Source organism: Bacteroides sp. AM54-2NS (assembly GCF_003602935.1).
Classification (GTDB): domain Bacteria; phylum Bacteroidota; class Bacteroidia; order Bacteroidales; family Bacteroidaceae; genus Bacteroides; species Bacteroides xylanisolvens.
In genome coordinates this window covers 57,672-112,523 of sequence record NZ_QTMZ01000003.1, presented here as the reverse complement: position 1 = coordinate 112,523, position 54,852 = coordinate 57,672, and the positions used below count along the sequence as shown (strand labels likewise).

Sequence of the window (54,852 nt, the reverse complement as noted above, 5' to 3'; positions counted from 1 at the left end):
TTTTTCCTTTCTTGAAGCATGTCTATTAGTTCTCCATTTTGTCTGATGAGTTCTGCGTTCATCTCGTCGTGTCGCTTTCGCTCGTCAATCATAGCCTGAACGAATTCATAAGGTACAGGATGTTTGTAGATGTTTATATCTACATTTTCTTTTTTGCCTGTTATTATGTAATCTATATCAAAGTCCGGATAAGCACATGCTATTTTATTCAATGTGTCTCTGCTTGTGTTGTCTGTGTATTGCGCAATACTACCATTGGGAAAGCCTATTGCCTTTTCAAAGGCTCTAACAGACATTCCTTTATTTTTAATATACTCTATAACTCTGTCGCGCAATGCGCTATCACTCTTTTTAGGCATAAAAAAATAAATTGTAGATAAAAATATCTAAGTTTTCTTTGATATATAGATAAATGTATCTATATTTGTCCCGTTGTAAGTTTTATAACGAGACAAAAATAGTTCAAAATTGAGTGATTGACAAATAAATAGGAGGTAAAATGGAAAATATGACATTGCCAGATTTGAAGGGTGCTGATATTTCAGTGATTGTTGCTGAAACCATAGCATCCGGATGCCAAAGGGATTTCCGAGGCATTTATGATTCTCTTCCGGAACGAAGAGTTGTAAAGGCTCCAAAGAGTGCCTTTGTGGACCGTATTGCTGCAATAACTATGAAGCATCCGAATACAGTCCGGTGTTGGTTGTCCGGTACACAAAAACCGGATGCGCTTTCTCGCGCTATGATTGAGAAAGAATTAGGTATACCTGCATCAGAATTGTTTCCGGAGGACTAAAAATGCGACCGATTGAATTCTATACGACACCAGGGGGAGAGGTTACCATCAAAGAGATAGGAATGCCTGAACGCCAGTTGAAAGAATCCGATATTGAGTTTATTCAACGATTCTTGGAGGTTTTAGAGGAATTCTATCCAGAAGCATACGAAGCGTTACGGAAAATCTATGCCAGATATGAAGGGAACAGATACTACCGTGATTTCTTGGCTGTACGGAGATTTATCAAATGTAACTTTGGTCTGTACGATAACGAAGTTGATATAGATGAAAATTGGAATTTCCATTTTGAATTTGTCGGCTGTCCTTTACGGGGAGAATGTGACGGATTTAAGAAGATTTGCCAACCAAAGTTCAATAGCAAGCTATCTGACCGGCAGACTGAAATAATGCGCTTGTGTTATGAAGGACTTTCTGATGATGATATTGCTTCCAGAATGTTTCTCTCTTCCCATACTATCAACAATCATCGTCGTAACAGCTTCCGCAAACTTGGAGTTCATTCGATGGCAGAGTTCAACAGATACGCAGCCGAAAAAGGACTATTTAAACAGACGGCTCTTTAACGCAACATTGATTCATTTAACGCAACACTGATTATGGCTAAAAAAGAAGTAGAAGAAAGAGAACTTACCGGAGGTGAAACTGCCACAGCGATAATAATTATGCTATTGGCTCTCTGGGTGCTTGGGAATGCCACCGAAGTGTGCAGGATAGTAATTGCATTTGTGATGATGATAGGGGATTTGGTTTTGATATATCAGGCGAAATACTCTGTAAAGAAAGGAGGATAATATGGTAGACCAACAGTATTTAATAAAAAATCTTTTGGCGGGGGTGGCCGAACTTGGTGCTGCTAATATGCTAGAGTTATTGCATCCTAAAATGGATTTGATAACTCAACGTGAAGCCTATAAGTTCTTCGAAGAACGAGATACCAGGTATGGAGAGAGCTTTACCCACGGTGAAGCATGGGTTAAAAAGATGGTGAAAGAAAAAAGACTTCATCCCCAACGCAAGGGGAAATCGGATAATTCACCGCTCATGTATTCCAAGAAGGAGATGATCGCAGTTTACAATGCTGAATATGCAGCTATACATGGAATATTTGATGGTACACAATTATAGTTGAACGATAAGTAAATAATTCGAATAAATACAGGTATGAGTAAAACTAATTTAAACATTCTTAGAGATAAGGCGTATAAAACAGCTTGTGAACATCGTGTTCACGAATTGGAGCTAAGTAACAAGCATTTTCTTTGCCTTGTGATTTCTAAACTGATGGAAACTGTGGAAGCTGATAGGGGTAGTTTTCTGAATAAACGTGCTAATGTTGATTGGTTCAAAAAGAGGATTGAAACTAGCCGCATTTGTCAAGGGTTAGACCCTTATATTTCAAAAGAACGTGGGTTCGAAGTCGCATATAATGAAACGATTAAAGGCTCTATAGAGGAAAAGCTAACTGATGCTGTTATTCGTTTGCTTGACTTGGCTGGACTTCGGAATATAAACCTTGAATCTGCAATGCAGGACATTAATTCTGAATCTATAGATGATTCTGTTGACTCTTGTGCTAGTGAAACATTCACGGAAACCATATATGCAATATCTACACTTCCCGAAAGATATGAGGATTTATTTGATTTTCCTACTACTATTAATGATATGATATTTTCACTCTTTGGTTTTGCCAAACACCTTAATTTCGATCTGTTTTGGCACATTGAACAGAAGATGCAATATAACGATTATCGTGAAAAGATGCACGGAAAGAAATACTAATTGAATGTGCATGAGGAATGTGGGGGTGCCTGCCCTGCCTTAATAGATCGGCTTCAACCGGCGTCATGCACATTTTTAATAAATAAATACTATGATAAGGACAAAAGTAAAACTTCATTTAAAAGACGAAGGTGGAGACGTAGACACCATTACAACGTGGATTAATCTCCCGGAGCAACAGGCCCACGATCATTATATCGGTAAACGGCTTAATTTGGGGACGGTTGCAGATCGTATGATGAAATGTTTCAAGGTTGAAACCTTGAACATACAGGATGTGAATACAAAAGGAACAATGAATGCTGTTCCGATTATTAAATAACTCTTTAAATGTAACATTATGAGTACAGAAGAAACTAAGAAAAAGGCTCCCTATAATTTGAGGGAAAAGAGAGTGAAAAATGCAGCCTATCGTACATTGATACGTCCGGCATTGGCAGATGAGTTGTACAACAAGATTTTGAATATCATCGTTGTACAGAAGAAGTACAAGGATGCTGACTATTCGGCGAAAGATTTGGCGAAAGAGCTTAAAACGAATACTCGTTACCTTTCCGCAGTAGTGAACTCACGTTTCGGAATGAATTACTGTTCCCTGGTTAATGAATACAGGATTAAAGATGCTTTGCATTTATTGACGGATAAGCGTTATGCCGACAAAAACGTGGAAGAGATTAGCGACATGGTCGGTTTTGCAAATCGCCAATCTTTTTATGCGGCTTTTTTCAAGAACGTAGGCATCACGCCCAGGAAGTATCGTATGACACATCAATAATGTATTAACGCAACAAGATTATGGCAGACATTAGAATAGTGAGAATGATACTCACAAATTTTAAGGGCATACGCTCTATAGAAGTGAATTTCGACCCGGAAGTTACTAATATTTTTGGTGACAACGCTACTGGTAAAAGTACGATGATGGACGCTTTTTTATGGACTTTGTTCGGAAAAGACAGCCAGAACAGAGCGGACTTCAACATTAAGACGCTTGATGCTAATGGTAAGGCTCTTCCTAAATTGGAACATGAAGTTGTCGTAGTCCTTTCTGTTGATGGCGTAGAAACCGTTTTCCGCCGCTGTTACAAAGAGAACTGGGTGAAGAAGCGCGGAACTGCAAAGGAAGTAATGGACGGACATAGTGTTGATTACTTCGTAGATGATGTTCCATACGGAAAACGTGAATATGATGCAAAGGTTTCTGCAATTTGTCCGGAACAACTTTTCCGGCAGATCACCAATCCGGCCTATTTTCCTTCTTTGAGAATGCAGGAACAGAGAAAAATGTTATTTGAAATTGTCGGTGGTGACATTACTAACACAGATGTATTTGATGAGTTAATAACAATAGGAAACAAGGATTTATATACTCCACTTATCAATGCTTTGAATTCAGGCAAAACGCTAGATGAGTATAAAAAACAGGTTGTTTCCCAGAAAAACAGAATTAAGGGAGAGGTAGCAGACATCCCCGGTCGCATTGAGGAAAACAATCGGAATATGCCAGAGGAAGAAGATTGGGTAGCTTTGTCTTCCGATATAGAAACCAAGGAAAATCAAATAAAAGAATATGATTCTTTGATTGCTGACAAGTCAAAAGCTGACGAAGAAGAAGCAGCCCGCAGGCGTGTTGTTCGCAGACAGATTGATGATAGGTATGAATGTATAGAAGGGCTCAAACGGAAGGTCAAAAAGGACTCCAATGTCGAACATGATAAGTGGTATTCTGACTTGTCGGCAAAAGAAAGCTCTATTTCTAATATGAATACGGATATTCGCTATTTGGAAAACAAGCTATTAACGCTAAATAACTCTTTGACGGAATACCAATCGCAAAGAAACAAATTACTCGAAGAATATAGTACTATCTGTTCTAAACAGTTTGTTGCTGATAATTCCCATCTTGTTTGCCCGACTTGTAATAGAGCATTTGAGGGAGAGGATTATAATAACAAATTACAGGAAATGCAAGATGCTTTTCAAACCAATAAATCTAATCGTTTGAATGACAATATCAAGAAAGGGACTGCACTCAAAACTAAGATTGAGGATTTACAAAAACAGGTTCACGACATTGAACTGGCTATCAAAGAAAAAAAGAATCTGTTATCTACTTTGGAGGGAGAGAAACAGCAGTTGCAGAATTCAGAGCCGAAAGCAGTAGATGTAATTGTGCTCATAGAGAAAAATGCAGAATATATCTCTTTGAAAAAAGAAATAGAAGCATTAGAATCCTCTCTAAAGACCGAATATACTCCTGCCGATGTATCAGAATACACCGATGCTAAAAAGTCTCTTCAATCGGATATATATGCCCTCAAAGAAAGATTATCCAAAAAGGAACAGATTGAACGTACGCAACAGCGTATTAATGAGCTGCAGTCACAACTAAGTACCATGCAGCAGCAGGTTGCAGATTTCGAGCAGATCGAAGCCACAATACTTGACTTTATGAAGTCAAAAGTAGCTTTGGTTGATAAACGAATCAATTCTGCTTTTTCCTATGTTCAATTTCGGATGTTCGATACGCAGGTAGATGGCACAGAATTCGATACCTGTGAATGCATGGTGGACGGTACGCCCTATTCTGATCTGAATACGGCCGCAAAGATGAACGCCGGTATTGACATCATCAATGCTATCTGCCGGGCAAAAGGTGTGACAGCTCCTATTTGGTTAGATAATCGGGAGAGCGTTTGTAACCTTATCTCTTGTAAGTCACAAATTATAAACCTCTTTGTAGAGAGAGGTGCTAAATTAACTATTCAATAATCATTTAACGTAACAGATTATGGCAGAAACAACTCAAGGTCAGACAGGAAATGTGTTTGACAACAAAAACGGAGCCCAACCGGCTCCTGCACAACAACCGCAACAAAACCTTTCGATTGTTCAGAAAGATGTGGTTGATACTGTATTGTCTAAAATTAAAGACTTTGAAGAAGCAGGAGAGCTCAAACTTCCGGCTAACTATTCAGCGGCAAATGCGTTGAAATCGGCATGGCTTATTCTTCAAGAAACGAAGGACCGGAATGATAAACCTGCATTAGTGGTATGTACGAAAGAAAGTGTTGCAAATGCTTTGCTTGACATGGTCGTTCAAGGGCTTTCTCCGATGAAAAAGCAGTGCTACTTTATTGTATATGGTAGCAAACTTACTTTGCAACGTAGCTACCTTGGAACGCTTGCCATCGCCAAACGTGTGGGCGGTGTTAAAACTGCCATTGCCAATTGCGTATATGAAGGGGATGAATTTATATTCTCTGTTGATACGCAAACCGGGCTTAAAAAGATTATCAAACATGAGCAGACTTTGGAAGGTTTGGATGCAAACAAGGTTAAAGGGGCTTATGCTATTCTCACGACCGAGGACGGACGGAGTATTGTTGAGATTATGAATTTCACCCAGATAAAACAGGCGTGGATGCAGGGAGCTACGAAAGGCGGTTCTCCGGCACATAAAAATTTCGGTGACGAAATGGCAAAGAAAACCGTGATCGGGCGTGCTTGCAAAATTCTTATTGGTATGTCTGATGATTCAGCTCTATTTGATGAACCGGATGAAACAGAAACTGATATTGCTGCCGGACAGCGTGCGGTCCAAATAGAAGGGGCTGCTAATAAAAAGCGTTTAGGTGATATTGAGGACGCCAAATTTGAGGAAGTGAAGCCTACTGCTCCTACACCTGCCACTACCCAGCAACCGAAAGTAACAAACGATGCCCCTCTTCCATATTAATTCAATTATGGCGAAGAAAGTAGATAACGAAAAAGGATTTCTGGTAATAGAGGTCTTGGGAGCGGAACTGTCTGCTAAAGCCGGAGGATATGGTATCTGTGACTATTGTAATACCCCTGCAGAAAAGGGGTATTATATAGCCGTTCTAAACCAATGGTATTGTCCTAAGTGCTATGATGAATTCTGTAAACGCGCAAAGTATTACCAGGAAGATACCGGAACGGAGAAGAGGAACTATGAGTTCTATTCTAAACTACTTGGAGTATGAAATACAGATATGTAAGGTGCGGTAAAATTACCGATTTCAATGAGCTGTTTGATTTGTCTGCAAGAAAGCAACCGGTAATTTGGGTTACTGGTTTAGTGCCTAACGAAGTTGTGAGGCCTGCTGCTTTCTTCTTACAATGGCCCCTTGCGAAACTGAAATGTACCCAACTCTATAAAGTTAAGAAGGTCGAAAATGAAACTAAAAGTATTAGGAAGCAATAGTCTCGGTAATTGCTACATCCTTGAAAATAAGGATGAAGCTCTGATAATAGAAGCAGGAATAAAGCTGTCGAAGGTAAAAGCTGCGATGAACTACAACATCAAGAAAATAGTCGGTTGTCTGGTAAGTCATGAGCACGGGGACCATGCAGGATTTTACACAGAGTATCTAAAGATAGGATTTCCGATAATTTCACCGGAAGCTGTCTATAAAAGCAAGGGATTCTCCGTTATGCCTCCGTTCGCGAAGATCGCAGAGCCTGACCGTGGTTATAGAGTAGGGAATTTCAAAGTGATTCCTTTTGAAGTACAACATGACGTTCCAGCCTTTGGTTATCAGGTAGATCATCCGGATATGGGAAGGCTTGTTTTTCTTACTGATACTTTCTATTGTGATTATACTTTTGATAATGTGAATCATTGGCTTGTAGAAGCGAATTATGCGGATGATATTCTTGATCGTAATATATCAGATGGACGTATACCGATATCCATGCGTCCCCGATTGCTTAAATCGCACATGGAGATTGAGACTACTAAAGGGCTGCTATCAGAAAATGATTTATCACAGACACAGAACATTGTACTCATTCATTTGAGTGACGGCAATTCGAATGAGAAGAGCTTCGTGGATGAGGTTATCTGTTTGACGGGTAAGCCGGTGTTTGCAGCTAACAAAGGATTGGTTATAAATGTCAGTCGAGTACCTTACTAATTGTCTGCAAAGATTATGAAAAGCGTACCTGATTACATAGTAAAAGACCTGCTCCGGCTACTTCCTGTCCTTATTGAGAATGTTAATTTGGAAAGTAAAAGTACCCGGGTACAAAATGCAGTGAGATTAGTGAAAAATATAATAAAGAAACTATCTAAAATTGAATGATTATGGCAAAAGAAACAATTCGCCGATATACTTTACATACAGAAAAAGGTGGTTGGCTGGGTGAAGTTATTCTTACTGATAAGAAAGAGTTTTATTCTCTTACTGATTGGGGAAACTTTAATTTCTCTTGGTCCACACCTATTGAAATTAGAGTATTCATATTGAGTATTGATGTCGATTACTTTGGAAGAAAAATGTATCAAGGTGTCGCTTATCAGTGCAGTAATAAGGATATGAGAGGATATTGCGAGAGATTTGCAGCTAAGATATTACCTGCTCTTAAAGAAGCTATTAAACAAGAATTAAAGGAGGAAAAGTATGATGCATACCTGGTTTGAGTGTAAAATCCGTTACGAGAAAGTAATGGAGAATGGAATGCAGAAAAAGGTTACAGAACCTTATCTGGTCGATGCGCTTAGCTTTACAGAAGCTGAAGCACGAATTATCGAAGAAATGACGCCCTTCATCTCCGGTGAATTTACCGTTTCTGATATAAAGCGTGCTAATTACAGCGAGATATTTACAAGTGAAGAAGAAGCTGCAGACCGCTGGTTCAAGTGTAAACTCATCTTTGTTACTTTGGACGACAAAAGTGGCGCTGAAAAAAAGACTTCCACTCAAGTATTGGTACAAGCTGCAGACTTGCGCGATGCCGTGAAGAAGTTGGACGAAGGTATGAAGGGAACAATGGCAGATTATCAGATCGGAATGGTATCCGAAACACCTATCATGGACGTTTACCCTTATACAGAAACTAATATAGAGGAGCAGATTGGTACAAATGCCAATTCTCCGGTAGTAAGCACCTTCTTAAAATCATTGCCCGAAGGTTGTCGTACTTCCATCACGGTTGCCGGGAAGCCTGTTATAATAGATAAGACTGGGGCTGAAACGAGGGTTATACCGGACGAAGAACAGCGAGAGTAGTAACTACAAATCTATTGATAAATGGGGAGAAAGAATAAAATCGGACTTGAATATTTCCCTTTTGACATTGATTTTTTTTCGGATTTAAAGATTAGGAAATTAATCAAATACCAAGGTGGCAAAGCTGTTACTGTATATGCTCTCCTGCTATGTATTATCTATAAACAAGGGTACTACATGAGGTGGGATAAAGAGTTGCCCTTCATCATTTCGGAACAAACGGGGTATGAAGAGGTGTATATTCAGGAGGTGATTAAAAGCTGCTTAGTAATCGGGTTATTTTCTAATGAACTTTTTGAAAAAGAGAAGATCATAACTTCAAAAGGAATACAGGAACGGTATCAGTATATCTGCAATTTATCAAAGCGGAAATGTGTAATATCAGAGTTTATCCTTATTTCTTCCGAAGAAAAGCCTATTTCTTCCGAGGAAATACCCGTTTCTTCCGAGGAAATGCCTAAAAACTCCGAAAGAAGTGCACAAAGTAAAGGAAAGGAAAGTAAAGGAAATAATAATACTCCCCCTATAATCCCCAAAAGGGGAGAAGCGAGGGAGCCGATTATAAATATTAGTGATATTAAAGATTTGCTTTTGAAAGATGAATTATGGAAAGAAAATGCTTGCCGACAATCTGGATTGAGTACGGAGTTCTTTTTAATGATTCCCCGACAAATTGATAATTTCCTTTCATGGATACGATCTACGGGTGCAGAAAGCACAGTTCTTACACTTCCTGACGCTAAACGTCGCTTTATTTATTGGTGGAAATATACAGGTCTAAAAGAGTGGAAAGATGAAAAAGAACGAATATCCGGAAAAACGAATCGGACAGGTGATAGTAGAAGCGCAAGCGATGGGGCAAAGCCTGACTACAACGAAGTTTTTTGATTTTATGTCTGATTTCTCGTATGCGCGGCATCTTGCATGTTTATGTGAAGCCGGTACGCAGATATTGGCTCGTGAGAATAAAACGTTTGTTGTAGATGAAAGTAACGAGCAGGTTATCCGTTTTCTGATTCACTACTTTAATCGATGTCGTTCTGCAGAGACTATCTATCCGGCAGATAAAGGCTATAAACTACATAAAAATATTGCTCTATGTGGTGATGTCGGTGCAGGAAAAACAGTTTTGATGCAGGCTTTTTCGGTGTATTTGCGGAGGATTAATAGCCCAATGCAGTTTCTGAATTTATCTGTCGGACAAATGGTGAACTATTACACGTTGCATAACAACTTGGATAAGTATACCTACAATGAGGATGATTCAAAGGCTTTTCAATATTCACCGATAAACATTTGCTTGAATGATATAGGTTTGGATTTGACAAACTTTTATGGCACAGGTACGAAGGATTTATGCAGTGAGTTTCTTTTCGCCCGGGCCGAGATATGGCAGTTTTATGATAAGTATTGCCACATGACGACAAACTTATCAGCTACACAGTTGAAAGAGTATTTTAAAGACGATTACAGTCGGATAAATGACAGGTTCAAATATTACAATTTGATTCATTTGTCCGGAGAATCAAGAAGATAACAATTAACGCAACTGATTATGACAAAGAATGATTTACCTAAAAGCTCACAAGAGCTTATTACCCGCTTTTTGCCCGATAGCGAGCAAGGGGGAGACGTCACACAAGTGGACGAGAAGCAATTTCAAGAGGCTTTAATGAATCTCCATCTTGCAATGATGGGGAAAACGGAAAAACAAGTTTATACTCCCGTTTTTTCTTTTTGCTCTGGCACTTTGAACTCGGAGCTTCCGATGATCTGTATTCCTTCTAACAAATACAAGGAGGTTCAAATCTGTTTGAAAGATGGCTGGAGTTATCCAATTGCTACAATCAAACTATCCAATACAAATCGTTTGATTGATGCTGAAAAAACGTATGAAGACACAGCGAAATTAGGCTACGAGATAACCAGACGCTGGAATGCTTTTATCCCGAAAGGAGGTGAAGAATGATTAGCCTGCTGTATGTCGATTTGTTCTGTGGAGCCGGAGGAACTTCGACGGGAGTAGAACTAGCCTGTGTAAGTGACGAACAGTGTGCGAAGGTAGTTGCATGTGTGAACCATGATAAAAATGCCATAGCGAGCCACGCAGCTAACCACCCGGACGCATTGCACTTCACCGAGGATATCCGAACGCTTGAACTTTCTTCTTTAGTTGCACATGTGAACCGAATGAAGCAGATATACCCAGAAGCTCATGTGGTATTGTGGGCGTCGTTAGAGTGTACGAACTTTAGCAAGGCAAAAGGAGGGCTACCCAGAGATGCGGACAGCCGGACATTGGCTGAACACTTGTTCCGCTATATTGAAGCTCTGAATCCTTCGTATATACAGATTGAAAATGTGGAAGAATTCATGTCTTGGGGAGATATGGATGCTAACGGTAAACCTATATCCAAAGATAAAGGACGTTTGTACGAACGTTGGAAACGTAATGTAAAGAGTTACGGATATGAGTTTGAACATAAAATACTTAATGCTGCCGATTATGGTGCATTTACTTCCAGACGTAGGTTCTTCGGGCAATTTGCAGCAAAAGGTCTTCCGATTACATGGCCGGAACCTTCCCATTGCAAAGATGGAAAAATAGATATGTTTTGTAATCTGGAAAAATGGCGTCCGGTGAAAGATGTTCTGGACTTGCAGGATGAGGGTGAATCCATCTTTAACCGTAAAAAGCCGTTAGCAGACAAAACGCTTGAACGTATATTTGCCGGGCTCGTGAAATTTGTTGCAGGAGGAAAGGATTCGTTTATGATAAAATGGAATTCGATGAGCCGTAACGGTGGGTATAATGCTCCTGGTATTGATGAACCTTGTCCGGTGGTTAGTTGCCAAAATAGGTTAGGAATAGCCAACGTTCATTTTTTAAGCAAGTATTATAGTGGGGACCCATATAGCAAAAATATTCCGGTTTCTGGTCCTGCTCATACTATCAAGTGCAAAGATAACCACGCACTTGTAACATCCGATTTTCTTGCCGCATATTACAGCAATGGTGATAACACAAGTTCCGTTAATAGTCCATGCCCGACGGTATCAACGAAAGACCGGTTTAACTACGTTCAGCCTCAATTTCTTTGTTCCTACAATTTTAATGATGCAGGTAAGGATATCAATGCTCCAAGTCCTACAATTTTAACAAAAGACAGGCTTTCACTTATAGCACCTGTGTTTATAGATCAGCAGTATGGACAGAGTAAACCTGCATCCGCAAATCAACCTTTAGGATGTGTTACAGCTAATCCAAAATATGCACTTGTCACTCCTTGGTTGATGAACACGAATTTCAGCAACGTAGGAAGTAGTTTAGAGCAGCCTGCGCAGACTATCACAGCCAACCGGAAGCATCACTATTTAATGAATCCACAATACCAAAGTGCAGGTAGTTCAATAGATAACCCTTGTTTCACACTGATTGCTAGAATGGATAAGACACCGCCTTACTTCATATCTACGAAACACGGCGTATATGCTTTCCATAACTATTATGGTTGGCTTTCAGAAGTAATACAGAAACGTCCGGTTTTCATTTTCAAAGATGTCGATTCGCTTTGCCCTCCGATATGGAAGATTATAAATTTCATGGTACTATATCAGATTGTCGATATAAAGATGCGGATGTTGAAGATTCCGGAACTGAAAAGAATTATGGGATTTCCAGAGGACTATGTTCTCATTGGTACACAAGCCGAGAAGAAAAAGTACATAGGAAATGCGGTTGAAGTGAATATGGCACGGGTTCTCTGCGAAGCTGTCAGCAGGAAACTACGAGAATTAAGAAAAGTGGCAGCTTAGTTTTATTCAAATTAGTAAGATATGAAAAACGTAGAACTGTTCAACGATCATTTCCAAAACTACAAAGTTTATGGAATCCCCAAAGCGCAGTTAATTATTGCCGACGTCCCCTACAATCTAGGAAATAATGCTTATGCCTCTAACCCTTCATGGTATGTGGATGGTGATAATAAGAATGGAGAAAGCGATAAGGCAGGCAAACAATTCTTTGATACCGATAAAAACTTTCGCCCTGCCGAGTTTATGCACTTCTGTTCCCAAATGCTTGTAAAGGAACCCAAAGAAAAAGGCAAAGCTCCTTGCATGATAATCTTTTGTGAATTTGAGGATCAGTTCCGGTATATTGAACTTGGTAAGAGATATGGGCTAAATAAATACATTAACCTTGTATTCAGAAAAGATTTTTCCGCACAAGTATTGAAAGCCAATATGAAGATAGTCGGCAACTGTGAATATGGATTGTTGCTTTACCGTGATAAGCTTCCCAAATTTAACAACGATGGTCGGATGATATTCAATTGCTTTGATTGGGTACGGGATAATGAAACGCCAAAAGTTCATGATACACAAAAGCCTGTTCCACTTCTTCGTAGGTTAATAGAAATCTTTACCGATAAAGGCGATGTCGTAATTGATCCATGTGCCGGCAGTGGTTCCACCTTATTAGCTGCCGTCCAGTTGGGACGCAGAGCATACGGATTTGAGATTAAAAAAAAGTTCTTTGCTGATGCGAATAAATTAGTATTGTCGCAAGTGCAACAAGCACTATTTCAATAATTCAAAATTAATCAGAAAGGAGCTAATATGCGTGAAGATATAATGTACATGATAACCTACCCAGATGGTACATTTGTGATGAATACTCAAAAATATTACCGAAGAGATTGCGTTAGGTGCTGGCTGGACGGAACTAATTTGACATGGAAACAGGTGTATAAGAAAGGCTTTCGCTGTAAAAAAGTGAAAGTAACATTTGAAATAATTGATTAATAACAGAATGAATATGAGCGAAATCGAATTTAGGATAGCAGAAATATTGGGACGCTCTGCGATTGAAAATGACATGGAAGTCCCTAAAGATGTTCAACAGTTGGCACAAGCTACAAGATATTTAGCAACGCAACTTAGAATACTATGCAAAGTAGAAATTGGTGATGAAAAAATGGCTGACGTCATATTGAAGCAAGCTATTGACATTTTGAAGTAAAACAATTAAGGTATGAATAAAATAAAGAACCGTAGGCTTGCGCTACGAGCCTATAAAATCAGAGTAAAGCAATACCCTTATAATAAACCTCTGATAGACCGAAAAAATCTTGCGTTTTTACGCAAAGAAAATGACGGGAACCGATGCGATTGTTTTGGGCATTGGCATAACTATTGGAACACAATGGCATTTTAATTAACGTATAACAAATTAGAAATGAGCAAATATTCATGGGAACTTGACTTCAAAACCTTCTCCGATAAAGCAAAAGCCATACATGCTCCTCAATATTGCGAAGATTATTACAGGCTTGGTAAACGACACCAGACAGGATGCCATTATTACTTATATGTGGATGAAAATTTAAACATTATCAACCCATATACTAAAAAGGATGCTGGGAAAAAAGTGCTTAAATCCTTTATAAGCACTTCATCTCGTGAAGATGTATTTCGACAAGCCTATAACTGGATTCTTGGTTATGCAGCAAAAAGTGAACTCTACGATGCCCTATTTTATGAACTCACATTTAGAGTGTATTATAAACCACACTCTAGGAAGTCTACTGAAGAGGTGAAATACCCTTTTGGGTTTCCTTACAATGGTGATAATAGATACTTCTTTGATAATATTAGAGACGAAGTAGGAAGTAACGGTACTGACATCGAATCAATAGAATTCGTAAGTCAAGAAATACATTATTAATTTAAAACTAATCAGAAATGAAGAAATATCTTTCAAAAATAGAGGTGCAAATATTGGAGATACTTAAAGTCTTTGGTGAATTATCTGCGAAAGATATAGCAGTATTGTCAGGTAATAGTAGTGTGGAAATTACTGTAGAATGCATTTATATGTATTCTGCTTGCCTTATAGGTAGAACTCATCCGGATAGACCGAAAGAAATATTATATAGCATAACAGAGATAGGGGAAGAGACTTTAACATTATAATAATTAAGGAATGAAGAAAAGAAATACAAAAAAAGGAGAGTTTGTCTGTCGTAGACAAAAGCCTTCTGATAAGTCTTTTTCTCTCAAAGAAAGCTATCGGCTTGCCTACTTTGAGGTAATGAATAGACCAGCATATATTATCCGTAAACGGAAGATTAACAATGTTATTTATGTTGGCAGGGATAAAAGGGAAGCCGATAGACTTCTCAAATTCTTTAATAAATAACCCTCAAAAAATAGAAGTATGAAACAGACATTAGAGAAAGCAGCAAAAGAATACGCTGATGGGCTATATGATCCTGATGATAGAGACGTTCTATACAAAGAGACGCAAAAAGATTTTGTGGCTGGTGCCAAATGGCAAGCCAATCAACCTTTGTCTCAAGAGCAGATCGATATCAAATTATCTGAATATATCAATAGTACCAAGTCAGAAGATAAGCTCAAAATAGGACAATTTAGCCTTATTACTATATCTAGCATGGCGATAGATGCTAATTCAGCAAAAACGACATTAAGCACCGAGTTTACTCATAAGGGAAAACGATACAAGGCAGAGATGTTGATAACCCAAAAGGAAGTTTAATTCTAATCAAATTAGTAATGAAGAAGATTGTAAAATGCGAAGTCGAACTTCCTGCCGGAGTTGAAAACGATGGAATGCTAGAAGACTTATTATCTACTAAAATCGAAGATGCTTTCGCTGAATCGTATGGTGTGAATGGAGATGATATTATTGCGTATAATGTCGAAGTGATAAATGAATAACAAATAAAGAAATGAAGGACATAGAATTGAAAATAGCTGAAATATTAGGGCGTGTTGCTCTTGATAATGATATGAAGATTCCTGATGATATTCAGCGATTAGCGAGAGCTACAAGGTATTTGGCTATTCAGATTGAGAAAAATGCTAAAGGTGTGGATATGTCGCAGGATATTATGAAATATACTGTAGCTATATTGGATAATACTATTGCGAAAGCTGTGCCGAAAGATACTAGAGTAGTGTCTGAAACGAGAAGAATTGACGCAACGTCAACGATAAGGTCAGATAAATAAAAAATAATTATGAGTAAAACGAAGATTATTATTCCCCACGAGGGAGTAAACGAAATTCCAAAAGGTTATAAACCTCTTATGACAAGCGAAGGAAAGTTAGTCGCCATTGTTCCGGAAGGGATGACAAAGAATGATGTGTACTGGATAAAGACTGAAAGGATTATTCCGGTTATAGATTGGGAACAACGACGTTATGAATTGGCGAAAGCTGCAATGCAAGGGTACTGTGCTAACTCGCTTGAATATGTAGTTAGTTCTGCCAATCATGAAAATATTGCCGAATGGTCTGTTTCAACTGCTGATGCAATGATTAAATTATTGAAAGAGATGATGGAATCAGTAAGCCAATTGATTGAATCAGTGAAGTCCGGTGGTAGACCTTCTTTTATCGGGGTTCTTTTAAGTGAATCCCAGATTGAAGAGTTGCGGCCTTATGTGGATGATGAGTACTATAACAATGTATTAAAATCCCGGCTGAAAAAAACTAATTAGCTATCTGTGGCTAGGACTTGTAAACATCTTGTATTCGTTTTCTAGCAACTTTTTTACACGTGGTTTATTGATGTATTGCGTTGTTTGCTTTCTAACTATTCCGTTCTGCAGAAAAATAATTGTTTTGTTTTGCTCTCGGACTATAAAGCTCAATGCTATAATCACAAAGATAAGTGCTAGGTAGCCCAAAGCGATTAAATACACTATTTCTCTGTTGAAATAGAAGAAGTTTTTTAAAGTTCTAAAGTTGCTCATGCTTGCTATGTTTTTAAAAGAACGTGCCCGAAAATAACTACGCCCTTCATAGAGGTGCGGCAAACAACCCAACAAGGAAGCATAGATACAACGGGCACGTATATTGTGATAATGCAATACACGAACACCGTCCATTCTATTTCCTTGTTTTGAAAATTGCCGCTTTCTATGAAGGAGAGACTGAACGTCAATCGATACTCTATTTGAGTATCGGTGCAAATTTAATAAAAAGATTACAAAAACTTATCATTATGGATGCAAAACAATTTTTCAAGAGAGTTTCTTACATGCGGAAACTTCAAAAGGAATACTTTCAAACTCGTTCTTCTACTGTTTTGCGGCAGTGTAAGCAGGTGGAGAAGGAGATAGACGATGAAATTGAGAGAGCGAATAAGATAGTTGCGGAGCAACAACAACCAAAGCTTTTTTGATTATGAAGCGAATTTCGTTTAACACTACTGATGCTGACATCTTCCTTCGTATAGCTAAAGTCGCTAAGAGTGGAACTTTTGACGGCTCCGCGCATACTGATTATCTGGAAAGCTGCCGGTGGTTTGTAGAGCGATATGATTGTATTATCATTCTTACTCGTGATGTTGGATATCATACATCTGGATGGTGGAAGAATCCAGACTACGAACGTTGTTATCATTTGTCTATCTCTTTTCCGGGTGGGCGAGATATTAGGAAGTTAGAACACATTCTGGAAAAGTTCTTCGGGAATAATCGTCGTTTATTGTGGTGTGAACCTCCATATAGTAAACAGGGTAAACAGGCAGAAGTGTATCATTATCGTTTGTTTTGTAATGAGAATTGGCAACCAATAATGCCGCGCGGAGAAGTCTATTCTAAACAGTTTACCGAACGGGGATGGAAATCATATTCAGAACTACATGGTAGAAATCAATAACAAATAGTAATCATGAGAAAAGAACAAACCAAAGTTTATGTATTGATGCTTTCGAAGGAGTTTCCTAAAGAGCATCCGAAAGCCGGAGAACAAACCGGATTTAAAGAAAAGTTAGAGCTGGCGTTGAAAGCGCAAGAGCAAGCAGAAGAATGTGCTACCTGCGGTGGTGACTGCAAAACTTGCTATTGTCCTCCGGTATCTGGGATGATGAAAGTACACACTATCCGAACCAATTTAGAACGTTGGTCGGATATCATGCAAAAAGTACAGGAAGGGAAAGCTGTTATCTCTGTCCGGCAATGGAAAGGAAGGCCCTACGAAAAAGGGAATGTCCAGGTAGAACTTTTCCGTCTCGGCAAAGATGATGGCGTAGGACTTCAAACCTTGAGTGTCATGGAGTATACCGATGTCGGCGACGGGATAGAACGTGCAGTTTATTGTATCGACGGGAAACCAATGCCGATGCTTACTCTGAAACAAATAGCGGAGAACGACGGGCTGACTGTTGAAGATTGGAAAGCGTGGTTTACTGGAATAACATTCGACAAGCCGCTGCCGATCATACACTTTACCAAATTTAGATATTGATTATAAACCATTAAAATTTACGATTATGCAAGACGTAGAGAAAAGTTTAAAACCTCTTCAAGAGGGAATTATTAAAGAATCCGGATTAGAAGTACTTCACAACAACTTGAAGTCAGAAGAAAAACCGACTACAGTAAAACTGAATCCGGCAATCATTGTTCCGGTCCCATTGAAACGAAAACGATTAAGCGATGAATTGATTGAGGAACTGAATGCCACCTACGAACGTCCGGCCATCTGTAAAGATAAACATGGAGAGTACAAAGAAGGTGCTTTCCTACACGGTTCCAATTTGGTTATGACAAGTATATTAGAAGGACGTTGGCATCTGACTGTGAAATCAGATAAACCGCTTTCAATCTATGAAGTAAAAGCTGCACGGTATAAGTTTATTCCGGACGATGCTTACATGACACTTGTTTTCCCAAAAAGGTCAGAACTTGAAAAGTTTACTTCTCCACACAGTATGCAAATGATAGAGATTCAAGTCACCCAAAAAGAATAATTTTTGAGAGGGGGGGACTATAGGGGGGGAGAGGTGGTATTTTGTATAGTTTAAAAAGATAGTTTGAAGATGATTAAAAAATACGCTTTTGTTATCGGCATAGATACCGGAGTAAATACCGGAGTTGCCACATGGAATGTTACTGCAAGAAAGTTTGAGTTGATAAAGACTACCGCAATTCATAAAGCAATGATGTATGTGATAGAAATGTATAAAACGTACGGAGGAAGTATGTTAGTTCGTGTTGAAGATGCGCGATTAAGAACATGGTATCAATCTAGTTATAAGACAAGAGAAGAAGAAAGGGAAATGCTGCAGGGGGTTGGATCAGTTAAACGTGATGCTAAGATATGGGAGGACTTTCTAACTGATATTGGTATACCCTTTGAAATGATTCATCCTAAGGATTCAATAACTAAAGTCAATGCTCTGACATTCAGGAATATAACTAAATACGATAAACCGACGAATGAACATTCTCGTGATGCTGCGATGCTTGTGTTTGGGTATTAGACAGTAGGTTGATATTGGATATTGTGCGTTTATTAGACGATTTTTCTTTTAAAGATACGTTTAATAAACGCACTTTCTTTATATTTGCCAAGTAGTTACAGATGTTACATCTTAAAAATTAGTGTGAAAATGGAAGGATTATCAAGTTTAGAGGGTTGGGCTCTGATTGCGACATACTTTGTTGCTATGATGATGCTCGTTGTGTTCCTACGAAAACACAAAAAGACGAAAGAAGAATTTTTGGTTGCTAACCGATCTATGCCGTGGTTGCTTACAGCTTTTTCAATGGCTGCTACCTGGGTGTGGGCTCCGTCGATGTTTGTTGCATCGGAAAAAGCATATACGCAAGGTTTAGCCGGTGTGTTTTGGTTTGTAGTTCCGAATGTTCTTACATTGATTCTGTTTGCTTTCTTTGCCAATAAGATGCGTAAGCTCCGGCCGATGGTTGGACATTCTCGGATTATATTCGTGAGAAGTATTCGAAACGTTGCCATAATCTGTATCTCATTGAATCGTTCGGGCTGCAGACGATGAGTTTTGCCGTTCAGCTGCTGGCCGGAGCAACCATCTTTTCAAAGATTACAGGAATATCGTTTACAGCAACTACTATTGTCATGGCTGTATGCCCGCTTTTGTACACATTTGCAAGCGGGATTCGTAGCAGTATCGTTACTGACTTCTGGAAGATGCTTTGGATCGTGATTGTTTTATTGCTTGGATTGCCTATAATGTTTTCAAGTGCCGGACCGGATGCACTGTTTAATGGTCTAGGTGGTATCACCGGAGATTTTGGTAGTTTATTCTCTGCTACCGGAATAATGGTGGCCCTGTCTTTTGGTATTCCTACAACAATCGGTCTGTTGTCCGGAACCTCGGGGACCAGATGTTCTGGCAGCGGGTGTTTTGTGTGAAAGCTGACAAAGTGAAGCGCACAATGATAACCGCTGCCTTTATTTTTGCCGTTGTACCTATTTCTTTGGCTGTATTTGGCTTTTTTGCAGCCGGAACAGGTTTGGCTATATCCGACACACAACTGACAAATGTAGGGGCTGTGATGGCTTTCTGCCCTAAATGGTTCTTATACCTGTTCTTTGTGCTTATACTTTCCGGACTGATATCAACCGTTGATAGTATTATTTGCGCAGTGAGTTCCGTTGCCGGACATGACGTAGTGAAACGGTTATCCATGAATGAGAAATGGCATGGTCGGATTCAGAAGAATATTTTTCTTTTTATCCTTTTTGCCAATGAAGTACGTGCAGCCCGATTCGCTATGATTGTTGTTACTATCATCGCTATTCTGATAGCAAACATTCCCGGTCTAACGATTTTATATCTTTTTTTGCTGTATGGGACCCTACGTTCCTCGGTAATGCTCCCGACGGTGTTCGCTATTCTCGGCAAAAGAATGAGCGAAAGAGGGCTGTTTTACGGCATCCTAACGAGCATGATTGTAGGTTTACCAATATTCGCTTATGGGAACTTCACAGGTAACATTCCGATGATCGTATTCGGTTCTCTTTTCACCATCCTGGCATCAGGGATTATGGCAGTTCGTCGTAAACCTTTGCAGCGTGGCTCAATGGAAGTGGCTATAAAGATAGACCGAACCGATATGGACAAACGTATTGCAGAGATAAAAGCGGTACATGGTGAATACTTAGCTTGTGCAGAAAAGATGGAAGCTCACATTCGTACATTTAGAGCATTGACCGAATCTGCAAGAGGAACAGCAAGGGATATAAGAAAATCAGTTTCTCAATACAAACGGTTACAGGGGAAGAAGTCACTGAATAGAAAAAAATCACGTAGAAAATGAGAAAGCTATTTATCATCATTACATTGATTGTTGTGTCGTTGGTAGCCAGAGCGCAAGTTTACGACGGTATTACTCAACCAACCAAGTTCCGGATATTCATGCCGGTTACTACTTCTCTGCATGATAACGGTTCTACCGTTGCTCCTTTTGTCGGCTATCGGGCAGATGTTGCGAAGTGGTTATCTGTTACTCCAGTCTTTCAATACAACATGAATACCGAAGCTGTTTCCTTTGGCGCATGGCTGAATGTGAACTATCAGCAACGGTTTTATCTTTTGGCACGTTCAACGTACAATACGAAAGAAAAGATGTTCACCGAAACATTGTCCGGTACTATAAAACTCCCTGCTGGGTTCATGATCGATGCGACTTGGGATAATTTGTACAATGGTCGGAAGTTCATGGACGGTGACCGTCTGCAGGTGCTTGGAGGTCTGGATTATGGACGATTCGTTTTTAATGCCGGATATTCTATGCGTGCGCTGCCTGGATTCGTGACAAACATCCGGTTTAGGGTGACAAAGTATAATTGGCTACAACTGAAATACGATGAAGGTGCAAGAGCTTTCATTACGAGTGTGGCTCTACAATTCAATGAGCTATGAAAGCGGTTCTGGGTAAAAAGCAAACATCATCGCACACTGACTGGCTTCGTGTATTCTCCAACATCGAGCAATATGTATCGAAGCAGGAAACGGATAATCTGGTAGATCGCTTAGTCGAGCAGGTGAAGCCACATATCCACGGCAAACGTGTTGCTTATGCTTGGAGTGGTGGAAAAGATAGCATTGCTCTTGGTTTTATAATGGAACAGGCCGGAGTACATGACTGTTTGCTCGGGCGTTGTAATCTGGAATATCCAGCTTTTATGCAATGGATAGACAAACACCGACCGGTAGGACTGGAAATTATCAACACGGGGCAGGACCTTAGATGGTTGGCATCTCATCCAGAGATGTTGTTTCCGAATGATTCATCTTTGGCTGCAAAGTGGTTTAGCATCATCCAACATCGGGCGCAAGATGCCTATGTGAAGAATCACAAAACGGATATTCTTTGTCTTGGTCGAAGAATACAAGATGGGAACTATGTAGGGCCAGGTGGAATGTACACCAATACAAAGGGTATCACCCGTTTTTCTCCTATTGCCGATACCAGGCATGAGGAAATTCTTGCGATCATCCATTATTATCATCTTCCAATGCCTCCGATTTATTCTTGGCCGCGTGGCTTTCGTGTTGGTACACATTGTTGGGCTTCACGCCAATGGTGTGGTAGCGTAGAAAATGGTTTTAGGGAAGTTTACGAAATAGATAGTAGCTTGGTAGAGGAAGCTGCTAACTATATACCTTCTGCGAGGCAGTTCTTGCAGGAGAAAGTTTAATCAATCAAATTTTGTGTAGGAATGAAAAGGAAGTTAGAAACAAAGAAAGTACTCCTGTCAGAGTTGAAGGAGTTTCCGGGTAATCCAAATGTGCATCCGGAGGAACAAGTGAAGGCTATTGCCGAAAGTATGGAACGATACGGGCAGTATTATCCGATCATCGTTGATGAAAACATGATGGTTCTTTGCGGTCATGGCAAGAAAAAGGCTTTGGAATATCGTGGAGAGAAAGAGGCTTCTATTACGGTCATGTATGGTTTGACTGACAAAGAAAAGAAAAAACTCGTTCTGGAAGACAATAAGATTCAGACAATGTCTCATGTGAATTTTGGGGACGTGGAGAAGATTATTAAAGAAATTGGAGATGTTGATATTATCGGCTTTACTCCAGAATATCTGGATGCGATCATCAATGAAGTTAGCACTGATAATATGGGAGTGAATTTTGCGGAACCGGTAAAGAAGGAGCAGCAGTTCACATCAGAGAAAGAGGTTGCCGACATTCAGGAAGTCGATGAAATTGAAGCTGGCATGCAAACAGCCCGTACAATGGTGTGTCCGCATTGCGGCAAGGAGATAACAATTTAATCATAGGACTATGGATAAGAATGTTGATTTATTCAAACCACTTCGGGAAATTCAGTTTGTAGACCGGGATAAGGTGAAGCCGAATGACTATAACCCCAACAAGGTTCTGGAAAAGAATCTGAATCTCCTTATGCAAAGCATATTGACGAATGGTTTTTGTTTTCCCATCGTAGTGCGTCCGGACTTTACGATCATTGACGGGTTTCACCGTTGGCTTGTGTCCGGCAGGGAACCGCTAAAGACAATGCTCGGCAATAAGATTCCTATTGTAGTAGTGGCACATAAAGACGAAAGTCAAGACATGTATGGTACTGTCACTTTCAATCGTGCCCGTGGTACTCATCTGCTTGAACCAATGGAAAATATAGTGAAAGCTCTATTGGAGAAGGGAAAAAGTGTGGATGAAATCTCTAAGGAAATAGGGATGAGTAAAGAAGAAATCTTCCGGCTATCAAAGATTGACAGGGAAGAGTTTCTAAAGCTCATTACCCAACGTGGTACGCAAAGATTTAGTAAAGCCCAAATCATTCGCAGATGTACGTAAAGGATTTAGATATTAACGTTGTTGATGCTACCGAGCGTAGGATTCTCGAAGCATTCAATAAGAATCAAAAAGTTGCCGTCAGTTTCTCTGGCGGCAAAGATTCTATATGTATGTGCGATATGCTGATAAAGACAATGCAGAAATATACAATTCCGTTTAGTCGCATTATCGTAGTGTTCTTTGACGAGGAAGCCATTTATCCAGATGTTGAGCAGATTGCACTTGAATGGCGCTCACGTTTCATGTCCTTGGGGGCAAAGTTTTATTGGTTCTGTTTGCCTATACGCCATTATAATTGTTGCAATAGGTTAGCGAATGATGAAAGCTTTATCTGTTGGGAGCCAGGCAAAGAAAGCGTGTGGGTGAGACCTATGCCTAAGTTTGCTATTCGCAATCACTCGATGTTTCGTATGGGGATGTCATATCAGGAATTTGGGGCGAAGATTTTTAAAAGTGTTCCTCAAATGATAGGTCTAAGAATGGCAGAATCTATTCAACGCCGACAGTCCATAGCATCAATCAGGATTTCTACATTTCTTTATCCAATATACGATTGGCGTGATAATGATGTTTGGCTGTATATCAAATTGAATAACCTTACTATTCCTATGACCTATATCTACCTGTATAAGACAGGTGTACCGTTGAATAAACTTCGTATTAGTCAGTTTTTTAGCATTGATACAATCAAGTCATTACCCAAGGTTATGGAGTTCTACCCGGATTTGTATGAGCGGGTGATTCGCAGAGAACCAAATGCAGACCTTGTTATGCTTTATTGGGATACTGATATGTTCCGGAGTTCTAAGCAAGACCAGAAGTTTGAGCAAGATAAGGAAAAGGATTATCGGGTCATATTCCGAGATACAATGAAAAAGGCCGCTTTACATCCAGACTTATATCCTGGTTATAAATTGGCTAAACATCTTTATGTTAAAATGTCCGGTAGGGAATCTTCAAAAACGTGTCAGTTGTCTTATCAGTTATTGATAGCGGGGGACCCGAAGAAACGTTCCTATCGTGCTATTTTAGGGGCTATCTATAGAGAGAGGGGAGGAGGAATATAAAATGCCTAAGGCCGAAGAGGACATTCAGAAAGATAAAGAAAAGTTGCTCGATTCATTGAAGGAATGTAGCGGTATTGTCACGTTTGCCTGTGAGAAGGTTGGACTCTCACGGCAGACGTTCTATCGTTGGTATCGTGAGGATGCGGAATTTAAAGAACGTGCCGATGCTATCAATGAATTGCAGATCGATATTGCCGAGGCCTCCCTTCTGAAAAAAATACAGAAGGGAGATACTACGGCTATCATATTCTATCTGAAAACCAAAGGCAAAAGTAGAGGATATACAGAACGTAAAGAGATTGTCGCCCCTGATGGAGTGGGGGTACAAGTAACAAGCAAAGACTTTGATGTGTCGAAGTTATCGGAGGAAGAAAGAAAAGTATTGTTGGGTATTGCAGAAAAGCAGGATAAAGCAGCAAAAGAGTGAGTTTGGGACAGGTAGATATATTGAGCATGGCAAGAGCCGTCCAGGCGGATGAATGTAGGAAATCCTTTTTCTACTTCGTGAAAACGTTTTGGGCGGTTATTATACCGGAAACTCCGGTTTTTAATTGGCATATTCCGTATCTGTGTGAAGAACTTCAAGAGCTATCTGGCTATATCGTACGCAGAGAGAAGAAGCCCTATGACATAATTATCAATATTCCTCCTGGTTCTACCAAATCAACTATTGTCACAATTATGTGGCATGCATGGCTTTGGACGCAGGATGCACGGTTGAGGATTATTTCAAACTCTTATTCGGGTGACTTGTCGTTAGAACACGCTTCGAAGTCGAAGGACATCATCACTTCTGACTTGTATCGTACTTTGTTTCCGGAAGTGGTGATAAGACACGATAAGTCCGGTAAAGGTAGTTATGAGAACATAAAGGGAGGCGCCAGATATTCTACTTCGACAGGTGGTACAATTACCGGAAAGCACGCGCATGTGATTATCAACGACGACCCTGTAAATCCCAAACAGGCGGAGTCTCCTGCAATGAGATTACAGGCGAATGACCATACTAAAACGCTTTCGTCCCGTAAGGTTGACAAAAAGAATACTCCGATGGTAACTATTATGCAAAGATTGCATGATGATGATGTGACGGGGTATCTGCTGAAAAAGAAAAAGGATAAGATTAGGCATATATGCCTACCAGCAGAAGTGTCGGAGAGGGTGAATCCTCCGGAGCTGAAAGAACGTTACATTGACGGGCTTCTGGACCCTGTACGTATTGACAGGGAGGTGATAGATGAAGCAAAGATTGACCTCGGTAGTCGTGGGTATGCCGGACAGTATGAACAGGCTCCTTCGGTTGAAGGTGGTAATATTGTCAAAGCAAGTTGGTTCGGGCATATTCCTTTATCGCAATTCCTCGCTATTCGTGGCGGTGTTCCGATTCACTTCTTTCTCGATACTGCCTATGATGAGAAAAAACAGAAAACGGACAATGACCCGTCCGGAATACTTGCTGCATGTCGGATACAGAACTGTTTGTACTTGTTCCATGCGCAAAAGGTCTGGAAGGAGTTTCCTGAATTAATGAGGTTTATTCCAGATTATGTGCGGGCACATGGATATGATAGCCGGAGCACGATCAGAATAGAACCGAAGGCAAATGGTATAACTGTCATTCAGGCAGTAAAGAAGTACACTAAACTGAATGTAACCAGGACACCAGCACCAACGGACAGCAAGGAAGTGCGACTACACGGTGTCTCGCCTAAAATAGAGTGCGGCCGGGTGATATTGGTGGAAGGTGATTGGAACGAAGAGTTTATAGATGAGGTGAGCCAGTTTCCGGCAAAGACACATGATGAGTATGTAGATATTCTGGTTTATGCAATCAATTATCTTCTGGATGATGATTATGCGGAATTATCAGATGAAGATGAAGAATATATTTTAAGTGCTTTAGGTGGTTAATTTTTAATGTTGTAATTATGGGATTGTTTAATTGGATTGTTAATGGTGTGAATGCGGCTGTTGGTCGCAATCAGGAGTTTGAACAGTTGTTGAAAGCTAAGGATGTGAACCGCGCGCTTTCACAAATGACGGATAACTCTGCAAAGGTTGAAGCTGCTTTGAAGGTATATGATACCCAGCAGCATGAGGTGATGAATAGGCCGAATAAAGCGGTGTTTGGTAAAAAAGACCCTGCATCGGGTAAACGTAAGTTTCTACGTTGGGAAGAAAAATGGAAGATACCTATTCCCTATCCGGTTTTTATCAATGAGATAGCTCTAGTATTCTTGTATGGTCGTCCTCTGAAATGGACGCAATCATCTAAGGGGACAGACCGGGCTTTTTCCAGATATATCGATTTGATTAAAAGTACCCGATTCAATGCGAAGGTTCGCGAAGCAAAACGTCTGGCAGGCGCGGAAGGGCAAAGTGCGTTGCTCTTTCATACTTATCGGAACGATGAAGGCAAGCCGGATTGCCTTATCAAAGTCGTAGCCAGAAGTCTGGGTGATGATATATATTTCCGTAAAGACCAATCGGACGAATGATGTGCTTTGCACGTGGGTATAACTTACAGGAAGTAGGCGGTGAAATCAAATATCATGTTGATATACATACAAAGAATATGATATATCACTGCAAACGTGCTCCTATGGGTTGGGATATTGAGGAAGAGGTGAATCTTGCAAAGAAGATATGCGTGGTTCTTTTTGAGCAGGAACCGGAGTGTGCTGGTGTTGAACCTATGATGCACCGTAAAGAAATGATGGTAAGCCGTAGAGCCGATGTCAATGATCGTTTTTCTGATCCTGCTTTAGTTGCTGATGCGGATATTGTTAATTCTCTTCCGGAAAAAGGTGAGGATAGCAAATTTTTTGCTTTGAAACCTTCGTTAGACGGTTCTAAAAAACCGGATATGAAATATCTGACGTGGGATAATGCACCGGAAAATCAGAAGCAAGAAGCGGAGGAGTTGGACGATAAGATTCATCGTTTCACTTTCACCCCTAAAATAGACTTTGATACGATGAAGAGCCTTTCCCAGATTTCGGCTAAAGCATTGAAACAGCTTATGCTTTTGGCTGTAATCAAGGCAGACAGACATAAAGAAAGACACGATGAGTATGCAGATCGTATAGCTAGTGTCCTTATTGCTATAATTGGTAACGTTCTGGATATTTCTCTTCGAGGTGAGTGTGATAACTTGGTCGTGGAACATGAATTTCAAGAACCGTTCGGAGAAGATATTGAAGCCGTATTAAAAAATCTGATCTCAACTAAAAATGCCGGTGGTATGTCTGATGAAACATTTATCGAAATGAATCCGATCATCAAGGATGCTAATCTGGAAAAAGAGCGTTTGAGAGCCCAACATGAGCAAGAGTTGCAGGAAGAGAAGGACCGGTATAAACAAGATATTTTCGGTAGTGCAGAATAAAAGGCATGGCAAAGATTGATGAGAAGAAGTATAAACGGGCATTACTCCAACGTACCGAAGGATATGCTGCAAGCGTCCGGGTAATCTACCTGGATGTGATGGAACGGCTTATCTCTTTAGCGTTGGAGGTAGAGCCAATCCACGACCCTAAGAAGCCTTTTTCTTTCACAGACTATCCTACTATATCGGATAAGGCAAACGTCCTGCTACGGGAATTATATACCCGCGTATATCAACAAATACGATCTGGTGTCATTAATGAATGGGAGCAGGCAAATTTGAAATCGGATGAACTTGTTCGGTCCGTGTTCGGTAAGAAGGTCGTGGATAACGAGCATTTTGCTCGCTACTTTGGGCGTAACAAGAAAGCTATGGATTCTTTCTTTGCACGAAGGTCCGGAGATGATGGATTGAACCTGTCTCAACGTATTTGGAAATATGAAGGGCAGTTCCGGCAAGAAATGGAAATGTCTATTGATTGTTGTATCGGGCAAGGAATGTCGGCAAATACGATGGCGGCAAAGGTGAAAAAATACCTGAATGAGCCGGATAAGCTATTTCGACGAGTTCGTGATGAACGGGGAGAGCTTGTTTTATCAAAGAACGCGAAAGCTTATCATCCGGGGGCAGGTCAATATCGTAGTAGTAGCCGCAATGCTCAACGTTTGGCACGGACGGAGCCTAATATTGCATATCGGACAGCCGATCATGAAAGGTGGGCCCAACTTGATTTTGTTGTAGGGATTGAAATAAAACTCTCAAAGAATCATCCGGAAAAGGATATTTGCGATAAACTAGCGGGAGTATATCCAAAAGACTTCAAGTTTACGGGATGGCATTCTAACTGTATGTGCCATGCGATTAGTGTACTTGCTTCGGATGATGAAGTAGATATGCTCACTGATAAGATTCTTGCCGGAGAGGATACAGCGGGATTCAAATCGGAAAATGAAGTTACTGAACTGCCAAGTGAGTTTTATTCATGGATGCAGGAAAATGAGGGGCGAATTGAAAAGGCAAATAACCGTGGCACTCTTCCATATTGGATAAAGGATAATCCGCAATATACAGGCGTGAAAGTTGAAGCGATGAACACCGGCGAACGGATGGAGATTCGTAAGAAGTCAAAGGAGAAATATCAATCTTACGGGGAAGAATGGAAGAAAGCATATTTTGATGAGTATAGTGGTGGTTTTACTGTCTATCATCAGGAACACCAGTTCACCAACACTGAAGGCGGTGGTGATGCTGAAAAGATGGTTGGTAAGCTATTAGCAAAGAATAATGGAAAACAGGTAGAGTTCCTGCCGGAGAATGGTAAAGGCAAAAGTGTACCTGACTTAATGTTCGACGATCATACGTGGGATGTGAAATACATTGATAATGCCAATGAAAATACTATTCGTAAATACATGAAGGATGCTCGGAAAGCTGATCGGGCAATATTCTATTTTACGAATGATAAGTACCAGGAGCTTCGTTCTGCTATTAATCGGGAGGTCGGACGCTTTAAAGGTATGGATAGGATAGGGGAACTTCCGGACGTCTACTACATGGATAAAGAGGGACTGCTAAAGCTGTTGTGGAAGAAGTAATTATTATTTTTGAAATTGATTAGTTTTATTTTTATCTTTGTAAAAAAGAAAAAAGTATGGATGGAGTATTATCATGGAGTGCTATTGGTGCTCTTATAACATTTGCTATTCAACAAGTGGTTAAAACTTGTTTGGATATTAGAAAAAGTCGCTCTGAGATTGTTTTTAGTAAATTACACCAAGAACGTGCAGAGGTTGTTAAACAGATATTTCAGAAATTGACAATCTTGCAGCAAACTTTAATTGATTTAACTAGTATGGTGCAAATTGCAGACAAGAGTGAATCAAAAGAGGATATTCAAAAAAGGTTGAATAGACAATTTAATCAAGCATATATTGAAGCATTGAATTTCTTTTCTTTAAATAGAATTTTTTTATCACGTGATTTGTGCAAAAAAATTAATGATTTGTTATCTGAAATCAGAGTGACTGCTCTGGATTATGAATATTCATGTAGTACAATAGAAGGTGGTATTAAATGTAATAGTAAAGAATTGATTGCGAATGGAACAAAAGAAAAACGGCAAATTAGAGAACAAGTACGTAATGAACTGTCTGATTTGTTGGATGAATTGGAAGATAAATTTAGACAACTCCTCGGAGGGGATAAAATAAGCTGGTGGCAAAAGATAAAACATCAATTAATGAGACTATATAGTTATATCTCTAGGAAAAAAGAACATTGAAAATGCAATTTTACTTTTTGTAGTAATATTATTAATTATTGCTTATACGAAAGACATACGGAGTGATATATTTAGTAAGAGTAACATAAAGGCTATGTAATTCTCTGATAGAACGAAAATTGAATATTAAAGATAAACGTTCATAGTCGTTTTTAAAGAAGTCTTTTGATATTCCATTCATGGAGTGAATATTATTATAAAAGACACATCTAGAGATACTGTCTAAGGTTGAAATTAACACTTCGTCTTCAAATATAATATTGGGAATATTATTTATTTTATTGATTTTCTCAAATATACTTTCTGCTGTATAATTCAAGCTTTTAGCGTCAGTACTTATGGAATATGCATTTTGAACCAATACATTTTGATCTATTTCCATATCAAATGAGCAGACTGTTTCGAATTCAATATGAGTTCCCTTTTTTATTTTTGAAAATTCTTTTACTGGTATTTTTCTATAATATTTGTCCTTAACTTCTAGGGAGTAGATTTTAGCTACATACGCTAGCACTATCTGCATATTATTAGCTATATAAAGCAAATCACTTGATATAATACTTCTAATGACTTTTTCCTTTCTTTTCTCTGGTTTGTACACTAGGATATAGTAGAAGAAAGTACTTGTAATAACTCCGATACTAAGGTCTACAATTAAACTGTTTATTTTATCTATCTTGTCTACAGGATAGTTGCATTCAAAAGATGGAATCCAACCAAAAACGATTTGGATCAATAGAATTATCGAGACGATATTGAGTATTGCTAAAATTATATGCAGTTTCTTCATGTTTAGATTTAAATTAAAAAATGGGCGGATTATTGCTCCGCCCGGGCTGGTGCAGAAAGCGGGAACATAACTTCCCTCACTCTTTCCACAATGCAAATGTATGAAATATCTCTGAAAAACAAAAGGTTATTCTGACTTTTCCTTTCTTATTAGTGCTCCTAGCCGGATGGTACATTTATCGTTGCTGTACGGCTTTTCCTCTAGGTGAAATTTAGACTTTAGATAGCCGTAGCTTATTCCTAGCTGTTCAGCGGAGAAAGTGTCGTAGATGGCAGCTTGTGAGCCAAAATAGAAATGCTTCTCCGATTTTCCATCTACTTCTATCGGTTCAGAGAGTTCTACGTGATATACTTTACTTGTCTGCTTCATTTTGTTTCCTGTATTCTTCAAAGATTTCGTTAAATGATTCTATGTAATTTATGTTATTGGAAAATGTAATATAATTCTCTTCTGTATTCTGTGCAACATAAGAACTTGATTCTGATGGATAGATGAACTTTGATATGAAGTTATTTCCACTACTGAACCAGCTCAAACTCGATATATGATTCACGCCGAATAATGCTATTAATTGTTTACTACTTTGGATGAGCATCTTTTCGCGCGCTTTCGCATTTAAATGACTGCTCTCTGCAATCGTTTTAGAGCTTCTCCTAAATCAGAAATGAATTTAGTCCGAGTTGCTTCATCGTTGAAGGCTTTTCTTATTTCCCTTTCTATAGCTCCGGATTTATCGTTTCCTCTTATATAGTTTATTTCTCCGGGTCTGTCAAGTGGAAGAGTAAACTCTGCACCTTTGTATTTCTTTTCATTTAGAATTTTATGAATGTGTACACCTGTACCCCATTCAAATGCTCTACCACTGCCACTATCGTGATTATCAACTCGAATTGTTTGATTTTTTAATATGCTTGCAAGTTTCTTCATGTTACAATGTTTTTCATTTTTGCAAATTTAGTTCAAATATAAAGTATCTGATAGAAATTTTCCAAATATTATTAAAGGTAGCCCGAAGGCTACCGATTAAACATCCCCCCACAATTTAACTGCAAGATCATAATTCTTTTGAGCCTCGTTTACTGCTTTTTTTGCGTATGGCAAAGAGAAAGAGTGCTCACGTGGGTACTTGCCGGATTTCAATCCTGCGTGGTATTCTTTTGCTTCTTCAAGTTTATGCTCGTATAGGTCGATGCTTTCCGGCATAGACAGATTAATGGTGTTGGCTCTTTTCTCCCAATACTTTGCTTTGTTTTTATGTTCATAAGCCTTATCGCTGAACTCTGCACATTTACCCATATTGTTCCAGGCATCATCTATCATTTTACGATGTCCTCGTTCGCTATGGTGTCCTACTTTGATAGGCTCGCCTAAAGAAAGGAAATCTCGATGTTTGTTTGATCTTTGAAAATACTCATTACTCTTTTGCGCTGCTGATGCAGCCCATTCATGACGACGTTCTGCTCTTTGCTTTGCCCATTCTTGAACATTGAACCCGTCAGCTCTAACAATGGAGTAATAGTAAAAACCATCTTTCTCAAACATTAAGTTAAACACTATGCTCTCATTCTCTTTACCATATTTAGTCGATACCAAAATAGTTTCTCCTTTTTCGTGTTGTTCACTGCACTTTGCCAAAAACACATTTGGCACAAATTTACTATATGTATTCATAATTAAGTATGTTGGGCAAGGCTTCCACCCTGCTGTTTAAACTTATATTGCTGCTTTCAATTTTTTTATATCTCTTATTAGTTTTTCTTGCCTTGCTACTTCATTATCTACCATTCCGTCAAGACCTATACTTGCATACCATTCTGCATTATTGATAGCCTCTTCTAACGCTCTCTCTTTTTGCTCAATCATTTTATTGATAGCTGTTTTATCACCGATTTCAATTAATATCTCTAATTCTGTCTTTTTAACTAAGATGCAGGTTGCTTTCATAATTTGGTGTATTGTGCAGAGCTTTCGCCCTGCTGGTTAATAACATTTGTTTAATTCGTGTTGCTTAAATCGAAATCCACTAATGATTTGTATTGCTTCCTCAATTGGAAAAGACATCGACCAATCGCATGGTAATCCGTGGTCCCCGTGAGGGTCTATAAAGTGAAAGCACGCACCGGAACCATCTTTGTAAAACTCTACACTTAAACATTTGCCATTATTAAGGGCTTCACGAACTTTTTCTATTCTTTCTTTCTGTGTCATAATCAGTTGCGTTAAATGGTTAATAATACTTTTCTGTATAAATTATAAATATATGCGTTTAATAAACTCTTTTATTAGTTGCAAATATATATCATATATTTAATATATGAAAGGATTGTATTCGTTTTTTTTGAATTATTTCATTGTTTGATATGTAATTATCTAAAATATTGCAAGTTGTGGCTGTGAAAAATAAACGAGTTTAATAAACACACTTTTGAAATAATTTATATCTTTACCGCAAATTAATCAATTTAGATATGAAGAAGAAACTTTTAGAAGCGTTGAAAACCAAATTTGTGGGTGTTGACGAAGCCATTCTGGAAAGAATGGCAACTAAAAAGGCGGAAGGTGTGACGGATGAAAGTCAGATTACGGGAATTGTAGACGGCATCAACTTTCAAGACGTAGTTAAATCCTACGGGGACTACCGGGCTAATGAAGCAAATGTTTCCTCTATTAAAAACTATGAGGAAAAACACGGTTTAAAGGACGGGAAACCAGTAACAGCAGGTGGTGAAGGTGCAGATGGTAACAAGGGAGGTAAGGCGAGTTATACAACGGAAGAGTTGGATAGCTATTTTACTTCAAAGTTGGAAGCTGCAATTAAGCCTTACAAGGATGAGATTGAAACTCTTAAAAAAGATAAGAGCCAGACTGATCGACAAACTACCATATCTAATGCGATGAAGAAACTGGGATTGACAGAGGATGAAATGCAGTTCGTTACAGTACCGGATGATAAGGAGCCAGAAGAATATCTGACTGGTTACAAGCAACATCTTATCACAAAAGGCTTGAAACCTGCAGAAGACAATGGGTCGCAAGCGTCTGATTCACAGGTGCAGGATGCTGTGGCTGCTGACTGGTTGAAATCTTTAGGTGTTCCAGAATAGAACGTTTAATGTTTAATTTACAAATGACATGAAATTTAGAAAAAAGCAAGTTGGTGGATTTCGTCCTATCTGCACTGGTTCTCCGGCTATCGGAGTAGTAGGTGGATTTAATCTGAACAAGGAGAAGGTCAACTATCCGGTTGGCGTGATTATTCCTTCTGCTTCTCTTGCCGAGTATGATGAAACATCGTCCCGGCAAGTTGTCGTGTTGAAAGCATCTCGTGTTGTAGCTATCGATGCAACCGATGCGAAGAAAGTCTCTTTGCAAAATGATGAATTCCTTTCTCCCATCTTCATGGTAGGGGATCATGTTGCAATGAACGATTCCGGAAACTTTGAGGATACTGTAAGTATCACGAAGATTATTAATGATCGTAACGGCTTTGTCGTCGTGCTTGATAAAGCTATTGCTGGCTTGAAGGTTGGTGATGCTTTGTTTGAAGTGATTGAAGGAACTGCAGAGGGTGAAGGTAAGGCTCCGGCTGTTTTCCCTATTGAGCATCCGCAAGGAATTACTGTGGGGGCTGAACCGATGGGAACTTATATCGGTCTTGACGAGGTATCTGTGGATGTTGCTATCAATTCTAAGGGAGAAATGTACTACAAAAGACGTATTCCCCCTATTCCGGAGAAGTTCATTCAAGGAATGTGCTTGAAAGACAACCCCAACATTCAATTCACTGATTCTTACTAAGAAAGGAGGCTATAAATGAAATCTATTTTTTCGACTTTTAAAATCAATGACGTAAAAACAGGGAAGCCTATTGACTTGATCGGCACGATGCAGATCATGTTTGATAAGGCGACTCTGGAAAATAAAACGCTTTGGGAACAGACCTACGTTGATCGTTGGTTCGATTTCCGTCCTCCTCAACTGGGTTTGACTGCCGAAGGTATCATGGGGAAATATAGTGTTCGTATCCGTGCTTCTATCATCGGAAACGATGCTGATACTCCATTACGCGCTGGTAGAGGGTTTGAATTGTGGAACGGTGAGATTCCCCGTGTAGGCCACAAGTTCAAAACGGATGCGAAGACATTGCGTACCATGTTGATGGTTTACGAAAATAACCGTATTAATCCTGTTCAGAAGTTAAAGGAAATTCAGAAATGTTTGTTCGGTGATTACAAAGATGCTTATCTCGGTTGCAAAGATGTGGCGGATGAAATTATTCTGAAAGCACTCTCTGGTGGTGGTATGGCTATTTTCGACCCGGCTATTGATAATCCGGAAGGACGTAAGTATCTGGTTGATTATGGTATGCCAGAAGAAAACAAACAGATGGTTGATTCTGATAAGGAATGGACCGAGGAGAACATTGATAATGCGGCTATCGATGCAGTACGTATCTGCAGAAGATTGTTTATGAGTATGCCAATAAAGGCGTTACTTTCGATGCGTTGTTGATGGCTCCTGTTATCAAGTATTGGATGATGCGTAGTATCGGTTTACGTACCGGCTATCTTGGTAAAGATAAGAATACCCGTTCTCTGACAGAGGATGAATTCTCGGCTTATCTGAAATCCATGAAGATTCCTAATATCATCGAAATCAATAAACGGACTGCTTACCAGAAAGACGGTATTTCTACCAATATCAATCCGTGGGATGATAATGTAATTGTATTTATTCCTAAAACGGATGATGGTAAGCTTGGTGAAGTACAACCTGCTTTCGAGGACAATGCTATTATGCCAGACCCATCTGTTCAATACACAGATGCAGGAGATGGCATTCGTATTGCAAAATGGACTACGGGCGAATCTACAGGACAACAGGCCGCAGAGTATACACAAGGCTCTTGGCGTGCAGTTCCTATCATCTCATGTATTAACGCTATCGTTAATCTAAAGGTTAGAAATACGAATGTCGAATATCCCGACGGTGAAGAAGTTCCCGTAGGCTAAAATTCTCTGTATGAAACTCGTAGTAATTAAAAAGTTCCAAGATAAGGAGACAAAGAAGCTTTATCAACCTGGCACAGAAATTACCCATTTTAGTGATGAACGTGCAAAGGACGTAATCAGGCGAAAACTTGTAGTTGAGGTTAAACCGGTTCTTACAGACATTGATATGTCTAAGGGGGCAAAAGAAGTTATCTCACAGATTGCTGATTTTGCCGATGTCGAGAAATTGAACGGCTATCTGAATGCTGAAAGTGCGTTAGAGAAGCCTCGTGTAACTGTCGTGAATGCTATTCAAGCAAGACTGGAAGAATTGAAGAAATGACAAATTCGGAGGTATTCATAGCTAAGTGTTTGCACTACAATCCTTCTCCGTTAACGGTGAAAGATTTGTTGGATGATGTGGGGTTGAAACCGGAAGACGATTGCACAGATAAGAGGAAAGTTGTGTCTGCCGTACTTTCCTACTTATCAGGAATGCGTACCTTGTCTTCTGAAAGTGAGGCTGATTGTTCCAACTCGTATGATATTGTCGGCTTGACAAAGCACATATCGATGCTTTGCAAACAGTTTAGTTTCGATACCTCCGAGTTTCTTTCTGGTGATGTGACAGAGATTGAGGACGGTTCTTGTATGTGGTGATATGTGGTATGAAGATAAAATAGAGTTGTATGTTCCAGGTGAAGGCTCCCATGATGAGAACTTTAATCCGGTGCGGATTCCGGAATCATGGTTTCCCCTTGGAGACTGTAAGATTCACGGGAATTCGTCTGCAAAGACTGTTCCGGCTGCCGATGGAAAAGACTTCGTCTATAGCTATCAGATTACAATGTATGTTCCTGCGATTATCCCGGTGCTGAATGACAAAGTGCGCATAACTAAAGCTGACGGTTCTATTTCCCAAAAGGTAATGACGGTTGCCGGTTGTGGCACTACGAAAAGAAAGTTGAGCATATTCCTATGAGTTTGAAACGTACAGGTGATTGGAACAAGGTCACATCGATATTTGATCAGGCCGTTAAACGTGTCGAGCAAGCGGTACTTTTCAATTTATATGTAATCGGTGAAGGTTCGGTAAATCATGCTCGCGAACATGGCACGTATAAAGACCGTACAAGCAATTTACGGAACTCGATAGGTTATGTAATTGCTTACAATGGTGAAATCATAGAATACGGCTTTAAAAAGAGTGCAGGGATAACGGACAAAAAGGCTTTTCATGCTGACTATAAGATTCAGGAGATGATTGGTGATTCTGGTTTTGATTTGATAATTGTAGCAGGTATGAATTATGCCAGACCTGTAGAAAACCGAGGGTATGATGTACTATCATCTACTGAAAAGTATCTGAAACGGGAAGTGCAAACTAAGATTAGGAGGATTCTTTCTAAAGCGGGATTTAATCAATGACAGGACAACAGGCTATAACTGAAATTTGTAAAATACTCGCAGCCGGAAATGTTGGCGTGCGGATTTTCAAGAACAGGAGAGAGACTAATTTCTCTGGTTCTGAATACATTGTAGTCAATCATCTTTCATTTCCGCAAGAAAGCGGTCTGCAGTACGGTTATGCTAATATCAACATTCATGTGAAGGATGCAGATACAGGCGAACCGGATAGCGGAAGGATAGACCATATTTCAGCGCTTGTTTTGCCTCTGTTCAAAGAAACGGAAGATGCCGAAGGAAATATCTATACAGCTCGTTTGGGTGCTGAATTCTCTCTTTATGATGATTCGTTCTTTCCTGATGAAGACGGGACGAGTTATCAGAACTATAAAATCAAAGTATCGTATTACAATTAAATAAATTAGTTATGTCAAAAACTGCAGTATATGGTATTGAATACCTAAAATTATCTCCGGCTCTCGAATCCGGAGAAACAGCCGGGACCTTTCCAGACTTTGAAAAGGTAGCTGCCAAATTCCTTGTTAAAGCTATTGTGAAGGATTCAATGTCTTTCAACGATCAGGCACCGGGAGATACGGATATTGAGGTCGAAGATATGAACACTCTCTATGCTTCTCTTCCGTCTGATGCCGGTAGTGAGGGTTTTACAGTCCAAACTTACGACATGGGCGAGGAAGCCTACAAATATCTTATGGGATATACGAAGAACGGAGAGTGGAATGAAGAAACTCCCGGGTTCACTCTCACTAATCAAGGCGTGGAGTTAAAAACGAAAGAATTCCAAGATTTCCCGTCTCGTATCTTCCAATGGGCACGCATGAAAGTAAAAGTCACCAAAACAGGAAACATCGGTAAATCTGGTTTCCCTAACTTCAATCTTGAATTCAAGAAACTTGCTAATCTCAATAAGACTGGTGAGGAAGTATGCGGGGCACGTAACAAGATTTACACTGTTCCGGAAGGATGATAAGGGAAGCGGAATAGTTCAGTGGTAGAACATTAGGTTGCGGGTTACTGCCTAAGTGTCGCCGGTTCGAATCCGGCTTTCGCTACATAGTTTTTGGGTGAAAAGATGATTGTTGAAATGTGAGTAGGGATAACGAGCATTGTGCATCATCGAAAAGGTTGTTTCAGGTGTCCCGGTCATTACGGGCCGGGACTTTTTAATTTGAGGTAAAGATGGAAAAAGACAATGTACAAAAGCAGGTGGCCGACACTATTGCAGAGCGCCCCATTTTTCTTTGGTTTGGTATGATTCCTTTCATGGTTAGGCCATTGACGTTTACACAGTTGTTTGATATTGGTTCTATTTCGAAGGATATGAAGGAAGTAGACCAGGCGAAGCTAAACGGTCGGACAAGCGTGTCGGCCACTCTTGTCTATTATGAGGAAGCGGATAGGATGTCTGATATTGCAGTAATGACGATCTTCCGTAGCGTCTGGAAAAGAAAGCTGTTTGGTGGATTTATCAAGAAAAGATTAACGGTCCGCAAATACAAGAAGTTGCAGGATTATATGGCACAGACTATGGATGCCACTTTTTTTTTAAGCACTATCATTTTCCTAAAAGGTCTAAACGAGACAACGAAACCGACGAATACACCAGAAGCGACAGCCCTTGGTCAACAATTAGCGGAGTGATGAAATACTACCGTATGAGTTATGAGGAGGTTGTCAATGAAAGGTCATATTCCAATATCATGTTACTCAATGCGGCTATTCCTGGTACTAAGCCAAAGGAAGAAGGAGAAAAAGAAAAGTCAAAGGAACTTCATGCTAACGAATATTTTGCTCAATTCATGTAAAGATGGAGACACAGGGAACAATAGGTATTAAGGCTACTCTGGATATTTCTGAAATGCAGAGAAACGTTCAGAAATACGTTCAGAATATTGATATGATGCAGGACCATACAGATGCGGCTAGTCAGTCTGTAGCTAGGTCTTTCTCACAGATGAAGGCTGCCGGTATGGCTTTCTTATCTATCGATCTGGCGAAACGGTTTGCTTCGGAAATGGTTTCAGTTTATGGTACTTTCCAACAACTTGAAATCAAATTTACCTCAATGCTACAATCTGGGGAAAAGGCACAGAAGTTGATGGGAGAACTCGTAAACTTTGCCGCTACCACTCCTTTTGACCTTAAAGGTGTTTCCCAAAGTGCAACTCAACTCGTGGCCTATGGTACAGCCTCCGAGGATGTCATAGAGAAACTTACTCGTCTTGGAAATATTGCAGCCGGATTAAGTCAGCCTATTGGTGACCTGGTCTATCTTTATGGTACAAGTATGACGCAAGGCAAACTTATGACACAGGACTTGAATCAATTTGCCGGGCGTGGTGTACCTATTTTCTCCGAACTAGCAAAGGTTATGGGAGTTAATAAGGATAAAGTTAAGGATTTGGCTGCAGAGGGTAAGATTGGTTTTGACAAGTTGGAACAGGTTGTTGACAACCTTACCAATAAGGGAGGAATGTTCTTCAACCTCATGCAAGAACAATCTAAATCCGTATCTGGTAAGATTTCTAACATAGGTGATAATCTTGATATGATGTTCAATGAGCTAGGTCAGGCAAGTGATGGAGTTATTAATACAGCTCTTGATGGTACAGCTTACTTAATTGAACATTATCAGGAAGTCGGCACTGCTCTCGCTGCTCTCATAGCTATGTATGGAGTTCAGAAAGCTGCTATTATCGCAGTTGCATCTGTTCAGAGTACGGTAACTGGTATAAAATATACTGCCGAGATTACAGAACTTTCGAAATTAATCCCTGCCAAGGAAAAGTCTGCTAATGCTGATCTGGAACAGGCTGTAGCAAGTGGAAGATTAACGCAGGCAAAAGCGGAATTAATTGCATCTATGCGTGTGGAAGCTGCTGCAAATGTAGAATCTTTGCGTTTAAAGGCATTGCAAGCTAAGTCACAATACGAAGAGGCTATTAATACTGCAAGTCTTGCGGCTGCTAATTTTGAAGCTGCTGAATTAGAGGTAGCGGCAGCTAACATGAAATATAATGCTGCATTAAAAACAGGTAACGCTAGAAGTATAGAAATAGCGGAGACACAACTTGCAACAGCAGAGAGCAATAAATATTCTGCGGCCAAACAACTTGAAGCAGCTAGAACAAATACAACAACGGCCTACACGAACTCTTCTACTGCGAGCAAAGTGGCAGAAACTGCGGCTACTCAACTTAATACAGTATCGCAGAATGTAAATACGAGATCAACAAACTTTTTGACTGTTGCCAAGACGAGATTAGCTGCGGCATCAAAAGCGTTAGGTTTGTCAATGCTTACAAATCCTTATGTATTGGCTGCGGCTGCTATAGTTGGGTTATCTTATGGAATTTATAAGCTAGTAACTTATCAGACGGATGCAGAGAAGGCCCAAGTGAAATTGAACAAACGTATACAGGAATTCAATTCTGAAACGAATGCTGAACAGGCAGAAATAGATCGTTTGTTCGGAAAACTAGATAAGGCAAAGAAAGGTACAGAAGATTACGATGATGCAAAGAAATCCATTTTAGATAAGTATGGTGAATACTTAAAGGGGTTAGGTGATGAAAAAAACGCTTTAGATGATGTTGCGAGAGCATACGGGGCTGTTAGTGCGGCCGCTAAACAGGCGGCACTTGATAGAGCTATTGCGGATTCTCATTCTACAGCTCAAAAAGATTGGGCGGATAAGCAGGGTGAACTTACTGGAGATTTGGAAAAAGCTATTCGAGATTCGGATAATTTCAGGGGTAAGAAAGGCTCTGAAAGGGAAATTTCTGCGATTATGCAGATGATAAAGAATGATTTGAAGTCTGGTGGAGGGTTATCTTCTGAAACTCAAAAAATAGTGGATACTCTTACGAAACAATATACAACTACGACTAATATTGTTCCAGGTGTATCAACGGAGGAAACAAGAATAGGTAATGACGTTCAGGTTTATATTGATCGCATGATTGCGAATAACAAACTGCTTGAGAATACTTATAAGGATATTCATGAAAAATTAGGCTATGATACTAATGAATATATCAATCTGACAGCCAAACAGATTGCAAAAGACATAGCTATGTATGAGGCTGCTCTTGAACGCTTCAATAAATCAGGAAAGAAACAAGTTGTTATCAGACATGATGGTTCTGTCAGTAATCTTATGGAGGAAGGGGAGATACTGAATAATATTCGTTTGTTGAAAGAAGCGCAAAAGAATCCCAAAGATGAGATCAAAGAGCCAAATGTCACGAAAGAGATTGATGAAGCAACGAAGAAAGTGGAAAAGCTTAAACAGGAAATTGAAGATTTGCGGAGTGGTAAAACCAAAGTGGATGCAGGTAAAACCGTAAAGTCTGTTCTTGAAGATAAAGCTAAAGATTTGAAAGAGGCTGAATCTGCTTTGGTGACATTGACAGGGAATGATAAACAAACATTGAACTCCAAAAAAAAGAAAAAGGAGGAAGAGAATAAACTTAAAGTTGAGCAGGCCGAGCTCCAGCGGAAGATTGATGAGCAGAATCAACAGGATATAGAGAAAGCTGTACAGGCTGAACTTGAACTCTCTCAAGCTAAGATTGATGCTATGGACGAAGGTTTCAAGAAACAGCAAGAACAAATTCAACTTAATTATCGGAAAGCTAAAGCTGACAATGATCGTCGTGCTGCTGAATATGTAAAGGACCAACAGGACACGGAGCGTAAAGAGTGGGAGAAAGAACATCCGAAGTATAAAGAGGAAGGTCTTGTTTTTGTTCCCAAAACAAAAACTAAAGATGACCTTTCACAGAAGAAGCAGGATACGCTAAATGAATATGATAAGGTTGCTGTTGAGACAAGGGAAAAGGCGGAAACAACTTTATCTAAAGCTCTTTTGGAGCAGTACCAGAATTACACCGATGAAAGGCTTGCAATCGAGAAGAAGTTCAATGATGATATTGAAGCTCTTCGTATTCAAAGGGAGAAGTTTCAGAAGGAAGGCAAAACGGAGAAAGTTCAGCAGACAGACCGTTCAATAGCACAGGCTACAAAAATGAAGGGTGAATCCCTCATGGGGTTTGATTATGAGCAGTTGAAAAAATCTCCGGACTATATACGTGCCTTTGAAAATTTAAAGGAAACGTCTACTGAAACATTGAATTCCCTTCTTACTCAATTTGAAAATGCGAAAAGTGCGGCAGCGCAAGTTTTGTCTCCCGATCAACTTCGCGAATATACGAGTACAATTCAATCCATCATGGACGAACTGGATTCCCGCAATCCGTTTCAGTCATTATCTGATAAGAAGAAAGAACTCGCAGAAGCGGAGGAAGAGCTAGCTAATGCACAGATAGAGTTAGAAAATGCCAAGGTAAAGGCCGAAGCAGTCAAAGGTGGCTCTAAGATTGAAAATGGGATTTCTTCATCCAAGTATAATCCTGCAACCGGTAAGATTGAATCTACAAAATCTTATTTGTCCGAAGCGCAGGCACTTGATCTAGTAAAGAAGAAAACCGAAAAGTATAATGCGGCAAAAGATAAGGTTGTAAAAAAGGACAATCAGGTAAAGAAGGCAGAAAAAGAAGTTAGAACACAGATTTCGGAGTTAGCGGATACCATAGACGAACTGGGTAAGTCGATTGGTGGTCCGGCTGGTGAGATCATTTCCCTTATTGGCAGTATTGGCTCATTTACAATGACTGCAATGGCAGGGGTTGAAGCTGCTGCCGATACTTCTGCTAATGCAATAAGTACAGTTGAAAAGGCATCTGTTATTCTAGCTATCATTGGTGCAGCCGTTCAGATAGCTATGAAAATCTTCGATATGTTCGGTAAGGACGATACGACCGAGAAATACGAGAAAGCGAAAGAAGCGTATGAATCCTATATCAATATCCTTGATCGAGTAATTGAGAAGCAACTTGAGCTAGCGGAAACTCTTACGGGAGACACGGCAAACGCTGTATATGAAGCAGCTATCGCCAATATAAAATTGCAAAGCGAGAATGCAAAAGTACTAGGCAAACAATATTTGAACTCTGGTGCCTCTGGAAAGTCACACTCAAAAGGGTATGATGAAGTAGATGATATGTCCGGTGAAGGATGGAAGCAGGCTGCAGAGGCATTAGGCATGTCCGTAAAGGAATTTAAAAATAAAATGGGTGGTCGTATGACCGGTCTATTTGATTTGACTGATGAACAACTTTTAAAATTGCAATCGGATGCCGGTATCTTCTGGTCCCAACTTGATTCAGACACGCAGAAATTTGCCGATCAAATTGCAAATGGTGTAGGGAAGGTTGCAGAGGTATTGGAACAACAAATAGCTGATACAACTCTTATTGATTACGATTCTCTTCGTTCAGACTTTCAGGACTTAATTTCTGATATGGATGCCGATTCGGCAGACTTTGCCGACAACTTCGAGGATTATATGCGAAATGCTATTCTCAATTCCATGCTTAAAGAAGAATATATGGACAGATTAATAGCGTGGAGGGAGAAGCTATATAATGCAATGGACGATGGGGTAACCGAAGATGAATATAACGATCTGAAAAAGGAAGGACAGAAGATTTCCGATGAGATGAAAGCAAAGCGTGATGCCATGGCAGAGATGTATGGGTGGACTACTGATGAGGATTCGGAACGCGAAGCATCAAAAAAAGGGTTTGCTTCCATGTCACAAGATTCTGCAGACGAATTGAATGGTAGATTCACAATGGCTAATGTTTTGATAGCAGACATAAAAACAGAGCTACAGTCTCATACTCTCATTTTCCAAGGTATCACTTCTGGTATTGGAGATATTAAAACCATATCTGCATCCATAAATGAAAACGTGAAAATTATCAAGGATAATATGAATACCATTGTTGGACACCTTTCGAATATTGATACTAATACAGCTAGATTGGAAGGTATAGAGAAGGATATGAAGTCGATGAAAGCAGGTATTGAAAAGATAAATGATAAAGGGATAAAGCTCGTAAGATGAAAGGAATTTGCTTTATAGATGGAGAGAATACATATACCACTCTCGGTATATTTATTATAAAAGGAAGCTATGATAATCTTGTGGCATTTCCTCCTGCCAAAGAATCGGATGATAAAAATGATTGGCCGGAAGAAGATGGTATTGAAATAGACCTTTCTAGCTTGACGTTAAACACCTATGAATTGAGTATTGATTTTGCCTGTAAAGACGATCTGGGATTTAGTGGATTAGTTGCTATTTTATCAGATATGGGATATCATGATTTTTATTTTCCTATTCTTGATAGAACCTATCGTTTACGTCTTTCCTCACAGAACAGTTATACAATCTATCCGGGATTTCAAGTCGTGAAGATAACTTTTGCCAACGACTTCCCCCGCGAAGCAAATTATGAATACCAGGAACCTGTTTGTTCCGTTCCTCTACCAAGGGGGTACGAAATAGATGATCGGGATTTATCGGAATATGGTGTAGTCATTTTGAAAGGTAGTAATGCTGAAATACTGAAAGCTCCTACGGTAAAGAAAAACCTATTGCAGAACTTCAAAAGGCAAGATGGTGCAATCTACGACGGTGAATATGTGAAGTTTCAGACAAAGGAAGTTTCTTTAAAGTGCCTGATGCGGGCAACGGATATTCGAACTTTTTGGCAGAGCTATGATGCCTTACTCTATGATCTAACTAAACTGACTATGAAGACCGATAATGAAGGTTATGAATATTCCGATGCGGAGAGGGTATTATACTGTGATGGATGGAGTGAAAGTTATCCTTGCTACTATAAAGATTGCCAGACAAACAATTTTATGTTAAGAGGTGGTGTCTGGTGGGAATTTACTTTGAATCTCGTGTTTACTTGCTTCAGGATCAGAGAAACGGAGTTTTTGCTTTCATCCGAAGCGGGCGAGTTCATTATAACAGAGGACGGAGAATTTTATATTGACTTAAATTGATTGCCATGCCATTAAAAAAGAAAAGAATATCAGAATTGAATGAAGCCAGCGACATGAAAGGCTTCTACACCATCGGTTACAGGATAGTAAACGGTGTCAAAACGAGCTTGAAATTCGGGCTAGAGAAGATTCAGACGGCATTAGATAATATGCTCAAAGCTACGAGCGATGCCAAAACTGCTACTACCGATATGCGGCAATTAGAAGCTACTGTTGAAGGTAATGAATCAGCCCGTGAAACTGCTGAATCCCGTCGTAATGCTTCCGAGCAGTCGAGGCAAACGGCTGAAACCGGACGTTCTCGTGAAGAACAGGCCCGGGAAGCTGCTGAATCCGTTCGTATCACTAATGAAAATGCACGTAAGACAGCCGAAACAGGTCGTTCTTCTGCTGAAACTGCACGGGACAATGCAGAAAAGAAACGTGTTACTGACGAAGGTACACGAGAATCTAATGAGCAAGCTAGAAAGAATGCTGAAACAACGAGAGGCAATGCTGAATCCGAACGTGTAACTAATGAGAATGCCCGCAAATCAGCTGAAAGTACGCGATCATCCGAAGAAGATAAGAGAAAGTCTGCCGAAACCGCACGTGCCACGGCTGAAACTGGACGTTCCTCTGCTGAAACGAAAAGAGCCCAGAATGAAGATGCACGCAAATCTACCGAAGAAGCACGTGTTATAGCGGAAGGCAAGCGGGTAACTGCTGAAACTGGGCGTGTTGATACAGAAACAAAACGTGTTTCGGAGGAACAAACACGTAAAAGTAATGAAGATGCCCGTAAGACTGCCGAAACAAGCCGTTCCTCTGCTGAATCGGAACGTGTAAAGGAAGAAGATAAACGAAAAACCGCTGAAACAGGTCGTTCTACCGCTGAATCCGAACGTACTACTGCGGAAAATAAAAGAAAAGCGGATGAAATCATAAGAGGCAATAATGAAACTGCCCGTGTCTCTGCTGAATCTACCCGTAATCAATCTGAAACGGCTCGTATTAATGCCGAGAATGCACGCAAGACCGCCGAGGATGTTCGCGTATCTGCCGAGACTAAACGGGCAACAGCCGAAACCGCACGTGCCACGGCTGAATCAGGTCGTTCCTCTGCTGAAACAATCAGAGTTCAGAATGAAGATGAGCGTAAATCTACCGAAGCAGCACGTAAAGTTGATGAGACCAACCGGGCTAAGGCGGAAGTGGAACGTGTTAAAGCGGAAGAAGCTCGTAAAGCTGAATATGGCGGCATTGTAGATGAGATGAACCAAGCCACGGAAGAAGCAACAGCACAGCTAGGACTTGTAAATACGGCTACTGATAATGCAAATGCTGCAGCAACACTCGCAAATCAAAAAGCAACCTTAGCAGGTGATAAAGCTGCTCTTGCCGATGCTGCTGCCGGTAGTGTTAATGCTGCAAAAGATGCTGCAACGACTGCAGCGAACAATGCTAATGCAGCCAAGACAGCATCGGAAGCCCAAACCGCTTTGGCTAAAAAAGCAACAGATGATGCTAATGCGGCCAAGGATGCATCTGTAATACAAACAGGGTTAGCAAAGAAAGCCACGGACGATGCCAACGCAGCAGCATTGGCCGCTAACAATGCAGTATCCGGGGTTGATGCTAAAGTACAAGCAGCCATTGACAAACTGGTGGCCGGTGCTCCGGATGCGTTGGATACGCTAATTGAACTAGCAAATGCACTTGGTAATGACCCCAATTTTGCCGCTACAATGACAACGGAGCTTGGAAAGAAACTTAATGCTTCTGATATTGTCAATAACCTAACAAGTGGAGGAGCTGGCAAAGCTCTTTCTGCCGAACAGGGAAAGGCGTTGAAAGCAGCTTTGGACTCCCATAATCATGATGCAGTATATGAGAAGATTATTACCAAGCTTACTGCCTTTAATAAGGATTTTGGTACAGCGGCCGGAACAGTATGCCAGGGCAATGATTCTCGTTTGAGTGATGCACGGCCTCCATTAGCGCATACGCATAAAGTATCTGAAATCAGTGATTTCCCTTCTTCTATGCCCGCTAGTGACGTATACTCTTGGGCGAAGGCTGCATCCAAACCAACCTATACGGCAAGCGAAGTAGGTGCCTCTCCATCAGGTCACAATCATACCGGTACATACGAACCTGCATTCAATAAAAACTCTGCTTTTAATAAGAATTTTGGTAGTGCAGAAGGGACAGTATGCCAGGGAAACGATGCTCGGCTAAGTGATGCCCGTACACCGAAAGCGCATACTCATAAAAAGTCTGAAATCAGTGATTTCCCCACCTCTATGCCTGCAAGCGATGTGCCGTCATGGGCGAAGGCTGCTAGTAAACCTAGTTACACAGCGAGCGAGGTTGGCGCTTCTCCTTCTAATCACAACCATGCCGGAGTATATCAACCTGCAGGTAGTTATGCGGCATCATCGCACGGTCATAATGCGTCTGATATAACTCCTGATAGTACTCATCGCTTTGTTACCGATACGGAAAAAGAGACCTGGAACAGTAAGGCTGCGGGAAACCATAACCATGATTCTACGTATCAACCAAAGGGGGATTATGCACCTGCTTCACATAAGCATTCGGCATCTGACATCACGGATGATATCACACATAGATTTGTAACGGATTCTGAAAAGACAAATTGGAATGGTAAGGCGGCAGGAAATCACAACCACGATTCGGTATATCAAGCAAAGGGTAATTATGCGGCAGCGACACATAAGCACGGAGCGTCAGAAATAAATGAAGATGAGACACACAGGTTTTTTACTGATACTGAACGTGAAAAGTTGGGCGGTATAGCAGTAGGAGCAAATAACTACACTCATCCGGATACACACCCCGCATCAATGATTGAAGAAAGCACGTCAAGAAAATTCATGACTAATGCAGAGAAAACTTTACTAAGTTCTCTCGGAACTAATGCAGTTTTATTGTCTGGTCAAAGTTTAGGACAAAACGGGTATGTCAAATATAGTAATGGGCTATTAATACAATGGGGGAAGCAACCCGGTTCAACCGCTAGTACTGTTACCATTTATCTGCCAACTTCTTTTTATGATACTAATTATGTTATTCATGGCTGCATTATTAAAGATGCTTATGATGAAAATGTATATACTGCTACATCTTTGGTTAATCCAACGGTAAGCAGTTTTAAGATGGATAGAAATTTTGGTTCAAGTTCTGGAACAGGAGTATCTAGGGCAAAATACAGTTGGATGGCAATAGGTCGTTGGAAATAATTTAAAAACAAATATCATGAAGTATTGGAAAAATGGATTCTACGACGAATACCAGGAAGATTCGGTAGAGATTACAGAAGAGTATTATAATCAGTTACTAGCTGGTCAATCAGCCGGATTGCTTATAGTGGAAAGCAAGAAAGGTTATCCGATCTTAGCTGTACATGAACCTTCAATCGAGGAAATTATAGCACAAAAGCTCAATGAATTACGATTGTACGATTCATCTGCAGAAGTGAATCGGTTCTGCATAGATAATACGCATGGGTGGTGGGATAAAGCTACTCGCGTAGGCCTTATGAACTCTATTGCAATCGAAAGGGCATCCGGACGATCTGAAACAAATATCTGGCTGGGTGATACTCTGTTTGTTTTGCCTGTCGAAAAGGCTATTGATATGTTACAACAGCTAGAATTGTACGCCCTTGCGTGTTTTGACACAACACAAAGGCATACAAAGACTATTCAACAGTTAACGACAAAAGACGAAATAGAAACATACGACTTCCGTACAAGTTATCCCGGAAAGCTAAGTTTTTCCGGATAACCGATCGTATAATCGTAGTTTTCGATTTCCTCAATAGTCTGCAATGCTCTGACTGCTGCAATGTGCGATTGTGTAACATTGTAGCAGTTTAGTGCATACAATTCAAGGGTATTCAACACATCTAGCGCATCTGGTATCGGAATGACATATTTCACCGCATCATACCATAATACCGTTTCTGTTTTACCCGCTTCTTTTTCAATCGAAATTGAGTTAAATAATCCAACACGTGTAGACTTATCTAACCACATACTTTTAGCTCGTAATTTAAAAGAATTGACATTGCCAGATTTGTCAAACGACTGTATTTCAGTTATTTTCATTTTTCGCACTTCTTCAATGTCATACTCATATTCTACCAAAATAGGGTAGCCTTTCCTACTTTCTGTTATTATCAATCCACCTGATTGACCAGCTAACAACTCCTGATAATACTCATCTGTAATTTCTACCGAACCTTCCACTGGCTCGTCGTAGAATCCTTGTTTCCAATACTTCATATATCTTATTTTTTAAAGTTATTTCCAGCGACCAATCGCAAACCAGGTAAACTGCCAGCCTGTCCATGCTATTTCTCCTCCGGACGCTATATATCTAGTAGCAAATTGAAATGAAGATACAGTTTTAGTTATATACACAGTGGGGGAATATACTATAACCTCATCTTTTGAACTCGATACACCTGTTAGTTGTACACTATAGTTTGTATCGAGGAAACTTATAGGCAAATATAATGAGGAGAATCCTATAGCTCCAGCTTTCGTGCCCCACTGAATCAATAGCCCATTATTAAATTTCATATAACTTGACGAAGAACCAAAAGATTTGCTTGTTGCGTTCGATAGATCAGCTAAAGCATACGTAGTCCCGAGAGAACTTTGCCAAATTATGGTCACTAAAAGTAGTACCAATTTTCTACTAAATCTACTCATATCCAATTTGATGTTACTAATATTTACTTCCATTTTCCTATTGCTATCCAATAAAAGTTCCATGTTCCATATCCATAACTATAACTATCATAATACCTATTACACGCTTTAAAGTTAGAACTTGCTTTAGATATTAATAGTGGAGAAACCAAACTGTTAGCTATACTTTTTCCCCCAGGATCACTTGACAAAATTATGCTGTAATTTGTATCTGAAAAAGAGAGTAAAAAATAGGTGATTCTTTCACCTTGTACCCCTGTTACATTAACTCCCCATTGTATAAGCAGTCCGTCTTCATATTTACGATAGCCGTTTTGTCCTAAATTTTGCGCATTAATTTGCGCAGATTTTGTTCCGAGAGAACTTTGCCAAAATATTATGGCAAAAAGTAGTACCAATTTTCTACTAATGCTATTCATCTTTATTTTGATGTTATAAAATTTCTATTTCCATCTACCAATTGCAATCCAATAGAATGAGTAGCCTGTGGTATACACTCCTCCACCATTACTTGCATGGCGTTGCACTACAGTGAAATTTGATTTATTGCGAGCGTATATCATTACAGCTGAAACCAAAATTTCAGAAATGAGATCGAATCCAGAACATGCTATTACATTGTAATTCGTATCGTAGAAAGAAAGAGGGAGATACACAGTTTTAACATCTCCTGTCTTTCCACCTATTCCCCATTGAAACAACATCCCATCCGGCAGTTTATAATACCCATTCTGTCCGAGGCTTTTTGTCGTAACATTGGAAAAATCTTTCAATGCAGCGTTCGTCCCGAGAGAACTTTGCCAAATTATGGTCACTAAAAGTAGTACCAATTTTCTACTAAACCCACTCATTATTATTTTCATGTTGTAATTTATTGTATCATTTCCAACGCCCAATAGCCATCCAGTCAAAAGTTTCTTGTGACAACCCAGTGGTTCCTCCAGAGGCGTAATTTCTATTAATATAAAATCGACTAACTGTCTTAGTTGAATCATCGATAGGTGATGCGGAATAAACACTACTGTCAGATGAAGGCTTGTAAACAGTCGCAAATATCTTATAGAATTTATCATAAAAAGTTGCAGGCATAATTATGGCATAACTCGTGATTGAAGAACCTGAAACCTTTCCCCATTGAATTAGTAATCCATCTTCGTATTTGCGATAGCCGTTTTGTCCTAGATTTTGCGAGCTAATTTGCGCAGATTTTGTTCCGAGAGAACTTTGCGTAAATATCACAGTCAAAAGAAGTACTATTTTGCTACCAAAGCTATTCATTATCAAATCAGTGTTATAATATTTTCTATTTCCAACGGCCAATTGCTATCCAAAAGAATTTCCAAACACTAGGCAATACAGTGTTGCCATTTGTATATGTTACACCACCTTTGAAATAAGTAGTAGTTTTAGTATTGACATAAGGGCACAAAACTACGGATTCAGCAATATTGCCATATTCTGCACACATTGACATTGAATAACTGGTGTCTTTAAAAGCCGTAGGAAAATAAAAATTAGTAGCGGATGAATACCCACCGCTATATCCCCATTGAATTATTAGCCCATCAGGTAACTTATAGTACCCGTTTTGGGACAGGCTTTTTGTTGTAACATTGGAAAAATCTTTCAATGCAGCGTTCGTCCCGAGAGAACTTAGGTATAAAAACAGGCTTTGAATGGAGTAAGAGGAGGCTATTTAAACTTTATTTGGTTACTGACTTATATTGTTCTAATTCTTTATTTTCTATTTTTTTATCTTTGTATATGTGTTTGATAAACGCATATTTATTATCTTTGAGCCGAACATATTTCATTGATTGATAGCTTATAATAGATATGATTACTTTATATAATGGTTCAGAAGAAATAAAGCTCGAAGTAAAAGATGAAAGCTACTCTTATGAAGCGATCATGGAAGATTGCTCATTAACTTTATATTTCGATTATTCCGGATATCTTGAAATTCCGGTTGGTTCCTACTGTGACTTTTACGGAAAACGTTATTCTCTCAAGAAAGATAGTAACTTCAAGAAAAACGGAGAGCGTAACTTTGAGTACACTTTAACTCTTGAAACAGGAATATCTGATACGATGTTGTGGAAAGTGCGTAATACTCTTGATAGGCGTATCAAATTCCCATATACTGCTAAACCAAATGAGCACCTCGGTTATTGGTTGAGAATCTAAATCGTCGTGGTATTGGCTGGAAAATTGGTGATTGCATCGAAGGTACAGAGAAAGTTATCAATTATAGTCATACGTACATTCGTGATGCTTTGAACCAGCTTGCGGATATGTACGAAACAGAGTGGGAAATTACCGAGGAAAATAATATAAAGACCGTTCATCTTCGGAAAGTAGAATATAACAAAGAGAATCCTTTGAAACTGTCATACGGGAAAGGGCATGGATTTAAAGTAGGAGTAGGGCGACAGTTTGGGGAGATACCGCCCGAAATTATTCTGGTTGACACGACAGATCGGAATATTGACTATTCTACGTACGGAGCAAAGAATCTATTGCTGCCAAAGGATAAGACCCTTGTTTATGAAGGTAGGGTTTATAAAACTGATGTGGATGGCTCCTGTGTTATGCGTATGGATAGACTTACTACTGGTAAAGAGGAAAGTCTTGATTGTACTGAAATCTATCCCTCGCGTATCGGTACTGTCGGTGCTGTTATTGAAGTCGATAAAGAGAAGAATTTCTACGATTTTGTAGACGAAGATATTCCTGAATCACTAAACTTTGAGGACTGTTTGATAGCAGGTGAGAGCATGACTGTTGTCTTCCAAACAGGCATGCTCACAGGCAAGGAATTTGAAGTGAAATATATTCATGAGACAAAGGATAAGAAAGCGGCACGTCGTTTTGAAATAGTTCCGCAAGAACTTGATGGAATGACAATGCCAGAAAGCAATTTATTTCGACCGAAAGAAGGGGATACTTATGCTGTTTTCGGTATACAGTTACCGGAAGCCTATATCTGTGACAATTCTACGCAGACTGGTGCTAGTTGGGAAGTATTCAAAGAAGCTGCAAAATACCTCTTTGAACATGAAGATAAGAAGTTTACATTTACCGGCACGTTAGACGGCATTTGGGCAAAGAAGCGTTGGTTGCAAATTGGTGGTAAAATCAAATTAGGCGGTTTTGTAGATTTTTCCGATGTACAGTTTCACCCAGAAGGTACTTTGATTCGTATGATAAGTGTCAAGAGGTATGTGAATAATCCATATAGTCCCGAAATTGAGCTTTCTAATGAGCCTGTAGGTGCATCTGTATCTGATGAATTGAATAAGATTGAGACAAACGAGGTGACTGTTATTGAAAAGCATAAGGATGCACTACAATTTACAAAGAGGCGGTTTCGCGACGCAAAGGAAACGATGGCTATGCTTGAGGATGCTTTTCTAAATTTCTCTTCTTCTATAGACCCTATTACAGTTCGCACAATGCAATTGCTTGTAGGGGATGAGAGCCTGCAGTTCCGTTTCGTTAATAATAAGACGAATCCGGCACAACTATCCCACAATATTACTTATAATGTTAGCACAAGAGTACTAAATGCTCCGGCAGGTATTCTTCAACACATGACGTTGGATATTGACATACTTTCATCTTCCCACAAGCCACAAGAGTATAGGTACTGGGATATGACTAACTATGATTCTCCGGTACTCATTCATCCTGAAAAGAAATATTATCTATATGCTGTATGCAGCAAAGAGAATCAAACTGGTACATTTCTTCTAAGCGAAACGGCTATTAAGATGGAGGGCATAGCAGGATATTATCACTTCCTAGTCGGTGTCCTCAACAGCGAGTATGAAGGTGATCGCAGTTTTGTTGAGTTGTACGGATTTACGGAGATTCTGCCAGGGCGGGTGACTACTGAACAAATAATTTCTCCGGATGGGGAAACATATTTCAATTTAGTAAAAGGTGAGATAGGGGGAAATATTCAAATTAAAGCAGGTTCATCCGGTTTGGAAAATCTGTCAGAATGGGAAGCAGTACACAAAGAAATTGAAGATGCTGGCAAAGCAGCAGAACAGGCAAATAATGCAGTTGGTGGCTTACATGACTATGTAGATGGGGCGTTTGCGGATGGTATTATTACGGAGGCCGAAGCGAAAGCTATTGAAAAGTATATCAATACGATTAATAATGCTAAAGCTACCGTTGAAGCTACTTATAACAAACTATACACTAATGTGTATTTATCCGGGTCTGCCAAAACAGGTTTATTAAATGCTAAGGTTACCCTTATAGGATGTATTTCAGACCTGATAAATGCAATTAATACAGCTATTGACGACGGACTTACAACACCAGAAGAAAAGCAAAACGTTGATGTGTATTTCGTCTATTTCAATAGTGCCTATGCTGATTTTAATACAGCTGTAGAAGCTGCAAATAGAGCTATTCAGGATAAGCTAAAGGAGTTCTCGGATGCTGCTATGAAAGAGGCGTTGCAAGCCTTACAAGATGCGGCAGATGCAGCTAAGGCGGCAGAACAGGCGAATAGTGCCGTTGGTAATTTGTATACCTACGTGGATGGAGCATTTGCGGACGGAATCATATCAGAAGCAGAGGCTTTAGCTATTGAAAAATATCTGAATTCCGTTAGGAATACGAAAGCTGCCGTTGAAGCAACCTATAACAAGCTGTTTGTTAATCCATATCTGGAAGGTGAGGCGAAAACGGCTTTACTGAATGCAAAGGTTTCATTATCCGGTGCTATTGATAATCTTATTGCTGCAATTAATGTGGCTATCAATGACGGGCAGACGACTGTTGAGGAAAAGCAGAATGTAGATGATAAGTTCGCCCTCTTTAATTCAGCTTTGGCTAGTTTTAATACAGCTGTAGAAGCTGCAAATAGAACTATTCAGGATAAGTTGAAGGACTATTCAGATCAATGCTTCGCTGAATTGAAAGTACTCAATACTCAAATATCTGCACAGGTGACACGTCGATAGCTTAACGCAGAGGATAGACAC

The 54,852-nt window shown here is 39.7% G+C and carries 74 protein-coding genes and 1 pseudogene (1 of these 75 cut by a window edge); 64 read left to right on the top strand and 11 right to left on the bottom strand.

Translation table 11 applies throughout. The features are described 5' to 3' along the window. On the bottom strand, positions 1–359 hold the 5' portion of the coding sequence (locus DXA05_RS02870; RefSeq protein WP_128858769.1) for a hypothetical protein. The gene continues 67 nt to the left of window position 1, outside the view; the window shows 359 of its 426 coding nt (coding positions 1–359); the start codon lies at positions 357–359; the stop codon falls past the left edge of the window. A 140-nt stretch (positions 360–499) separates the two neighbouring features. Between DXA05_RS02870 and DXA05_RS02865 the strand changes: the two genes are divergently transcribed. The 45 genes from DXA05_RS02865 to DXA05_RS02650 all read left to right on the top strand — a co-directional run bounded on the left by DXA05_RS02865 (position 500) and on the right by DXA05_RS02650 (position 29,987). Further along, positions 500–796: an XRE family transcriptional regulator gene (locus DXA05_RS02865; RefSeq protein WP_284515385.1), complete on the top strand. Its 297-nt coding sequence runs from the start codon at positions 500–502 to the stop codon at positions 794–796. 2 nt (positions 797–798) lie between these two features. After that, on the top strand, positions 799–1,362 hold the full coding sequence (locus DXA05_RS02860; RefSeq protein ID WP_128858768.1) for a helix-turn-helix transcriptional regulator: 564 nt from the start codon (positions 799–801) through the stop codon (positions 1,360–1,362). A gap of 33 nt (positions 1,363–1,395) precedes the next feature. Then, a complete protein-coding gene (locus DXA05_RS02855) occupies positions 1,396–1,590 on the top strand; it encodes a hypothetical protein (protein WP_128858767.1) in 195 nt (64 codons plus the stop codon). Position 1,591: 1 nt separating this feature from the next. Then, positions 1,592–1,924, top strand: coding sequence for a hypothetical protein (locus DXA05_RS02850; RefSeq protein ID WP_128858766.1), 333 nt, complete (start codon positions 1,592–1,594; stop codon positions 1,922–1,924). A 36-nt stretch (positions 1,925–1,960) separates the two neighbouring features. Continuing rightward, positions 1,961–2,581 carry a hypothetical protein gene (locus DXA05_RS02845; RefSeq protein ID WP_128858765.1) on the top strand — a complete coding sequence of 207 codons (621 nt, stop codon included), beginning with the start codon at positions 1,961–1,963 and terminating at the stop codon, positions 2,579–2,581. Between the two features lie 91 nt (positions 2,582–2,672). After that, positions 2,673–2,903, top strand: a complete 231-nt coding sequence (locus DXA05_RS02840) for a hypothetical protein (protein ID WP_284515384.1) — start codon at positions 2,673–2,675, stop codon at positions 2,901–2,903. A gap of 18 nt (positions 2,904–2,921) precedes the next feature. Next, positions 2,922–3,356, top strand: a complete 435-nt coding sequence (locus tag DXA05_RS02835) for a helix-turn-helix domain-containing protein (RefSeq protein WP_128858764.1) — start codon at positions 2,922–2,924, stop codon at positions 3,354–3,356. Positions 3,357–3,376: 20 nt separating this feature from the next. Next, entirely contained in the window at positions 3,377–5,353 is a 1,977-nt protein-coding gene (locus DXA05_RS02830) for an AAA family ATPase (protein ID WP_128858763.1), read from the top strand. A 19-nt stretch (positions 5,354–5,372) separates the two neighbouring features. Continuing rightward, positions 5,373–6,320, top strand: coding sequence for a RecT family recombinase (locus DXA05_RS02825; protein WP_128858762.1), 948 nt, complete (start codon positions 5,373–5,375; stop codon positions 6,318–6,320). Positions 6,321–6,327: 7 nt separating this feature from the next. Further along, positions 6,328–6,588, top strand: coding sequence for a demethylase (locus tag DXA05_RS02820; protein WP_128858761.1), 261 nt, complete (start codon positions 6,328–6,330; stop codon positions 6,586–6,588). A gap of 192 nt (positions 6,589–6,780) precedes the next feature. Continuing rightward, complete coding sequence (locus tag DXA05_RS02815; protein WP_128858760.1) at positions 6,781–7,521, top strand: MBL fold metallo-hydrolase; 741 nt, start codon at positions 6,781–6,783, stop codon at positions 7,519–7,521. A 170-nt stretch (positions 7,522–7,691) separates the two neighbouring features. Beyond that, positions 7,692–8,027, top strand: a complete 336-nt coding sequence (locus DXA05_RS02810) for a hypothetical protein (protein ID WP_128858759.1) — start codon at positions 7,692–7,694, stop codon at positions 8,025–8,027. Continuing rightward, entirely contained in the window at positions 8,008–8,616 is a 609-nt protein-coding gene (locus DXA05_RS02805; RefSeq protein WP_128858758.1) for a DUF4494 domain-containing protein, read from the top strand. The genes DXA05_RS02810 and DXA05_RS02805 overlap by 20 nt, the downstream gene beginning before the upstream one ends. A 21-nt stretch (positions 8,617–8,637) precedes the next feature. After that, the gene (locus DXA05_RS02800) at positions 8,638–9,504 is read left to right on the top strand and encodes a DUF4373 domain-containing protein (protein WP_128858757.1); all 867 of its coding nucleotides are present in this window, start codon (positions 8,638–8,640) and stop codon (positions 9,502–9,504) included. Continuing rightward, positions 9,410–10,153 carry a hypothetical protein gene (locus DXA05_RS02795; protein ID WP_284515383.1) on the top strand — a complete coding sequence of 248 codons (744 nt, stop codon included), beginning with the start codon at positions 9,410–9,412 and terminating at the stop codon, positions 10,151–10,153. Before DXA05_RS02800 ends, DXA05_RS02795 begins: the two co-directional genes overlap by 95 nt. A gap of 18 nt (positions 10,154–10,171) precedes the next feature. After that, positions 10,172–10,585: a hypothetical protein gene (locus DXA05_RS02790; RefSeq protein WP_122136365.1), complete on the top strand. Its 414-nt coding sequence runs from the start codon at positions 10,172–10,174 to the stop codon at positions 10,583–10,585. Further along, positions 10,582–12,432 (top strand): DNA cytosine methyltransferase, encoded by a 1,851-nt coding sequence (locus DXA05_RS02785; RefSeq protein WP_128858756.1) that lies wholly within the window; start codon positions 10,582–10,584, stop codon positions 12,430–12,432. The genes DXA05_RS02790 and DXA05_RS02785 overlap by 4 nt, the downstream gene beginning before the upstream one ends. Before the next feature lie 21 nt (positions 12,433–12,453). After that, entirely contained in the window at positions 12,454–13,209 is a 756-nt protein-coding gene (locus DXA05_RS02780; protein WP_122136363.1) for a site-specific DNA-methyltransferase, read from the top strand. 226 nt (positions 13,210–13,435) lie between these two features. Then, positions 13,436–13,639 (top strand): hypothetical protein, encoded by a 204-nt coding sequence (locus DXA05_RS02770; RefSeq protein ID WP_128858755.1) that lies wholly within the window; start codon positions 13,436–13,438, stop codon positions 13,637–13,639. 216 nt (positions 13,640–13,855) lie between these two features. Continuing rightward, positions 13,856–14,344 carry a hypothetical protein gene (locus DXA05_RS02765; protein ID WP_128858754.1) on the top strand — a complete coding sequence of 163 codons (489 nt, stop codon included), beginning with the start codon at positions 13,856–13,858 and terminating at the stop codon, positions 14,342–14,344. Positions 14,345–14,361: 17 nt separating this feature from the next. Beyond that, positions 14,362–14,592, top strand: a complete 231-nt coding sequence (locus tag DXA05_RS02760) for a hypothetical protein (RefSeq protein WP_128858753.1) — start codon at positions 14,362–14,364, stop codon at positions 14,590–14,592. A 10-nt stretch (positions 14,593–14,602) separates the two neighbouring features. Then, positions 14,603–14,818, top strand: a complete 216-nt coding sequence (locus DXA05_RS02755; RefSeq protein ID WP_128858752.1) for a hypothetical protein — start codon at positions 14,603–14,605, stop codon at positions 14,816–14,818. 18 nt (positions 14,819–14,836) lie between these two features. Further along, positions 14,837–15,178, top strand: coding sequence for a hypothetical protein (locus DXA05_RS02750; protein ID WP_128858751.1), 342 nt, complete (start codon positions 14,837–14,839; stop codon positions 15,176–15,178). 17 nt (positions 15,179–15,195) lie between these two features. Further along, complete coding sequence (locus tag DXA05_RS26395; protein WP_158571553.1) at positions 15,196–15,360, top strand: hypothetical protein; 165 nt, start codon at positions 15,196–15,198, stop codon at positions 15,358–15,360. 11 nt (positions 15,361–15,371) lie between these two features. Continuing rightward, entirely contained in the window at positions 15,372–15,653 is a 282-nt protein-coding gene (locus tag DXA05_RS02745; protein WP_122136359.1) for a hypothetical protein, read from the top strand. A gap of 9 nt (positions 15,654–15,662) precedes the next feature. Further along, the gene (locus DXA05_RS02740) at positions 15,663–16,145 is read left to right on the top strand and encodes a hypothetical protein (protein WP_122136358.1); all 483 of its coding nucleotides are present in this window, start codon (positions 15,663–15,665) and stop codon (positions 16,143–16,145) included. 278 nt (positions 16,146–16,423) lie between these two features. Continuing rightward, the gene (locus DXA05_RS26945; RefSeq protein ID WP_233527253.1) at positions 16,424–16,831 is read left to right on the top strand and encodes a hypothetical protein; all 408 of its coding nucleotides are present in this window, start codon (positions 16,424–16,426) and stop codon (positions 16,829–16,831) included. Positions 16,832–16,833: 2 nt separating this feature from the next. Next, positions 16,834–17,310 carry a hypothetical protein gene (locus DXA05_RS02730; protein ID WP_128858750.1) on the top strand — a complete coding sequence of 159 codons (477 nt, stop codon included), beginning with the start codon at positions 16,834–16,836 and terminating at the stop codon, positions 17,308–17,310. A gap of 12 nt (positions 17,311–17,322) precedes the next feature. After that, the gene (locus DXA05_RS02725; RefSeq protein ID WP_122136355.1) at positions 17,323–17,898 is read left to right on the top strand and encodes a hypothetical protein; all 576 of its coding nucleotides are present in this window, start codon (positions 17,323–17,325) and stop codon (positions 17,896–17,898) included. A 25-nt stretch (positions 17,899–17,923) separates the two neighbouring features. Continuing rightward, positions 17,924–18,403 (top strand): hypothetical protein, encoded by a 480-nt coding sequence (locus DXA05_RS02720; RefSeq protein ID WP_122136354.1) that lies wholly within the window; start codon positions 17,924–17,926, stop codon positions 18,401–18,403. Positions 18,404–18,472: 69 nt separating this feature from the next. After that, positions 18,473–18,916: a hypothetical protein gene (locus DXA05_RS02715; RefSeq protein WP_122136353.1), complete on the top strand. Its 444-nt coding sequence runs from the start codon at positions 18,473–18,475 to the stop codon at positions 18,914–18,916. A gap of 129 nt (positions 18,917–19,045) precedes the next feature. Further along, on the top strand, positions 19,046–19,450 hold the full coding sequence (locus tag DXA05_RS02710) for a hypothetical protein (RefSeq protein WP_128858749.1): 405 nt from the start codon (positions 19,046–19,048) through the stop codon (positions 19,448–19,450). After that, positions 19,381–19,827, top strand: a complete 447-nt coding sequence (locus DXA05_RS02705; protein WP_128858748.1) for a hypothetical protein — start codon at positions 19,381–19,383, stop codon at positions 19,825–19,827. Before DXA05_RS02710 ends, DXA05_RS02705 begins: the two co-directional genes overlap by 70 nt. Further along, positions 19,824–20,735: a hypothetical protein gene (locus DXA05_RS02700; protein ID WP_165861467.1), complete on the top strand. Its 912-nt coding sequence runs from the start codon at positions 19,824–19,826 to the stop codon at positions 20,733–20,735. Before DXA05_RS02705 ends, DXA05_RS02700 begins: the two co-directional genes overlap by 4 nt. Further along, entirely contained in the window at positions 20,732–21,340 is a 609-nt protein-coding gene (locus DXA05_RS02695; RefSeq protein ID WP_128858746.1) for a hypothetical protein, read from the top strand. Before DXA05_RS02700 ends, DXA05_RS02695 begins: the two co-directional genes overlap by 4 nt. After that, positions 21,337–22,119 carry a hypothetical protein gene (locus tag DXA05_RS02690; protein WP_122136350.1) on the top strand — a complete coding sequence of 261 codons (783 nt, stop codon included), beginning with the start codon at positions 21,337–21,339 and terminating at the stop codon, positions 22,117–22,119. Before DXA05_RS02695 ends, DXA05_RS02690 begins: the two co-directional genes overlap by 4 nt. Positions 22,120–22,140: 21 nt before the next feature. Continuing rightward, complete coding sequence (locus DXA05_RS02685) at positions 22,141–22,707, top strand: ParB N-terminal domain-containing protein (RefSeq protein WP_122136349.1); 567 nt, start codon at positions 22,141–22,143, stop codon at positions 22,705–22,707. Positions 22,708–22,717: 10 nt separating this feature from the next. Continuing rightward, a complete protein-coding gene (locus DXA05_RS02680) occupies positions 22,718–23,251 on the top strand; it encodes a ParB N-terminal domain-containing protein (protein WP_122136348.1) in 534 nt (177 codons plus the stop codon). Continuing rightward, complete coding sequence (locus DXA05_RS02675) at positions 23,242–24,318, top strand: hypothetical protein (RefSeq protein ID WP_128858745.1); 1,077 nt, start codon at positions 23,242–23,244, stop codon at positions 24,316–24,318. Before DXA05_RS02680 ends, DXA05_RS02675 begins: the two co-directional genes overlap by 10 nt. Position 24,319: 1 nt before the next feature. Further along, on the top strand, positions 24,320–24,745 hold the full coding sequence (locus DXA05_RS02670) for a hypothetical protein (protein WP_122136346.1): 426 nt from the start codon (positions 24,320–24,322) through the stop codon (positions 24,743–24,745). Positions 24,746–24,771: 26 nt separating this feature from the next. After that, entirely contained in the window at positions 24,772–26,229 is a 1,458-nt protein-coding gene (gene terL, locus DXA05_RS02665) for a phage terminase large subunit (RefSeq protein ID WP_128858744.1), read from the top strand. Positions 26,230–26,246: 17 nt separating this feature from the next. Then, positions 26,247–26,816 carry a hypothetical protein gene (locus DXA05_RS26940; protein WP_284515382.1) on the top strand — a complete coding sequence of 190 codons (570 nt, stop codon included), beginning with the start codon at positions 26,247–26,249 and terminating at the stop codon, positions 26,814–26,816. Further along, complete coding sequence (locus DXA05_RS26935) at positions 26,813–27,706, top strand: phage portal protein (protein WP_284515381.1); 894 nt, start codon at positions 26,813–26,815, stop codon at positions 27,704–27,706. The genes DXA05_RS26940 and DXA05_RS26935 overlap by 4 nt, the downstream gene beginning before the upstream one ends. 5 nt (positions 27,707–27,711) lie before the next feature. Next, on the top strand, positions 27,712–29,301 hold the full coding sequence (locus DXA05_RS02655) for a hypothetical protein (protein ID WP_128858743.1): 1,590 nt from the start codon (positions 27,712–27,714) through the stop codon (positions 29,299–29,301). A 56-nt stretch (positions 29,302–29,357) separates the two neighbouring features. Next, a complete protein-coding gene (locus DXA05_RS02650; protein ID WP_128858742.1) occupies positions 29,358–29,987 on the top strand; it encodes a hypothetical protein in 630 nt (209 codons plus the stop codon). A 31-nt stretch (positions 29,988–30,018) separates the two neighbouring features. On the opposite strand, the gene DXA05_RS02645 is transcribed toward DXA05_RS02650, so the two are convergent. From DXA05_RS02645 to DXA05_RS02625, 5 genes are all read right to left on the bottom strand, one after another. Further along, positions 30,019–30,777, bottom strand: a complete 759-nt coding sequence (locus tag DXA05_RS02645) for a hypothetical protein (protein ID WP_128858741.1) — start codon at positions 30,775–30,777, stop codon at positions 30,019–30,021. Between the two features lie 126 nt (positions 30,778–30,903). Beyond that, entirely contained in the window at positions 30,904–31,146 is a 243-nt protein-coding gene (locus DXA05_RS02640) for a hypothetical protein (protein WP_284515380.1), read from the bottom strand. A 246-nt stretch (positions 31,147–31,392) separates the two neighbouring features. Next, the gene (locus DXA05_RS02635) at positions 31,393–31,704 is read right to left on the bottom strand and encodes a hypothetical protein (RefSeq protein WP_128858740.1); all 312 of its coding nucleotides are present in this window, start codon (positions 31,702–31,704) and stop codon (positions 31,393–31,395) included. Positions 31,705–31,800: 96 nt separating this feature from the next. Further along, positions 31,801–32,448: a DUF3560 domain-containing protein gene (locus tag DXA05_RS02630; protein ID WP_128858739.1), complete on the bottom strand. Its 648-nt coding sequence runs from the start codon at positions 32,446–32,448 to the stop codon at positions 31,801–31,803. A gap of 42 nt (positions 32,449–32,490) precedes the next feature. Next, positions 32,491–32,721 carry a hypothetical protein gene (locus tag DXA05_RS02625; RefSeq protein ID WP_128858738.1) on the bottom strand — a complete coding sequence of 77 codons (231 nt, stop codon included), beginning with the start codon at positions 32,719–32,721 and terminating at the stop codon, positions 32,491–32,493. 524 nt (positions 32,722–33,245) lie between these two features. On the opposite strand from DXA05_RS02625, the gene DXA05_RS02620 reads away from it, so the two are divergent. From DXA05_RS02620 to DXA05_RS02545, 17 genes and pseudogenes are all read left to right on the top strand, one after another. Then, positions 33,246–33,881, top strand: a complete 636-nt coding sequence (locus DXA05_RS02620; protein WP_128858737.1) for a hypothetical protein — start codon at positions 33,246–33,248, stop codon at positions 33,879–33,881. A 28-nt stretch (positions 33,882–33,909) separates the two neighbouring features. Beyond that, positions 33,910–34,575 carry a hypothetical protein gene (locus DXA05_RS02615; protein WP_128858736.1) on the top strand — a complete coding sequence of 222 codons (666 nt, stop codon included), beginning with the start codon at positions 33,910–33,912 and terminating at the stop codon, positions 34,573–34,575. A 15-nt stretch (positions 34,576–34,590) separates the two neighbouring features. Then, on the top strand, positions 34,591–35,289 hold the full coding sequence (locus tag DXA05_RS02610; protein ID WP_128858735.1) for a hypothetical protein: 699 nt from the start codon (positions 34,591–34,593) through the stop codon (positions 35,287–35,289). Further along, positions 35,289–35,789, top strand: a complete 501-nt coding sequence (locus tag DXA05_RS02605) for a hypothetical protein (protein ID WP_165861466.1) — start codon at positions 35,289–35,291, stop codon at positions 35,787–35,789. The genes DXA05_RS02610 and DXA05_RS02605 overlap by 1 nt, the downstream gene beginning before the upstream one ends. A gap of 10 nt (positions 35,790–35,799) precedes the next feature. Then, positions 35,800–36,111: a hypothetical protein gene (locus tag DXA05_RS02600; RefSeq protein WP_128858733.1), complete on the top strand. Its 312-nt coding sequence runs from the start codon at positions 35,800–35,802 to the stop codon at positions 36,109–36,111. Next, complete coding sequence (locus tag DXA05_RS02595; protein WP_128858732.1) at positions 36,108–36,428, top strand: DUF6706 family protein; 321 nt, start codon at positions 36,108–36,110, stop codon at positions 36,426–36,428. Before DXA05_RS02600 ends, DXA05_RS02595 begins: the two co-directional genes overlap by 4 nt. Position 36,429: 1 nt before the next feature. Beyond that, entirely contained in the window at positions 36,430–36,750 is a 321-nt protein-coding gene (locus DXA05_RS02590) for a hypothetical protein (protein WP_122136334.1), read from the top strand. Continuing rightward, positions 36,747–37,196: a hypothetical protein gene (locus DXA05_RS02585; RefSeq protein WP_128858731.1), complete on the top strand. Its 450-nt coding sequence runs from the start codon at positions 36,747–36,749 to the stop codon at positions 37,194–37,196. Before DXA05_RS02590 ends, DXA05_RS02585 begins: the two co-directional genes overlap by 4 nt. Next, positions 37,193–37,591, top strand: coding sequence for a hypothetical protein (locus DXA05_RS02580; RefSeq protein WP_128858730.1), 399 nt, complete (start codon positions 37,193–37,195; stop codon positions 37,589–37,591). Before DXA05_RS02585 ends, DXA05_RS02580 begins: the two co-directional genes overlap by 4 nt. Positions 37,592–37,602: 11 nt before the next feature. Beyond that, the gene (locus DXA05_RS02575; protein WP_128858729.1) at positions 37,603–38,163 is read left to right on the top strand and encodes a hypothetical protein; all 561 of its coding nucleotides are present in this window, start codon (positions 37,603–37,605) and stop codon (positions 38,161–38,163) included. Between the two features lie 7 nt (positions 38,164–38,170). Beyond that, positions 38,171–38,248 (top strand): annotated as a pseudogene (locus tag DXA05_RS02570). Positions 38,249–38,375: 127 nt separating this feature from the next. Further along, positions 38,376–38,837 carry a hypothetical protein gene (locus tag DXA05_RS02565; protein ID WP_128858728.1) on the top strand — a complete coding sequence of 154 codons (462 nt, stop codon included), beginning with the start codon at positions 38,376–38,378 and terminating at the stop codon, positions 38,835–38,837. Continuing rightward, positions 38,834–39,001: a hypothetical protein gene (locus tag DXA05_RS26390; protein WP_165861465.1), complete on the top strand. Its 168-nt coding sequence runs from the start codon at positions 38,834–38,836 to the stop codon at positions 38,999–39,001. Before DXA05_RS02565 ends, DXA05_RS26390 begins: the two co-directional genes overlap by 4 nt. A gap of 2 nt (positions 39,002–39,003) precedes the next feature. After that, positions 39,004–44,169 (top strand): tape measure protein, encoded by a 5,166-nt coding sequence (locus DXA05_RS02560; RefSeq protein WP_128858727.1) that lies wholly within the window; start codon positions 39,004–39,006, stop codon positions 44,167–44,169. Beyond that, positions 44,166–45,122, top strand: coding sequence for a hypothetical protein (locus DXA05_RS02555; RefSeq protein ID WP_128858726.1), 957 nt, complete (start codon positions 44,166–44,168; stop codon positions 45,120–45,122). The genes DXA05_RS02560 and DXA05_RS02555 overlap by 4 nt, the downstream gene beginning before the upstream one ends. Before the next feature lie 5 nt (positions 45,123–45,127). Further along, positions 45,128–48,367, top strand: a complete 3,240-nt coding sequence (locus tag DXA05_RS02550; protein ID WP_128858725.1) for a hypothetical protein — start codon at positions 45,128–45,130, stop codon at positions 48,365–48,367. Positions 48,368–48,383: 16 nt separating this feature from the next. After that, a complete protein-coding gene (locus DXA05_RS02545; protein ID WP_128858724.1) occupies positions 48,384–48,914 on the top strand; it encodes a DUF4376 domain-containing protein in 531 nt (176 codons plus the stop codon). Here the strand turns inward: DXA05_RS02545 and DXA05_RS02540 are convergent. The 5 genes from DXA05_RS02540 to DXA05_RS02520 all read right to left on the bottom strand — a co-directional run bounded on the left by DXA05_RS02540 (position 48,884) and on the right by DXA05_RS02520 (position 51,476). Next, positions 48,884–49,414 (bottom strand): DUF4376 domain-containing protein, encoded by a 531-nt coding sequence (locus tag DXA05_RS02540; protein WP_128858723.1) that lies wholly within the window; start codon positions 49,412–49,414, stop codon positions 48,884–48,886. The two genes, DXA05_RS02545 and DXA05_RS02540, sit on opposite strands and share 31 nt — an antisense overlap. 455 nt (positions 49,415–49,869) lie before the next feature. After that, entirely contained in the window at positions 49,870–50,265 is a 396-nt protein-coding gene (locus tag DXA05_RS02535; protein WP_128858722.1) for a hypothetical protein, read from the bottom strand. Positions 50,266–50,289: 24 nt separating this feature from the next. Next, positions 50,290–50,676, bottom strand: coding sequence for a hypothetical protein (locus DXA05_RS02530; protein WP_128858721.1), 387 nt, complete (start codon positions 50,674–50,676; stop codon positions 50,290–50,292). A 49-nt stretch (positions 50,677–50,725) separates the two neighbouring features. Further along, entirely contained in the window at positions 50,726–51,124 is a 399-nt protein-coding gene (locus tag DXA05_RS02525; protein ID WP_284515379.1) for a hypothetical protein, read from the bottom strand. Positions 51,125–51,149: 25 nt separating this feature from the next. Beyond that, positions 51,150–51,476, bottom strand: coding sequence for a hypothetical protein (locus DXA05_RS02520; RefSeq protein WP_128858720.1), 327 nt, complete (start codon positions 51,474–51,476; stop codon positions 51,150–51,152). Between the two features lie 206 nt (positions 51,477–51,682). On the opposite strand from DXA05_RS02520, the gene DXA05_RS26930 reads away from it, so the two are divergent. Continuing rightward, the gene (locus tag DXA05_RS26930) at positions 51,683–52,033 is read left to right on the top strand and encodes a hypothetical protein (RefSeq protein WP_284515378.1); all 351 of its coding nucleotides are present in this window, start codon (positions 51,683–51,685) and stop codon (positions 52,031–52,033) included. After that, complete coding sequence (locus DXA05_RS02515) at positions 52,018–54,831, top strand: hypothetical protein (protein WP_284515377.1); 2,814 nt, start codon at positions 52,018–52,020, stop codon at positions 54,829–54,831. The genes DXA05_RS26930 and DXA05_RS02515 overlap by 16 nt, the downstream gene beginning before the upstream one ends. Positions 54,832–54,852 lie beyond the last annotated feature (21 nt).

Bases quoted from the DNA above. Each gene is read 5' to 3' on its own strand.
- DXA05_RS02725 (WP_122136355.1), top strand. From the start codon at position 17,323: ATGAGAAAAGAACAAACCAAAGTTTATGTATTGATGCTTTCGAAGGAG.
- DXA05_RS02605 (WP_165861466.1), top strand. From the start codon at position 35,289: ATGGCTCCTGTTATCAAGTATTGGATGATGCGTAGTATCGGTTTACGT.
- DXA05_RS02865 (WP_284515385.1), top strand. From the start codon at position 500: ATGGAAAATATGACATTGCCAGATTTGAAGGGTGCTGATATTTCAGTG.
- DXA05_RS02615 (WP_128858736.1), top strand. From the start codon at position 33,910: ATGAAATTTAGAAAAAAGCAAGTTGGTGGATTTCGTCCTATCTGCACT.
- DXA05_RS02860 (WP_128858768.1), top strand. From the start codon at position 799: ATGCGACCGATTGAATTCTATACGACACCAGGGGGAGAGGTTACCATC.
- DXA05_RS02550 (WP_128858725.1), top strand. From the start codon at position 45,128: ATGCCATTAAAAAAGAAAAGAATATCAGAATTGAATGAAGCCAGCGAC.
- DXA05_RS02535 (WP_128858722.1), bottom strand. From the start codon at position 50,265: ATGAATAGCATTAGTAGAAAATTGGTACTACTTTTTGCCATAATATTT.
- DXA05_RS02630 (WP_128858739.1), bottom strand. From the start codon at position 32,448: ATGAATACATATAGTAAATTTGTGCCAAATGTGTTTTTGGCAAAGTGC.
- DXA05_RS26930 (WP_284515378.1), top strand. From the start codon at position 51,683: ATGATTACTTTATATAATGGTTCAGAAGAAATAAAGCTCGAAGTAAAA.
- DXA05_RS02620 (WP_128858737.1), top strand. From the start codon at position 33,246: ATGAAGAAGAAACTTTTAGAAGCGTTGAAAACCAAATTTGTGGGTGTT.
- DXA05_RS02670 (WP_122136346.1), top strand. From the start codon at position 24,320: ATGCCTAAGGCCGAAGAGGACATTCAGAAAGATAAAGAAAAGTTGCTC.
- DXA05_RS02635 (WP_128858740.1), bottom strand. From the start codon at position 31,704: ATGAAGAAACTTGCAAGCATATTAAAAAATCAAACAATTCGAGTTGAT.
- DXA05_RS02820 (WP_128858761.1), top strand. From the start codon at position 6,328: ATGGCGAAGAAAGTAGATAACGAAAAAGGATTTCTGGTAATAGAGGTC.
- DXA05_RS02675 (WP_128858745.1), top strand. From the start codon at position 23,242: ATGTACGTAAAGGATTTAGATATTAACGTTGTTGATGCTACCGAGCGT.
- DXA05_RS02640 (WP_284515380.1), bottom strand. From the start codon at position 31,146: ATGAAGCAGACAAGTAAAGTATATCACGTAGAACTCTCTGAACCGATA.
- DXA05_RS02545 (WP_128858724.1), top strand. From the start codon at position 48,384: ATGAAGTATTGGAAAAATGGATTCTACGACGAATACCAGGAAGATTCG.
- DXA05_RS02560 (WP_128858727.1), top strand. From the start codon at position 39,004: ATGGAGACACAGGGAACAATAGGTATTAAGGCTACTCTGGATATTTCT.
- DXA05_RS02800 (WP_128858757.1), top strand. From the start codon at position 8,638: ATGGGGAGAAAGAATAAAATCGGACTTGAATATTTCCCTTTTGACATT.
- DXA05_RS02740 (WP_122136358.1), top strand. From the start codon at position 15,663: ATGAGTAAAACGAAGATTATTATTCCCCACGAGGGAGTAAACGAAATT.
- DXA05_RS02680 (WP_122136348.1), top strand. From the start codon at position 22,718: ATGGATAAGAATGTTGATTTATTCAAACCACTTCGGGAAATTCAGTTT.
- DXA05_RS26935 (WP_284515381.1), top strand. From the start codon at position 26,813: ATGATGTGCTTTGCACGTGGGTATAACTTACAGGAAGTAGGCGGTGAA.
- DXA05_RS02690 (WP_122136350.1), top strand. From the start codon at position 21,337: ATGAAAGCGGTTCTGGGTAAAAAGCAAACATCATCGCACACTGACTGG.
- DXA05_RS02780 (WP_122136363.1), top strand. From the start codon at position 12,454: ATGAAAAACGTAGAACTGTTCAACGATCATTTCCAAAACTACAAAGTT.
- DXA05_RS02525 (WP_284515379.1), bottom strand. From the start codon at position 51,124: ATGAATAGCTTTGGTAGCAAAATAGTACTTCTTTTGACTGTGATATTT.
- DXA05_RS02770 (WP_128858755.1), top strand. From the start codon at position 13,436: ATGAGCGAAATCGAATTTAGGATAGCAGAAATATTGGGACGCTCTGCG.
- DXA05_RS02625 (WP_128858738.1), bottom strand. From the start codon at position 32,721: ATGAAAGCAACCTGCATCTTAGTTAAAAAGACAGAATTAGAGATATTA.
- DXA05_RS02745 (WP_122136359.1), top strand. From the start codon at position 15,372: ATGAAGGACATAGAATTGAAAATAGCTGAAATATTAGGGCGTGTTGCT.
- terL (WP_128858744.1), top strand. From the start codon at position 24,772: ATGGCAAGAGCCGTCCAGGCGGATGAATGTAGGAAATCCTTTTTCTAC.
- DXA05_RS02720 (WP_122136354.1), top strand. From the start codon at position 17,924: ATGCAAGACGTAGAGAAAAGTTTAAAACCTCTTCAAGAGGGAATTATT.
- DXA05_RS02580 (WP_128858730.1), top strand. From the start codon at position 37,193: ATGACAGGACAACAGGCTATAACTGAAATTTGTAAAATACTCGCAGCC.
- DXA05_RS02815 (WP_128858760.1), top strand. From the start codon at position 6,781: ATGAAACTAAAAGTATTAGGAAGCAATAGTCTCGGTAATTGCTACATC.
- DXA05_RS02595 (WP_128858732.1), top strand. From the start codon at position 36,108: ATGACAAATTCGGAGGTATTCATAGCTAAGTGTTTGCACTACAATCCT.
- DXA05_RS02685 (WP_122136349.1), top strand. From the start codon at position 22,141: ATGAAAAGGAAGTTAGAAACAAAGAAAGTACTCCTGTCAGAGTTGAAG.
- DXA05_RS02835 (WP_128858764.1), top strand. From the start codon at position 2,922: ATGAGTACAGAAGAAACTAAGAAAAAGGCTCCCTATAATTTGAGGGAA.
- DXA05_RS26395 (WP_158571553.1), top strand. From the start codon at position 15,196: ATGAAGAAGATTGTAAAATGCGAAGTCGAACTTCCTGCCGGAGTTGAA.
- DXA05_RS02610 (WP_128858735.1), top strand. From the start codon at position 34,591: ATGAAATCTATTTTTTCGACTTTTAAAATCAATGACGTAAAAACAGGG.
- DXA05_RS02810 (WP_128858759.1), top strand. From the start codon at position 7,692: ATGGCAAAAGAAACAATTCGCCGATATACTTTACATACAGAAAAAGGT.
- DXA05_RS02845 (WP_128858765.1), top strand. From the start codon at position 1,961: ATGAGTAAAACTAATTTAAACATTCTTAGAGATAAGGCGTATAAAACA.
- DXA05_RS02830 (WP_128858763.1), top strand. From the start codon at position 3,377: ATGGCAGACATTAGAATAGTGAGAATGATACTCACAAATTTTAAGGGC.
- DXA05_RS02585 (WP_128858731.1), top strand. From the start codon at position 36,747: ATGAGTTTGAAACGTACAGGTGATTGGAACAAGGTCACATCGATATTT.
- DXA05_RS02840 (WP_284515384.1), top strand. From the start codon at position 2,673: ATGATAAGGACAAAAGTAAAACTTCATTTAAAAGACGAAGGTGGAGAC.
- DXA05_RS02760 (WP_128858753.1), top strand. From the start codon at position 14,362: ATGAAGAAATATCTTTCAAAAATAGAGGTGCAAATATTGGAGATACTT.
- DXA05_RS02785 (WP_128858756.1), top strand. From the start codon at position 10,582: ATGATTAGCCTGCTGTATGTCGATTTGTTCTGTGGAGCCGGAGGAACT.
- DXA05_RS02710 (WP_128858749.1), top strand. From the start codon at position 19,046: ATGGAAGGATTATCAAGTTTAGAGGGTTGGGCTCTGATTGCGACATAC.
- DXA05_RS02825 (WP_128858762.1), top strand. From the start codon at position 5,373: ATGGCAGAAACAACTCAAGGTCAGACAGGAAATGTGTTTGACAACAAA.
- DXA05_RS26940 (WP_284515382.1), top strand. From the start codon at position 26,247: ATGGGATTGTTTAATTGGATTGTTAATGGTGTGAATGCGGCTGTTGGT.
- DXA05_RS02650 (WP_128858742.1), top strand. From the start codon at position 29,358: ATGGATGGAGTATTATCATGGAGTGCTATTGGTGCTCTTATAACATTT.
- DXA05_RS02790 (WP_122136365.1), top strand. From the start codon at position 10,172: ATGACAAAGAATGATTTACCTAAAAGCTCACAAGAGCTTATTACCCGC.
- DXA05_RS02765 (WP_128858754.1), top strand. From the start codon at position 13,856: ATGAGCAAATATTCATGGGAACTTGACTTCAAAACCTTCTCCGATAAA.
- DXA05_RS02730 (WP_128858750.1), top strand. From the start codon at position 16,834: ATGAAGCGAATTTCGTTTAACACTACTGATGCTGACATCTTCCTTCGT.
- DXA05_RS02795 (WP_284515383.1), top strand. From the start codon at position 9,410: ATGAAAAAGAACGAATATCCGGAAAAACGAATCGGACAGGTGATAGTA.
- DXA05_RS02695 (WP_128858746.1), top strand. From the start codon at position 20,732: ATGAGAAAGCTATTTATCATCATTACATTGATTGTTGTGTCGTTGGTA.
- DXA05_RS02555 (WP_128858726.1), top strand. From the start codon at position 44,166: ATGAAAGGAATTTGCTTTATAGATGGAGAGAATACATATACCACTCTC.
- DXA05_RS02590 (WP_122136334.1), top strand. From the start codon at position 36,430: ATGTGGTATGAAGATAAAATAGAGTTGTATGTTCCAGGTGAAGGCTCC.
- DXA05_RS02645 (WP_128858741.1), bottom strand. From the start codon at position 30,777: ATGAAGAAACTGCATATAATTTTAGCAATACTCAATATCGTCTCGATA.
- DXA05_RS02855 (WP_128858767.1), top strand. From the start codon at position 1,396: ATGGCTAAAAAAGAAGTAGAAGAAAGAGAACTTACCGGAGGTGAAACT.
- DXA05_RS02655 (WP_128858743.1), top strand. From the start codon at position 27,712: ATGGCAAAGATTGATGAGAAGAAGTATAAACGGGCATTACTCCAACGT.
- DXA05_RS02755 (WP_128858752.1), top strand. From the start codon at position 14,603: ATGAAGAAAAGAAATACAAAAAAAGGAGAGTTTGTCTGTCGTAGACAA.
- DXA05_RS02750 (WP_128858751.1), top strand. From the start codon at position 14,837: ATGAAACAGACATTAGAGAAAGCAGCAAAAGAATACGCTGATGGGCTA.
- DXA05_RS02540 (WP_128858723.1), bottom strand. From the start codon at position 49,414: ATGAAGTATTGGAAACAAGGATTCTACGACGAGCCAGTGGAAGGTTCG.
- DXA05_RS02565 (WP_128858728.1), top strand. From the start codon at position 38,376: ATGGAAAAAGACAATGTACAAAAGCAGGTGGCCGACACTATTGCAGAG.
- DXA05_RS02715 (WP_122136353.1), top strand. From the start codon at position 18,473: ATGATTAAAAAATACGCTTTTGTTATCGGCATAGATACCGGAGTAAAT.
- DXA05_RS02850 (WP_128858766.1), top strand. From the start codon at position 1,592: ATGGTAGACCAACAGTATTTAATAAAAAATCTTTTGGCGGGGGTGGCC.
- DXA05_RS02575 (WP_128858729.1), top strand. From the start codon at position 37,603: ATGTCAAAAACTGCAGTATATGGTATTGAATACCTAAAATTATCTCCG.
- DXA05_RS02600 (WP_128858733.1), top strand. From the start codon at position 35,800: ATGAAACTCGTAGTAATTAAAAAGTTCCAAGATAAGGAGACAAAGAAG.
- DXA05_RS02805 (WP_128858758.1), top strand. From the start codon at position 8,008: ATGATGCATACCTGGTTTGAGTGTAAAATCCGTTACGAGAAAGTAATG.